This is a genomic window from Aeromonas sp. R2-2 (assembly GCF_040908355.1).
Lineage (GTDB): Bacteria > Pseudomonadota > Gammaproteobacteria > Enterobacterales > Aeromonadaceae > Aeromonas > Aeromonas veronii.
Genome location: NZ_JBFODQ010000092.1, coordinates 57,672 through 112,519, shown reverse-complemented (window position 1 = coordinate 112,519; position 54,848 = coordinate 57,672). Strand labels below are relative to the sequence as shown.

Genomic DNA, 54,848 nt, shown 5'->3' with positions numbered 1-54,848 from the left:
GTCTCCGAGAGGTGTTTTGAAAGGGAACAAATACAAAAGAAGCGGCCCTTGGGCCGCTTCTCTTAGAACAGGAACTTATTCCTGATTAGCGGTGATGTAGTCGATAGCCGCTTGAACAGTGGTGATCTTCTCGGCTTCTTCATCAGGAATTTCGGTATCGAATTCTTCTTCCAGCGCCATTACCAGTTCAACGGTATCCAAAGAGTCAGCGCCCAGGTCGTCGACGAAGGAGGCAGCGTTTTTAACGTCTTCCTCTTTAACACCCAGTTGTTCGATGATGATTTTCTTTACGCGTTCTTCGATGTTGCTCATGACCTGAATTTTCCTTTAAAAATACGCTATTTGCGTCTGGTTGGGGTAGTTTATTCAATTGACGTGAGTTTGCAAGTAGCTTGCCGCTGGTCAAACCACGAAATGTGCCAAACTTCGGCGTACTATCGCAAATTTGAACAGATCTTACGACAAATTGATTACACCATGTACATCCCGCCATTAACATGCAGGGTTTCGCCGGTGATATAGGCTGCTTCATCAGAAGCCAAGAATACCACAGCTGCGGCAATTTCTTTTGGATCACCCAAACGGGCGGCAGGCACCTGACTCATGATGCCGGCACGTTGATCGTCATTCAGGGCACGGGTCATGTCGGTTTCGATGAAACCGGGGGCAACCGCGTTCACTGTGATACCACGGGATGCCACTTCCCGCGCCAACGATTTGGTAAAACCAACCAGACCGGCCTTGGCGGCAGCATAGTTGACCTGACCGGCATTGCCCATGGTTCCCACCACGGAGCCAATGCTGATGATGCGACCGTGACGTTTCTTCATCATGGCACGCAACACCGGTTTGCTCAGACGGTAAAGCGAGGTCAGATTGGTATCGATGATCTCGTTCCACTCGTCATCTTTCATCCGCATCAACAGGTTGTCACGGGTGATCCCCGCGTTGTTGATCAGGATGTCGATGTCGCCAAAGCGCGCCTTGATGGCGGCGAAGACGGCTTCGATGGATTCCTGGCTGGTCACGTTCAGTGCCATGCCGCAACCATTGTCGCCCAGATAGGCGCTGATCGCCTCGGCACCGCTCTCGCTGGTCGCCGTACCGACCACTTTCGCGCCACGGGCCACGAATGTTTCGGCAATCGCACGGCCGATGCCACGACTGGCACCGGTCACCAACACAACCTTATCGGTAAAGCTCATCTCTTGCTCCTGTTTACTTGATCTGGGCCAGCGCCTGCTCGAAAGAGGCTGCATCGTTGGCGTGAATACCTTCCACGCGCTTGTCGATGCGCTTGGCGAGCCCGGTCAACACTTTGCCCGGTCCCATCTCGATCTCGAGGGTAACCCCCTCATTGGCCATCCGCTCGACAGTCTCGGTCCAACGAACCGGGCTGAACAGCTGACGTACCAGCGCTTGCTTGATGGCGGCCGGATCCTGTTCACAGGATACGTCGACATTATTGATGACCGCGATGGTTGGAACCTTGATCTCGATCCCGTCCAGCGCAGCTGCCAGTTTTTCTGCGGCAGGTTTCATCAGCGCGCAGTGAGACGGCACGGAGACAGGCAGCGGCAGCGCACGCTTGGCGCCCGACTCTTTCATCAGCACGTTGGCTCGCTCAACGGCCTCTTTGTGACCGGCGATAACCACCTGACCCGGGGAGTTGAAGTTGACCGGAGAGACCACCTGCCCTTGTGCCGCTTTTTCGCAGTTGGCTGCGATGGATTCGTTATCCAGACCGATGATAGCCGCCATGGCGCCGGTGCCTTCCGGTACCGCTTCCTGCATGGCCAGACCACGCAGCTCGACCAGTTTGACCGCATCGGCAAAATCGAGGGCGCCGCTGCAAACCAGCGCGGAATACTCACCCAGGCTGTGACCCGCCATCATGGCAGGGGTTGCCCCACCCAGCTGTTGCCACAGGCGCCACAGGGCGACAGAGGCAGTCAGCAGTGCAGGCTGGGTGCGCCAGGTTTTGTTCAGATCTTCAACCGGACCATCCATCACCAGGGCAAACAGGTCATAACCCAGCACCTGGCTCGCCTCGGCGAAGGTCTCCTTGATCACGGCATGTTGTTCGGCCAGCTCGGCCAGCATGCCAACGGACTGGGAACCTTGTCCCGGGAAGGCAATGGCAAATTGGGTCATCATTGATTCCTTTTAGATAAGACAAAAATGAAATCGGTGACGGAATGATGGAGACATCATCCCGCCGAAGATCAGAGGCGAACCAGTGCCGAGCCCCAGGCGAAACCGCCACCAAAGGCTTCCAGCAGTACCAGCTGACCCGGTTTGATCCGGCCATCCCGCACCCCTTCGTCGAAAGCGACCGGAACGGAAGCGGCAGAGGTATTGCCGTGCTTGTCGAGGGTCAGCACCACTTTATCCAGGCTCATACCCAACTTCTTGGCGGTGGCGCTGATGATGCGGAAGTTGGCCTGATGCGGCACCAGCCAATCCAGCTCGCTCGGTTCAATACCAGCAGCGGCCAGCGTTTCGGTTACGATCTCGCTCAGACGGGTGACCGCGACCTTGAAGACATCGTTGCCCTTCATATACATGTAGGCTTCGAGCTCGGCACCCGGCATGCCGCGACGAGGGTGCGGCAGCTTGAGCAGCTCGCCATAACGGCCATCGGCATGAAGATGGGTAGAGAGGATACCCGGCGTCTCGCTGGCACCGACAATCACAGCCCCTGCCCCATCACCAAACAGGATGATGGTGCCGCGATCTTGTGGATCGCACATGCGGGAGAGTACATCGGCCCCGACGACCAGCACATGGCGGGCGGCGCCGGATTTGACGAACTGATCGGCAATGGCGAGTGCGTAGGTGAAACCGGCGCAGGCTGCAGCCACGTCAAAGGCAGGAATGCCCGGAACACCGAGCAGCCCCTGCAGCTCGCAGGCGGCAGCCGGGAAGGCATTTTCAGCACTGGTAGTGGCCAGCACTATCATATCGAGATCGGCAGCGGTCAAACCGGCTGCATCCAGGGCGCGCAGAGCGGCCTGGTAAGAGAGGGTGGCAACGGTCTCGTCAGCCCCGGCAATACGGCGCTCACGGATACCGGTGCGTTCTACGATCCACTCATCACTGGTCTCAACCATCTGCTCGAGATCGGCGTTGGTACGCACTGAACTCGGCAGGTAGCTGCCAGTACCCAGAATTTTGCTATGCATAGAGTTCTTATAGATCCCTGTCAGAGAAGACAGCTTCAAGGCGATCTGCTATTTGCAGTGGAAGTTGATGTTTGGCCTCTTGTGCGGCCAGCAGGATCGCATTACACAGAGCGCGCCGTTCGGCCCGCCCATGACTTTTTACCACAATGCCGCGCAATCCTAACAGACTTGCCCCGTTATACTGGTCGGGGTTCAGGTAAGAAAAGCGCCGTTTGAACATAAATCCGGCGATCCGGCCAAGAAAAGTGCGTTTCTTGCGGGGATATCCGGCCAGGTGGGCCATCATCCGCACCACCCCTTCTGCCGTCTTGAGGGCGACATTGCCGACAAAACCGTCGCAGACGATCACGTCGCTGTCGCCGCTGAAGATGCGATCCCCTTCGACGAACCCGACATAATTGAGCGCGTGGCACTGACGCAACAATTCGGCGCTGTGGCGCACCAGATCGTTGCCCTTGATCTCCTCCTCGCCGATGTTGAGCAAGGCAACACGGGGGGATGCAATGCCTTCTACCTTTTCGGCAACGACAGAGCCCATCACCGCAAACTGCAGCAAGGTATCCGCATCGCAACTGACGTTGGCGCCTAGATCCAGCATCACAGTACGTTTGCCGCTCAATGTCGGCAGCGCCTTGATAAGGGCAGGTCTATCTACCCCGGGTAGGGATTTGAGCACGCACTTGGCCATCGCCATCAACGCACCGGTATTGCCGGCACTGACGCAGGCATCGGCCTCACCGGCTTTCACCAGATTGAGTACCACCCGCATGGAGGAGTCTTTCAGAGTACGCAGCGCCACGATCGGTTTATCGCCCATGCCAACCACTTGGGATGCATGTACGAAACGGACTCGGGGATGATTCAGCAAGCCATGTTGCTGCAGCAGAGAGAAGGTCTGATGTTGGTCGCCGACCAGGATCAGTTTTAGCTGGGGTAAAAGAGACAGTGCCTGCACGGCGGCAGGCACTGTTTCCGAGGGGCCAATATCTCCCCCCATGATGTCTAGCGCGACAGTTTGCGTAGACAAAGGCAATCCTTAAGCGATTACCTTTTTACCGCGGTAGAAACCATCGGCAGTCACGTGGTGACGACGATGAATTTCGCCACTGGTCTGATCAACAGTCAGGGCAGCGGTGGTCAGCGCATCGTGGGAACGACGCATGCCACGCTTGGCACGGGTTTTACGGTTCTGTTGTACGGCCATTGTAGGCTAACTCCTAAATTCACTTACGTTTAAGCTCTTCAAGAACTGCAAAGGGATTCGGCCGCTCATCAGCAGGTTCGATTTCACCCCAGGTCATCTCCATGTTTCCTCTCGGGCATGCATCCAGAGAATGCATTGCGACTTGAGGCAACGAGAGGATGAGTTCATCCTCAAGGATTTGATGAAGATCTATCTCGCCGTTTTCGTCCAACTCAATGGGCTCATAAGCTTCCGGCAGTTCTTCCTCGTTTGTTCTTTCGAACAGCGGAGTGTAGATAAATTCAGCTTCACAGAGGTGTTCGAATGTCTCTCCGCAACGTTGGCAAACCAGGTCAACCTTGGCATGGGCAGTGCCTTTCATAACGGTCAACTTCTGGACATCTTTGCCAAAGTGCAGTGATACATCGATATCACTCTGCAAGCCAGCGGTTGATTCCTCCAGCCTGGGCATCTGCGACTTTTCCACTATCCCGATGTAATCGAGCAGTTTCAAGGCACTACGGACTGGATCAACCTTAACGGGCAACTTCACCTTTTGCATAGGGCGCGAATAATATAGGTCCAACAACTGATAGTCAAAGGAAAAAGTCCTTACCGCCGATGATTTTAACATCACAAGTCCCTAGAATGCCGGTACCTGCTTTCATCGGTAACTCGATTATGCCACAGAATCTGATCCTCGCCTCAACTTCTCGCTATCGCAAAGCCCTGCTGGAGAAGCTCGGTCTCCCCTTTGAATGTGCCGCCCCCGATGTGGATGAGCGACCACTGGCTGGCGAATCCGCCGAGGCGCTGGTGGCCAGACTGGCTCGTGCCAAGGCTGATGCCATCGCCGGGCAACGTGATCACGGCTTGATCATCGGATCTGATCAGGTGTGTGTCTGCGATAATCACATCCTCGGCAAACCGGGCACCATCGACAATGCCATCGCCCAACTGATGGCGGCTCAAGGTCGCAGCGTCACCTTCTACACCGGCCTGTGCGTGGTGAATGCCGCGACAGGCAAAGCTCATCAACTGGTGGAGCCTTTTACCGTCCATTTTCGCAACCTTGACGAATCCGCCATTCGCCGCTATGTAGAGGCTGAACTGCCCCTCGATTGTGCGGGCAGTTTCAAATGCGAAGGGATGGGGATCGTGCTGTTCAAGGGGCTGGAAGGGCGCGATCCTAACGCCTTGATCGGTCTGCCATTGATCGGCCTGATCGAACTGCTGGAGCGCCACGGTATTGCCCTGCCCTGATTGCGGACGAATAGATAAGCTAGATCGAGGATATAAAAAGCCCGGTCAATACACCGGGCTTCTGTTATCAATCAGATTGATGTCTGTTAAAAAGAGGCGTCTACAACAGCGCGCGAAGAGCCGTCATGGAGTCCACCACCGCCACAGGTCCGTGACGACTGAGGGCATCCCGACTATCTACACCCCAAGTAACGCCGATGCGCGGCATGGCGATCGCCTCGGCCATCGCCATATCGTGAACAGAGTCGCCGATCATGACGGCCTGACGGGGTGACAGCTCCAACTCGTCCAGGATCTGCTCAAGCATCATCGGATCAGGCTTGGAGCGAGCCTCATCGGCCCCGCGACTGGTTACAAACAACGGGCGCAGTCCGGTCTCATCTAATACCCGATCCAGCCCACGGCGTGATTTGCCGGTCGCGACGGCCAGTTGCAGCCCTCGTGACCGCCAATCATGCAGCAACTCCCCTGCCCCGGCAAACAGCGGGCTGGGGGTCGCATCGTGCAGATAGTGATGACGATAGCGATCGATGAGTGCGGCAATCTGGCGCTCATCTCTGGTAGCGCCACTGTCACTGCATAAGGGGAACAGACGGGACATGGCGACATCAAGGCTCAATCCGATGATCTGCCGGATCTGGGCTGGAGCAGGAACCGCCAGCTCACAATCTCTGGCGGCCCCCTGCACACAGGCCACAATCCGGCCCACCGAATCCATCAGGGTACCGTCCCAATCGAAAATGGCGAGCCGGATATCCTGCATCAGCGTGGCAAGCCGTTGAGGAAGTTGTCGAGTTCAGGTGCCAGCGGCGCTTCTACCTGCATCTCGCGACCATCGGCCGGATGGGTGAAGCTGAGCTTCCAGGCATGCAAAAAGAGCCGTTTTAGCCCTTGGCTGCGCATTTTCTCGTCAAACGCCGCTTCACCGTACTTATCGTCACAGGCGATCGGATGACCTGCATGCAGGGTGTGCACGCGGATCTGGTGGGTACGACCAGTAATGGGGCTGCACTCGACCAGAGTCGCTTCGGCAAATTGACGCACGATGCGGAACCGGGTTTCGGAGGGCTTGCCATCGGCACTGACCCGTACTACCCGTTCACCGGATTGCAGATCGTTTTTGCGCAGCGGAGCATTAACCACCTTGACGTGAGCCTGCCACTTGCCACGCACCAACGCCAGATACTGCTTGCGCATGGTCTTGACGCGCAACTGCTCATGCAGGCTGCGCAGGGCGCTGCGTTTTTTGGCAACCAGCAATACACCAGAGGTGTCGCGATCCAGTCGATGAACCAGTTCGAGGAAGCGGGCTTCCGGACGCAGTGCGCGCAGCCCCTCGATAACGCCAAAGCTCAGGCCGCTGCCACCGTGTACTGCCATGCCGGAGGGCTTGTTCAGCACGATCATGGCATCGTCTTCGAACAGGATCTGGCTCTCCAGACGCTGGATAACCCCGAGGTTAGCTGAAGGCAGCTCATTCTTCTCGGCAACGCGCACGGGGGGCACCCTCACCTCGTCACCTGCGCAGAGTTTGTACTCCGGTTTGATGCGCTTTTTGTTTACTCGCACTTCGCCTTTACGAAGGATGCGATAGATCAGGCTCTTGGGGACGCCCTTTAGCTGAGTCTTGAGAAAATTGTCGATGCGCTGCCCGTCATGCTCAGCTTCGATGGTGAGCAGCTGCACTTGTTGTTGTATCTGTGTCATGGCGCGGATTTTAACACTGCCAGCGCCCCTTGGCTGCATGGTTTGTTGAAAAATGGCGTCTTGCTATAAAAGAGGTTTAAATGGGATAATAAACAAGGTTTTGTCATTGTGTTCAAGCCTTGTACTAAGTGGCCAAAAAGTATGCCACCCAATCCCGAAACACCGTGTATACAAGAACATGACGGTTCCCGGGTGCGAGGTACAACGCATGGAGAACACAAACATCACCGTTTATTTGTCTCCATTTCGGCATCCTTATTCATTCCTTCTCGAGAAGTGATGACCAGAACGCCCTTAGTTTGCGCCTCATGCATACCCCAACCGGGAGGTTGCCCCAGTATGCTGAAGACCCGAGGCCGGCGCTGGCAGGACCCAGATGGAGGAAATCAAAATGACACAATAATGAGAACTCAATGAAAAGAATGCTTATCAACGCAACTCAAGAAGAGGAGTTGCGCGTAGCGCTGGTTGACGGACAACAGCTCTACGATTTGGATATTGAAAGTCCGGGACACGAGCAGAAGAAAGCGAACATTTACAAGGGTAAGATCACCCGCGTAGAACCCAGCCTTGAAGCTGCTTTTGTTGACTACGGCGCCGAGCGCCACGGTTTCCTGCCGTTGAAGGAGATCGCCCGCAATTACTTCCCCTCCGGTTACTCCTATCAGGGTCGTCCCAACATCAAAGAAGTGGTCCGCGAAGGTCAGGAAGTTATTGTCCAGATCGACAAGGAAGAGCGTGGCACCAAGGGTGCAGCCCTCACCACCTTTATCAGCCTGGCAGGTAGCTACCTGGTACTGATGCCCAACAACCCCCGTGCCGGTGGTATCTCCCGCCGCATCGAGGGTGATGAGCGGACTGAACTGAAAGAAGCCCTGAGCGGATTGACCGTGCCGGAAGGCATGGGCCTGATCGTACGTACCGCAGGTGTGGGCAAGTCGCCAGAAGAGCTGGAGTGGGATCTGAACGTTCTGCTCAACCACTGGGACTCCATCCACAAGGCCTCTCAGGAGCGCGCTGCGCCGGTGCTGATCCACCAGGAGAGCAACGTCATCGTGCGTGCCATCCGTGACTATCTGCGTCGCGATGTGGGCGAGATCCTGATCGACAACCCGGTGATTTTCGAACGCGCCAAGGCCCATATCGAGCTGGTACGTCCCGATTTCCTCAACCGTGTGAAGCTGTACAAGGGTGAAGTTGCCCTGTTCAACCACTTCCAGATTGAGAGCCAGATCGAATCAGCCTTCCAACGTGAAGTGCGCCTCCCCTCCGGCGGCAGCATCGTTATCGATCCGACCGAAGCACTGACCTCCATCGATATCAACTCCTCCCGCGCCACCAAGGGCGGCGATATCGAAGAGACTGCGCTGCAAACCAACCTGGAAGCCGCCGACGAAATTGCCCGTCAATTGCGTCTGCGCGACTTGGGTGGCCTGATCGTAATCGACTTCATCGACATGACGCCGGTTCGCCATCAGCGCGAAGTGGAAAACCGTCTGCGTGAAGCAGTTCATCAGGATCGTGCCCGCATCCAGCTGGGTCGGATCTCCCGTTTCGGTCTGCTGGAGATGTCTCGTCAGCGTCTGCGCCCCTCCCTCAACGAGTCCAGCAGCCATATCTGCCCCCGTTGCCAGGGTCAAGGCGTGATCCGTGACAACGAATCCCTCGCCCTGTCCATCCTGCGTCTCATCGAAGAAGAGGCCATGAAGGACAACACCGAGCAGGTTCACGGCCAAGTGCCGGTGGATGTTGCCGCCTATCTGCTTAACGAGAAGCGTGCCGCAATCGCCAGTCTTGAACAGCGCAATGATGTGCGTGTTTACATCATTCCGAACCAGCATCTGGAAACCCCGCACTACGAAGTGACTCGCATTCGTCAGAACGAGATCCCGGAAGCGGCCAGCTACGAGCTGAAAACCGAGATTGCCAAGCCGGTCTACCAACCGAAGCAAGCTCAGGTGATCGAGCGTGAGCAACCGCTACTGCAAGGCTTTGCCCAACCTGCACAACCGGCCCCTGTTGCACCGCAACAAGCGGCGGCACCCGTTGCTGCGGCCCCTGCCGAAGCCGGCTTCTTCAGCAAGCTGATCAAAGGCATTACCGGCCTGTTCAGCAGCGATGCAGCCCCTGCCGACGTGAAAGCGCCCGCCGAGAAACCAGCAGCTCGTGAAGCACGCAAGGAAGAGGGCCAACGTCACCAGCGCGAAGAAGGTCGTGGCCGTGGTCAGCGTCCTCGTCGTGACGACAATCGTGGCAACCGCAACAATGCGGAAGCTGGCGAGAAGCGTGAAGGTGGCAACCGCGAAGCCGGTGAAAACCGCAATCGCCGTCCCCGCAAAGAGCGCGAGCCTCGTCAGGAGCGTGAAGCCCGTGGTGAGGTGCGTAGCGAACAGCGCATGGAACGTGAACCCCGTCAGGAGCGCGAACCTCGCGAGCCGCGCCAGGAACGTGCGCCACGTCCAGCCCGTGAACCTCGTGCTCCCCGTGAGCCGCGCGCCGAAGTCGTTGTTGAAGCGGTAGATGCCGTTGATGCAACTGCCGTCCAGCCACGTCAGGAGAAAGAGCAGAAAGTGGCCGAGCGCCGCGAACGTCGCCAACTGCGCAAGCAGATCCGCGTCGATGTCGCCGCTGCTGACACCCCTGCCCTGCCGGTTGACGAAGTACCAGCGCAAGCTGAAGTGATCGATGCCACCGTGGGTAACGAGCAGGAAGAGCAGAGTGAAGGCCAGCGCCGTTCACGCCGCACTCCGCGCAGCCAGCGTATCGAAGGTCAGCGCCGCAAGCGCATCAACGAAGATGCCCGCAGCCAGCGTGACGAAGAACAGCAAGATACCACAACTCTGACCACCGCAGCCCAGGCAGATATTGCCAAAGCGCAGGTTGAAGAGCCGGTAGTGCCTGTTGTTACCATCCCGAGCGCTGAAGCCGTCGCTGCTGCCCTGCAAGCCTCTGCTGCACTGACCGAGCATGTGGTTGTCGAAGCCGTTGCTGAAGAAGCTGCCGAGCAGGCTGCTGCCCAGGTTGAAGCAACTCAAGCCGATGTGACTGCTAGCCCGGTTGTCGAGGTGCCAGCAGAGCCGGAAGTTGCCGTTGTCGCCGCTCCGGCTGTCGACGTGGCGGCTGCTGAAGTCGTTGAAACTGCTCCGGTGGTTGAAGAAGCCCCTGCTGTCAGCACTCCTGTCGTGGAAGCTGTCCCGGCTGCAGTCGAAATGCCAGTTGCGGTTGTCGAAGCCCCGGCTCCTGTCGCTGCTGTTGCGGTGGAAGAGACTCCGGTCGTGACCAAACAGGTAGCTCACGGTGCTGGCCTGCTGGCTCGTGCCCGCAAAGCATCCGCCCCGATGGCAACCCCTGCCGAAGCCCCTGCCCTGCCTGCTCGTGAGCCGGTTAACTACCCGCCGCTGGTACGCAACGAAGTGAGCACATCAGGTCGTCATGGTGGCAGCACTGCCGCCGTCAACGTGGCCACCTGCCCGGCCGGTCGCCCCTAAGCAACCCGGGTTGACCCCCTAAACAAAAGCCACACCAACCGGTGTGGCTTTTTTATTTCTCTTTTCCCCTGTGCACTCACAGACACATTAATACCCATGTTCTGCAAAGCCACTTTGTCTGTTATCTCTCTATCATTGAACACTGCGCTAACTCGTGTTTACTTTTTGACGTAACAGAGAAAGTCCATTTTCTACTTCTATGTTCAGCATGATGCGAATTGAGTTTGTCTGTGTAAAATCTTGTTTGTTGGCATACAAAAAGTTGTATATATGACGATCTACAATGTTCTGGTGTGGGGTTCAAGATCCATTTGATATGGAACCCTCTGGTTCAATGCATACTTGCCAACCAGGGCATTCGGTTGTACCGAAACCTGAATCCTCCTTTCGCAGAAATGGGGAGGTTCGACATAAAGCAAACCTGCCTCAGGTCTTGTTCAACTGATGATCAACTCAGGTTGCATCTACACCGATGCACATATAGGTAACAGTCGGTTGATATAGATTTGCTTTCCGAGAACTAGCCAGCTCCCCCTATCCTAGCGGCAGCACAATCTATACACGGGATATTGGTTACGGCCCTTCCCCATAGAGTTAAGTATTTGGCCCTGATATGCGAAACCTAAGTAACCGCTGCTCAAGGATTCTGTTTAAAAGGCATATAAAAATGCCGCCCGGCTTTGCAACCGGGCGGCATTGAACATTTTCTGTTATTGAGAACTAACTATCAGGCTGTTGCCAGCTTGGCCTGCTCTTCGCCGCGCTTGAGCATGGCGTAGGAAACACCGGTCAGCAGCGAGCCTGCGGCAATCGCCACGATATACATCATGACGTTGCTGATGGCATGCGGGATGAAGAGCACAAACAGACCGCCGTGGGGCGCCATCAGCTCGCAGCCAAACAGCATGGAGAGTGCACCGGTCAGGGCGCCGCCCACCATACAGGCCGGGATAACGCGCATCGGATCCTTGGCGGCAAACGGAATGGCCCCCTCGGAGATAAAGCACAGACCCAGCACGAAGGAGGCTTTACCCGCTTCCTGCTCCGCCTTGATGAACTTGGTACGGGCCAGGAAGGTGGCAATTCCCATCCCCAGTGCCGGCACCATACCGGCGGCCATCACAGCAGCCATGGGGGCATAGGTTTTGGAGGCCAGCAGGCCGACACCGAAGGCGTAAGCCGCCTTGTTGACCGGGCCGCCCATGTCAAAGCACATCATGGCGCCGATGATGACACCCAGCAGCACGGCGTTGGCAGAGCCCATGTTGTTGAGGAACTCTGTCATGGCATTCATGATGCCAGCCACCGGACCACCCACTACGTAGATCATCACCAGACCGGTAAAGAGGCTGGCCACCAACGGAATGATCAGGATGGGCTTGAGCGCTTCCAGGGTGGTCGGCAAGCGCACCTTGTCGCTCAGGTACTTGGCGCTGTAACCGGCCAGGAAACCGGCCACGATGCCACCGAGGAAACCGGCACCCAGCGAGCTTGCCAGCATACCGCCGATCATGCCGGGAGCGAGACCCGGGCGGTCAGCGATGGAGTAGGCAATGTAACCGGCCAGCACCGGGATCATCAGGGCAAAGGCGGAGCCACCACCGATCTTCATCAGAGCGGCGGCCAGAGTGCCTTCCACCTTGAACGCTTCGATACCGAACACAAACGAGAGCGCGATGATAAGGCCGCCCGCCACCACCATGGGCAGCATGAAGGAGACGCCGGTCAACAGGTGCTTGTAGGGGCCGGCTTTTTCCTCTTTCTTGGGTTGGCTGGCACCGCTGTGGCGATAGGTTTTCGCCTCACTCCAAGCCTTGTCCAGCTCGGCGCGGGTTTTCTTGAGCGCCGCGCCCGTGCTGGTGCGATAGACCGGCTTGCCATCGAAACGGGCCATGTCCACCTCGATATCGGTGGCGAGGAATACCAGATCGGCAGCGGCAATCTCCTCGACGGTCAGGGCATTCTGGGCACCGACCGAGCCTTGGGTCTCGACGCGGATCTGATAACCCAGCTGTTTGGCCATGGTCTCCAGCGCTTCTGCCGACATAAAGGTGTGGGCCACCCCGGTCGGGCAGGCGGTGACTGCGACGATGCGCTTGCCAGCGGCGGCGGGTTTAGCTGCTGCGGGAGCGGCTTGATGACGATAGAGGCTGGCACCGCTGGTTGCGGCCTCCAGCAAGGCAGCCGGATCCTGCAGCGCGAGATCCATGCTGCCCTGATAGACCCGCTTGCCATCATAGGCAGCGAGATCCACCGGAGCGCTGGCGACAACCAGCACCAGGTCGGCGGCGGCAATCTGCTCTTTTGAGGGGTTCTGGCGCGGTTGCACACTGGAGCCGACGTCGAGGGTGAGTTCCCAGCCAGCCAGTTTGGCCTGCTGTTCTATCCGTTTTGCAGCGAGAAAGCTGGTGGCAATGCCCGCCGGGCAAGCCGTAACCAAGATTGCTTTCATTGGGCATCTCCTGAGTTTTCCATTGAAGGGGTATTGCACTGAACCGGTGCCAGCGCATCCAGACGCTCTACGCGCACCTGTTCAAGTAAGGGGTTGAGCACACTGATATCGCTAAAACCGACCGCCACCTGACTGACCGCCAGTGCCGAGACGGCGGTGGCCAGCCGCAGGGTCTGCTCCGGCGCCCAGCCAAGGCTCAGACCATGGGCGAGACCGGCTACCAACGAGTCGCCAGCACCCACAGTGCTGACCACCTGCATCCGCGGCGGAATGGCCTGCCAGACGGCATCCGGGGCAAACCAGATGAGGCCATCGGCGCCGTTGGAGATCACCACGTTGGGGATGCCGCTTGCCTGCAGCGCGCGGGCACACTCGGCCTGCTCGCTCAGGGTCTTGATGGGGCGCCCCGCCCACTGGCTCAGCTCTTCCAGATTGGGTTTGACCAGGGTCGGCGCCGCCTTGATCCCTTCGCTTAACGCCGCGCCGCTGCAATCAAAGATCACCTGCTTGCCCTTGGCCTTGAGCAGACGGATCAGATGGGCGCAGTAATCGGGAGCCACCCCTTTGGGCAGGCTGCCTGCCAGCACGAACCAGTCGGCGTGAGGTGCCAACTCGTCGATGGCCTGCTCCAGCGCGCTCACTTCCCCTTGCTGGATGGTGAGCCCCGGCAGGTTGAGATCGGTGACCCGACCAGACTGCTCGGAGATCTTGACGTTGATGCGGGTGCTGCCCGCGACACGGACAAAGTGATCATCCAGCGCTCGCTCGGCAAACAGGGAGACAAAACTCTGTTCATTGTCAGCGCCCAGCCAACCGGTCACGCCCACGTCGCGGCCCAGATCTTTGAGCACCATGGCGACGTTGATCCCCTTGCCCGCCGCGCGCAGGTTAGCCTCGCTCACCAGATTCACCTCACCCAGGCTCATCGCCTCAAGGCGAGCAGTGAGATCAAGGGCGGGGTTGAGGGTAATGGTGACAATCTTCATCAATGCGCCCCCTCGCCGAGACCAGCGGCGATGGCCTCACCGATCCCCTTGAGGGCGGCTTCGGCATCTGCCCCTTCGGCGCGAAACGACAGACGATGCCCGCACTTGACCCCAAGGCCGATCACCTTCATCAGGCTCTTGGCGGAGACTGCCTCGCCGCTGCCATCCAGATTGGCAACCCGGATGTCTGATTCAAACTCTTTGGCCACCTTGACCAGCATGGCGCCCGGGCGGGCGTGCAGACCGTGGGGGTTGATGATGGTGAAGGTTTCGGAAAGACCGCTCGCGGGGCCCGCTTGCAGCATGGCCAGCCCCTCGCCGCCCGCCAGCGTTGCCAGCTGACCAGCAGCCGCCAGTTTGGCCAGATTCTCCAGTTGCGGCAGATGGCTGCTATCTGCGGCGCACAGCAGCAGCATGGCGCTGACCGGCAGCTCCCCTGCGCGAATTTCGCTGCTGGGCGTTGCCAGCACCCAGCCAGTCTGGGCCGCTTGCGCCCGGGCCAACCAGACGCCCTCGCCCAGATAGGCAGGTTCGCTTGCCAGCAGCGCGCTCACCATGGCGGCATCGCCCCAGCCCGCAGACTTGGCGCGGGCGGCTGCTCCCAGCAGCAGTTGGTCGCGATCATCGGCCGGGAAGTCAGCCAGGCTCAGGTATTGCACCTCTTTGGCGGCAGTGGCGCCAGTCAGGATATTGATGATGGTGTCGGCGTCGGTGGCCTCTTTGAGCTGGGTTGCCGCCTGCTCATCACCCAGCACATGGGTGAGCTGGCGCAAAATGCCCAGATGCTCGTCGGACTTGGCGGCGATACCGATGGCAACATAGGCGATCTGCCCCTCGTCCCACTCGATACCATTGGGGAACTGGGCCACCATGACGCCGGTGCACTTCACCAGATGACGGGTATCGGTGGTGCCGTGGGGAATGGCGATGCCGCTGCCAAGATAGGTGGCATGCTGCGCTTCACGGGCCAGCATCCCATCCACATAGCCCGCTTCCACCAGACCGGCTTCGGTCAGTTTGCCTGCCAGCAGGGCAATGGCGTCCGACTTGGTTGCCACCGACTGTCCCAGCAAGATCTGCTCTCGCGCCAACTTCAACATAGAGACTCTCCATCAGGTTCCGGCCGCGCCGGTACGTCACAATTGAACATTCGGGTAACTCGCCAGCTGACAATAGACCCGATCGCGGTTCACTGTGATCGGGGCCCGATTTTCAGGCCACTGGGTCTCTTGGTTGCTGACAGGCTGAATCGTTTCACTTACACTCAGACTGAATCGTTTCAGCGAATTGATCAAGTACCCACAAAGAGTGCTTTTCAATGATATGATCCCGCGCACACTTTTCGGTGCCCTCACCCGGCAGTGACCGTGGGCCTTGCAACTCAAACAGAGCCAATATGATGAAACTGGATGAAATCGCCGCCCTCGCCGGTGTCTCGCGCACCACGGCAAGCTATGTGATCAATGGCAAGGCCGACCAATACCGCATCAGTCAGGCCACCCGCGACAAGGTGATGGCCGTGGTCACCGCCCATAATTACCAGCCTGACAGCCGCGCAGCCTCCCTGCGCGGCGGCCAGACCAAGACCCTCGGCTTTATCCTGCCCGACCTTGAGAACGCCAGTTACGCCAAGCTGGCCAAGCGGCTGGAACAGGGGGCGCGGGCGCAGGGCTATCAGCTGCTGATCGTCTGCTCTGAAGATGAGCCCGCTACCGAAAAAGAGCTGGCCCAGATGCTGGTGAGCCGTCATGTGGATGCCCTGTTGGTGGCCAGTTGCCTGCCGCCGGACGACCCCTTCTACGGCAAATTGCAGGCGCAAGGCAGCCAGATCCTCGCCATCGACCGGGCGATGGCCGCCGACAAGTTCGTCACCGTCGCCAGTGAAAACGAGAAAGCGAGCTTTGATCTCACCAGTTCCCTGCTCACCCCGACCTTGCGCCATATCGCCTTGATCACCGCGCTGCCAGCACTCACGATCAGTCAGGAGCGAAAAGCGGGTTTCGAGCAGGCGGTCGCCAGTCATCGCGCAGCTCGCCACCTGTGTGAGGGGGATCACTTCTCCCGTCTTGAGGGGTATCGCCTGATCAAAGATCTGCACCAGCAGCTGGGTCAACTGCCCGAAGCGCTGATCACTACCTCCTATATCCTGATGGAGGGGGTACTCGACTACCTGTTGGAGCAAGAGATCGATATGAGCCAGCTCGCCATGGCCACCTTCGGGGACGATCGGCTGCTCGACTTCCTCCCCTTTGGCATCAACTCCCTGCCCCAGCAGCACGACGCGCTGGCCAACCAGGCGCTGGAGCTAGCGCTCAAGGCGGTGAACGGCGACTACCAGAGCGGGCTGCACTATGTGAGCCGCACCCTCAAGCGCCGTCGCTAACCTGACCGTTGCAGACCCGATTTGCTGTCAATGGGTGGGTAAAGCGAACAGATGACAATAAGGCTGCCAGGATTGGCAGCCTTATTGTTTTTCCCCACAACCCTACCCGCCCGCTTTGCTTTCTCTACCGTCTGCCCGACTAAACAACCGGCCTCCACACTCCTTTCACCCCGCAACTAAACGCCAATACCACGACAAGGCACTCCCCCATGCGTGCTGCAACCACTTGGCTGACCTGTATCAATAGCCCCTGCCAGTCATTTTTTCGGTGCCTTTTTCTGCAATTAGCCATCACTGTCATCATTTATTTCCACTTGTTGCCACCAGCCAGCACAAGATCCGCATAAAAGGGGTTGTTTCCGCTATTTTGATCCGCTAACGTGGCAACCATCTTTTACAACTGACAGGTTTTAGGTACAGATGTTCCCGTTCCGATATTGCTAGCCTCCGGCCCTATCACCGGAGGCACCTTCTGATAACGCCAATTGGCCCCCTCTTGTTGACGTCACTGCTGACATCGCCTGTTTGCACTGACACCGCTACGTTCGGATGGATAACATGAATACCAAAACTCTGGGTTGTACCCTGTTGATTGCCGGTACCACCATAGGTGCCGGCATGCTGGCCCTGCCGCTGGCCTCCTCCTCCCTCGGCGGCCCCGCCACCCTGATGTTGATGGTCGGCCTGTGGGCCCTGATGGCCTTCACCGCCATGCTGCAAGTAGAGGCAAGCCTCAACACCGGCAAGTGGTACCTGCACCAGCTGGCGGATCATCTGCTCGGCCCCTGGGGCAAGCGCATCGCCTCCTTCTGTATCCTGATGCTGTTCTACTCGCTGGCCTCCGCCTACATCAGCGGCGGTAGCAGCCTGCTGGCACAGGCGCTGGCCGATGCAGGCATGACCCTCAGCCAAGAGCAGGCCGCTTGGGCCTTTACCCTGCTGTTTGGCGGCATGGTCTGTGTCGGCACCCGCTCGGTGGATTACCTCAACCGGCTGATGTTCACCGTCAAACTGGTGATTATGGTGGTGGTGCTGGCGTTGCTGCTGCCCCGCACCGAAGGTCAGCATCTGCTCTCGATGCCGCTGGGTCAGGGCCTGTTGCTGGCGGGCCTGCCGGTCATCTTCACCTCGTTCGGCTTTCACGGCTCCATTCCGAGCGTGATGCTTTACCTCGGTGACTGCCCCAAGCAGTTGCGTCGGGTCTTTGTCTGGGGCTCAGCCCTGCCGCTGATCCTCTACGTGCTGTGGCAGGTGGCGATCCTCGGTCTGCTCGGCCAGCAAGCCCTGCTGCAAACCGGCGGTGCACTGGACAGCCTGCTGGCCAACGTCGGCAAGCTGGTGAGCTGGCCTGCGTTTAATCAGGCGATGCACCTGTTTGCCGATCTGGCGCTCGCCACCTCCTTCCTCGGGGTAACGCTGGGGCTGTTCGACTTTATGGCCAAGGTAACCCGCCGCAAGGACAACTGGCAGGGCCGCACCCAGACTGGCCTCATCACCTTTGTGCCGCCATTGCTATTTGCACTCTACTTCCCGCAGGGCTTTATCATGGCGCTGGGCTACGCCGCCATTGCGCTGGCGATCCTCGCGGTACTGCTGCCGGTGGCGCTGGTGTGGCAGAGCCGCAAACAGGCGCCAGCCCACCACTACCGCGCCCCGGGTGGCGTAGTGGCGCTGGGAGTGGCCGCCGCCATGGGCGTGCTGATCGTCGGCGTCCAGATCAGCGTCAGCCTTGGAATGCTGCCAGCGCTGTAATCCCCGATACTAAACGCCCCAAATAGCCAAGCCCCGCCAATTAACTTGACGGGGCTTTTTGTTGGAAAAGAAATCAATTGGATACAGGCATCCACCATTAATTAAGAGAGCGCCCCTTACCAAACAAACACCCAAACCTTCAGCTATATACCGACCTTTTTACTACACAACCCTGAATAATCAGTTCAAAAACCGTTCATGCCCCTTCGCTACACTGCCCGCTCGTTTATCGCTATCAGGAGTTTGAAAACAATGATGTTGCACCTCAAGAAGAGCACCCTTGCCCTCGTCCTGCTTGCCGCCAGCGGCGCACTTAGCGCAGCCGAAATCGCCAACAACAATATTACCGAGGCGGAGATCAAGGCCGCGCAGGATGGTTGGGGCGCGGCGCTTATCAAGATCAGCGATGACTATCGCGCCGGTGGGATTGAGCGCGCCAAGGCGACCGCCGAGTCGGTGCTCGACAGGGCTTATGGCTACCAGCAAGGGCCGGTGCTGTTCAAACCCACCCTTGCCGGTGGCGAGCAGACCTTTCGCACCAACCGCGAGGGGGCGCTGGCCTACTTTGTCGGCAACAACAGCGCCTACCCCACCGACAAAGGGTTCGCCCTGAAAAACTGGCAGAGCTATCGCTATGACAATGCCGCCGTCTATATCAACGGCGACATGGCGCTGACCATGGGCAAGGTGCATCTGGTGGATCGCGACAACAAGGAGACCACTGTCGACAAGACTTGGGGTTTCAAGAAGGGGGATGATGGCAAGGTGCGCATCGTGCTGCACCACTCCTCCCTCCCTTATGAGGGGTAATGACGGGGCCCTGCTCTGCCCACCATCAATATGATCAAAAAACAGCCCTGCCACCTCGGCAGGGCTGTTTTTTTGCGCCTGCGCTTGGCAGATGGCAAGTGAATAGATGACGGTCGTGCTAAAGCAGTTTGCTGCTACCCTCAAGGCAAACCATTGAGATGCCGAGCAATATCGCGTCTCTGAACACCAGCCACTCGTTATCATCACACAAGGAGCCAGATACCATGACCATACTGCCTGTTTACGCGGCCCTGCTCGCGCTGCTGTTTGTGTTGCTGAGCATTCGTACCATTCGCACCCGCCATAGTCGCAAGGTGGCACTCGGCCATGGCGATGATCCCGCCATGCTGCGGGCCATGCGGGTACACGCCAACTTTGCCGAATATGTCCCCCTCGCCCTGCTGCTGGTCTATTTCGTTGAAACCGGCAGCCATGCCCCCTGGCTGGTTCATTTGTTGGGGATTGCCTTGCTGCTTGGCCGCCTCTGCCATGCATTTGGCATGAGCCGCACGCCGGAGAACTTCCGTTATCGGGTGGCGGGAATGGGGCTGACCTTCACTGTGATCCTGGTGAGCACCGTCCATATCCTGATCACTGCGCTGCTCCCCTGACCCGGCCGTTACGAATAGCTGGCGAAGCGGTCTGGCAGCCATCCCAATCGGCTATTCTTCACTGCACAGATAGTCGCAACAGTTCTGCTTGAACAAGCCCGATTCAGGAGTGCTATATGAAGTGGATTGGCTGGTTACTGCTTGTCGGGCTGACTCCCGTTGCCCACGCAACCCCGCTAAAGCTGGCGGCAGCGGTCGAACACACTGCGATATTGCGCCCTTTTATTCATGACTGGTTTGGCCGGGCCGGCATCGACTTTCAGTTGATCCCCTGCACCTATGCCCGCTGCGAAAAGTTGATTGAGGCAGAGCATGCCGTCGATGGCGATATGGCCCGGATCAAGGGCTTTGATGAGACCTATCCCCACTTGCTGCAGATCAGTGCCCCCATCTCGGAGGCGGCGATTTATGGTCAGCCAAGGGATAACCCGAGCTGGCCCCCTGCCAAGGGTACCGTGATTGGCTGCCTGCGTGGCATCCAGTGGTGCGAGCGCTTCCTCGGTAACTATCAGGTCATCTGGTTGAACGATGAGAAGCAGGGGCTTGCCCAACTGCATCGAGGCAAAGTGAACTGGCTCATCAAGATGCGCCCCGCCTCTCAACCTGCACTGGCATCCCCCTGGCAGAAGATCACCAAAGAGCAGGTCTTTCTCTACCTCGATAAAAAGCACCGGGCGGAAATTGCGGCCCTGCTCAAGGTACAGCTGGCGTTTATCAATAACGGCCGCTGGCTGGCGATGCAAAAGCAGTACCTCTCCGCCATCTAGCGTTGCTCTCGCTGCACCACACAGTGCCGATTGCATGGCTGAAAAAACAAAAAGCCCTGCCAGATTGGCAGGGCTTTTTCAGTCAACCGCACAGCTGGGGAGTCAAGCTCCCGAGCCGCTTACTGGTTGTGGGTAGAGCGACGTGGACGACGGGCCTGAGCCGGTTTGCCAGCGCCATCAGCCGGACGCTGACCACCTTGCGGCTTGGGCTTGCCACCGTTACCGGTACGTGCACCACCCGCATTGCCATTGGAGGCGGAACGACCGGCCCCCTGACGCTGGCCTTGACCTTGCGGACGCGGCGCACGGCGCTGCTCGCTCGGATCACGAGGCTCTTTGCGCAGCGGCGCGCCGATACCACGGGCGATGTTGTCCAAGGTCTCGCGGGAGGCTTCAAAACCGGCTACCTGCTCGCACGGGATGTTCTGCTTGGTCAGACGCTCGATGGCTTTGATGAGCTTGCCTTCATCGGCCGCGACCAGGGAGATGGCGTGACCGGCAGCACCGGCACGGCCGGTACGACCGATACGGTGCACGTAATCTTCTGCCACGTTCGGCAGCTCGAAGTTGACTACCTGCGGCAACTTGTCGATGTCCAGACCACGGGCGGCGATGTCGGTCGCCACCAGCACCTTGACGCTACCATCCTTGAAACCGGCCAGTGCGCGAGTACGGGCACCCTGGCTCTTGTTGCCGTGGATGGCGGCGGCGCTGACGCCGTTCTTGTCAAGGGTTTCGGCAACACGGTTGGCCATGTGCTTGGTACGGGTGAACACCAGTACCTGCTGCCAGTTGTTGCTGGTGACCAGATGGCTCAGCAGCGCGATCTTGTTGGCCTTGTCGCACGGATGCACCAGCTGCTCGATACGCTCGGCAGTGCTGTTGCGCGGGGCGACTTCGATCACCGCCGGGTTATCCAGCAAACCGGTGGCCAGTTCGCGGATCTCGTCGGCGAAGGTGGCGGAGAAGAGCAGGTTCTGGCGCTTCTTCGGCATCAGGGCCAGGATGCGGCGGATGTCGCGAATAAAGCCCATGTCGAGCATGCGATCCGCTTCGTCCAGTACCAGGATTTCCACCTCGTCGAACTTGACGGCGTTCTGGTTGTAAAGATCCATCAGGCGGCCAGGACAGGCCACCAGCACGTCCAGACCACGGCGAGTAGCCATCATCTGCGGATTGATGCTGACGCCGCCGAAGACAACATGGCTGCGCATCGGCAGGTGTTTGCCGTAGTTACGCACACTCTCGCCCACCTGGGCGGCCAGCTCGCGAGTCGGGGTCAGCACCAGCGCACGAATGCGGTTCGGAGACACCTTGCGCTTGCTCTCCATCAGACGTTGCAGCATCGGCAGGGTAAAGCCTGCGGTCTTGCCGGTCCCTGTTTGGGCCGCCGCCATCAGATCGCGGCCAGCCAGAACGGCGGGGATCGCTTGCTGCTGAATGGGAGACGGGGTGTCGTAGCCTTGTTCGGCAACGGCACGCAACAAGGGTTCGGCCAGACCGAGGGAAGTAAAACTCATAATTACCTGCTAGAGATAGGGGCGCCGGGGATTTGTGGTGGGGCTCCTCTGCTGAGCCGATGCCATCTCACAAGATCTGGGCCTATTGAGAAAACAACGATTTCCCCGGGGAGCAGAGCAAAGGGGAAAGAATAGAGGCGCAGTCTAACGGAGTTGCCCGGGATAAACGAGAAAAATGTGATGCTCCTCCCAGCACGAACAGAAAATCCCCCTCCTGCCCCCCGAATAATCCCGTTGATTGATGTAGCACGCACCACACTATTAACTGGCAACACAATATCAGCCCTCGCAGGCATGGCTCGCAGGGCAAAAGCACGGGATAAAAGAACACAATAACGAGGTTTAGCTATGACCACGCCATATCGTCCCCGCGGCAGCTGGCAGGCAAGGATTGGCCTGCTGCTTCTGCTGCTAAGCCCTGCGCTGCAGGCCAGTCAGACTCTGACCGTGGCCTGGAGCCACTGGCCCCCCTTCAGCCAAATCAACAACCGGGGTGAGCTGGATGGGCTGGATGTCAGCCTGACCCGCCAGATCCTCACCCAGGCGGGCTTTGCCCCCAAGTTTCGCGAGCTTCCCTGGGCGCGGGCACTGCATCTGGTAGAACACGATCAGCTGGATGTGGCGATGGCCGCCCTCTCTCTGCCGGAGCGCCAGAGTTATGCCCGCTTCTCGACCCCCTACCGCCAGAGTGCCTATGTGCTGCTGAGCAATGACCCGATTCCCGGCCATCAGGATCGCTGGGCGCAGCTCGATAATCTGCCCGCGCTGTGCAACGAGAAAGGGCTCAAGATAGGCAAGTTGCGCGGCACCCGCCCCATGCATCAGATGGATAGCTGCCCGGCGCTTAAAATGGCGACCGAATACAACGCCGATGAGCGGATGATCGATCTGCTGCTGGCCCGCCGCCTCGATGGCATCATCATGGAGTGGCAATATGCCCGCTACCGGCTGGCCCAGCTGGGGGCCGAAGAGTTTATCAGCTGCCAACTGTTGCTACACCACCAGCCGGTCAGCCTGATGTTTGCCAAAAACAGCGTGAGCGAAGAACAGATCCTCAAAGTCAACGAGGCCATTCATGCCTTGCCCAAACCCCACAACAAGTTCTCACCCCCCAGGTGTCGCCTCAATGCCGATCCGGGCGCCGCGGATCTGCTGACCCGCACCCTCCGCAAGCAATAACGGGATAAGCCGCCACCTGAAATAGCAAAGGCGACCCGAAGGTCGCCTTTTTGGTATTGTCGAACTTGATCTCCTGACTGATGGTGATCAGTCGATAAGCAGCAACAGCGATCAGCGCAGCTGCGGGGTATGGGTCAACACCCCCTGGTTCTGGGCGCGATGGCGCAGCAGGTGATCCATCAACACCAGTGCCAGCATGGCTTCAGCGATGGGCACGGCGCGGATGCCGACACAAGGATCGTGACGACCCTTGGTGATCATCTCGATGGCCTCGCCTTCGGTATTGATGGTCTTGCCCGGCACAGTGATGCTGGAAGTCGGTTTGAGCGCCATGCTTACAACGATATCCTGACCTGACGAGATCCCACCCAGAATGCCGCCCGCATGGTTGCTGGCAAAGCCTGCCGGGGTCATCTCGTCGCGATGCTCGGAGCCTTTTTGCTCCACTACCGCAAAGCCGTCACCGATCTCCACCCCTTTCACCGCATTGATGCCCATCATGGCATGGGCAATGTCGGCGTCGAGGCGATCAAACACCGGCTCACCGAGACCCACCGGCACATTGCGCGCAATGACCTGCACCTTAGCACCGATACTGTTGCCCTCTTTTTTCAGGTCACGCATGTATTGATCGAGCTCTTCCAGCTTGCCCGCATCGGGGAAGAAGAAGGGATTCTGCTCAATCTGCACCGCGTCAAACGCCTCAGCCTTGATGGGACCGAGCTGGGAGAGAAAACCGGTGATCTCTATGCCATGCACCTGTTTCAGGTACTTCTTGGCAATGGCCCCCGCCGCTACCCGCATCGCGGTCTCGCGTGCCGAGGAGCGACCACCGCCGCGATAGTCCCGCTGACCATACTTCTGGTGATAGGTGTAGTCAGCGTGACCCGGCCGGAACAGATCCTTGATGTCGGAGTAATCCTTGGAGCGCTGATCGGTATTCTCGATGAGCAGCCCGATGGAGGTGCCGGTGGTCTTGCCCTCGAACACCCCGGAGAGGATCTTCACCTCATCCGGCTCACGGCGCGGCGTGGTGTAGCGGGAAGTGCCCGGCTTTCGCCGATCCAGATCCCCCTGCAGATCCGCCTCGCTGATCTCCAGCCCCGGCGGGCAGCCATCAACCACGGCGCCCAGCGCCAGGCCGTGGCTCTCGCCAAAGGTAGTGACCCGAAAGAGTTGACCAAAACTGTTCCCTGCCATGCGCGCTCCTGCTTAGTTCTTGTAGATGGCGAAATGATCCTGATACTGCACCAGCTCGTCACGGCTCATCACAAAGACGCCGTGGCCGCCGTTTTCGAATTCAACCCAGGTAAAGGGGATCTCGGGGAACTGGGCTTCCAGATGGATCATGCTGTTGCCCACTTCGACCACCAGCACGCCGTTATCCTTGAGGAAATCTGCCGCATGGGCCAGCAGACGCTTGGTCAGCTTGAGACCATCGGAGCCGGACGCCAGCGCCAGCTCGGGCTCGTGACGGAACTCGTCCGGCAGATCCGACATATCTTCGGAGTCCACATAGGGCGGGTTGGAGACGATGAGATCGTACTTGTCGCCCGCCGGCAGATCGCGGAACAGATCGGAGCGGATCGGAATGACCTGCTGCTCCAGCCCGTGATCGTTGATGTTGCGCTCGGCCACGTTCAGCGCATCAATGCTGATGTCGATGGCATCGACTTCCGCTTCCGGGAACTCGTGGGCCATGATGATGGCGATGCAACCGGAGCCAGTGCACAAGTCCATGATCCGGGTCGGTTCATGTTTGAGGAAGGGCGCGAAGCGGTTGGCCACCATCTCCGCAATGGGAGAACGGGGAATGAGCACCCGCTCGTCCACGTAGAACTCCCAACCGGCATACCAGGCCTTGTTGGTCAGGTAGGCAGCCGGTACCCGCTCCTGTACGCGGCGGATAATCAGCTCGGCGATACGGTGACGCTCGCTGCTGGTGAGACGGGAGTGGCGCATGGCCGGGTCTACATCCGGTGGCAGATGTAACGCGGGCAGTACCAGCTGCACAGCTTCATCCCAGGCGTTGTCGGTTCCATGACCGTAAAAAATCCCGGCGTCGTTGAAACGACTCATGGCCCAACGCAACATGTCCTGGATGGTGTGCATCTCGGCAACCACCTCATCGATAAATATCTTGTCCAAATCCACCTCCAAGTCGAGTAATATCCGGCCCGAGCCCCGTTTACGTTGCGGGCAAGACGCATACCTAATACATGAGCATCTGATGAAAAAAACGCCCTCACCGACAGACGAGGAAACCCTGCTGTTCCGCGATGCGATAAAAGGTACCCGGAAAATCAAGCAAGATACCATAAGGGCCGAGTTACGCCCGGTCAAGCAGAAACGCGAATTGCGCGAAACCCGCGAAAAGCTTGGGGTTGACCACTATTTCAGCGATGAGTATCAGCCCCATCTCGACGATGATGGGCCGACCCGTTACGTGCGGGAAGATGTGTCAAAATTCGAGCTGAAAAAGCTCAAGCGAGGCATTTATCCGCCGGAGATCTATCTCGATCTGCACGGCATGAATCAGCAGCAGGCAAAACAGGAGCTGGCCGCCCTGCTCACCCTCTGCCAGAAAGAGAACATTCACGTCGCCTCGGTGATGCACGGCATCGGCAAACATATTCTCAAGGAGCGCATTCCCAGCTGGCTGGCCCAGCACCCCAATGTTCGCGCCTTCCATCAGGCCCCCCGCGAATGGGGCGGCGACAGCGCCATTCTGGTGTTGCTGGATATCGAAGAGTAGTTAGCCAAACGACCACACTATACTGAATATCAATATGTTATTCGCCGTGGAGGTCGCATGTTTACACAGGGTTCCCATGCCGACATAAAGTCATCTCTCGACGCCATCGGCGCTGCCGTAGCGGTGTTCAGCCTCGACAAGGATGATCACTTTGTGCTGGTCTCTGCCAACGATACCTTTGCCAAGGCGTTCGAGCTGGATGTCCTTGGCAGCATTGGCAAACAGCTGAGCGAGATGTTTCCCCGCTACATCACCAATACCATCGAGCCGCCAATGCACGAATGTGTGCGCATGCAGACCGGGCTCGAGAGCGAGCTGCCCATCGACAGCCTCTCGCGCACCAGTTGGTGGCGCTTTATTCTCTCCCCGATCATCCCCGAGCAGACACGGATCAACCGGATCATCGTCACCGCCATCGACATCACCGCCAGGATGCAGCTGGAAGAGGCGCTCACCACCAGTCGCCGTCGCTTCGAGGCAGTGGTCAACTCCGCCTATGACGGCATCATCAGTGTCAGCAGCGAGTCACGCATCGAGCTTATCAACACAGCCGCCTGCGAGATGTTCGGCATCGACGAAAGCTATCTCGGCAAGCGGCTGGAAACCCTGCTTCCCCAGCGTTTTCGCGCCAATCACGAGACCTATTTCAAAGCCTTCAGCAGCTCCCCCATCAATTCGCGCCCGATGCATGCCCGCGCCTCGGTGATGGGGCTGCGCCGCGATGGCAGCGAATTTCCGCTGGAGGTGACCATCGCCAAGATCAATCTGGGCCCGACCACCGAGATGACCGCCATCTTGCGGGATATCTCGGAGCGAGCCCGACTGGTGGAGGAGTTGAAGGTTGCCGCTACCACGGATCCCCTCACCGGCATTGCCAACCGGCGCCGCTTCAACGAGCTGGTCAACGCCGAGATGCAGCGCTGCCAGCGTTTCGGCCATACCATGAGCCTGCTGCTGATCGATATCGACCACTTCAAGGAAGTCAACGACACCTTTGGCCATCAGCAGGGGGATTTGGCGATCCTGAGTCTGGTGAAACGGATCAGCAAACAGCTGCGGGAGGTGGACATGCTGGGTCGCTGGGGTGGCGAAGAGTTTATCGTGCTGCTGCCGGAAACCTCCCTCGAGCTCGCCTGGGCCAGCGCCGAGCGGATCAGGCTCGCCATCGAATCCCAGCACCATGCACTGGACGGGGCTCTTGAGATCTCCCTCACCATCAGTATCGGGATCAGCGCCAGCAAGGGCAGCCATGACACTGTAGAGAAGATGGTTAGACGAGCCGACACCGCCCTCTATCTGGCCAAAAAGCAGGGGCGCAACTGCTGCCGCAAAGAGGAGCAGGAGCCGACTTAAGGACGCACGCCCCTGCCCTCTGGTGACACTGCTAACCTGTGCCTGCAGAGATAGCCAACCGCAGCGAACACAATAAAGCAGCGCGACTCTCTTCAGTAGCGCTGCTTTATTCGTTCTGCCTTTGGTGCACTCTTCAATCACCACCATCAAGAGGACGGCTAAAGCGCAGTGGACCACCATCAGCCAGAGAGAGCCTCACCGACAGCATGCCGCCGTTGGGCAATTGCCACTCGAAGAAGTCATCAAATCCGGCAATCGTTACGGCGCGGATCACCTTGGCGACGACACCATGCGCCACCAGTAGTATCCGCTCCCCTTGCATGGTCGAAGCAAGTTCCGTGAGTCCCTGCGAGACTCGGGCAATCACCTCATCAATGGTTTCACCACCGGGAGGAGCTTCAGCCCAGCGCCGGGTGATATTGCGCGCCCACAGTTCGGGATAGCGTGTTCTTGCCTCTACCTGCGTCAGCCCTTCAAACTGACCGACATCCCGCTCACGAAAGGCTGGCACAAGCTCCACAGGCAATCCCAACTGGCGAGACAAGATGGCAGCGCTCTCCCTTGTTCGAAGCAGAGGAGATGCCAGCAACCGATCAAACGGCTGCTGTGCCACAGCCACCTTCTCAGCCAGACTAGAGATCTGGTGCACGCCATCGTCATTGAGCCCGATATCCAACGCGCCCTGATAACGCCCTTCCGCATTGGCCTGCGTCTCGCCATGGCGGATAACTACCAGCTCCATGTCAACCTCCCTTGTTGGGGCTACCTTGGTTTTACTTCCCTTTGCGATAACGGGGATGCTCGTCCTGGATCGACAACCAAGGCAGCTGGCTGTCGGTATGGATGTGATAGGTTGGCGCAACAGCCTCTGGATTATCGAGAGAGGCGATAGCCAACGTGAGATAGTCAGGGTACTGGGTGCTGCGATACGTGAGGGTGGAGCCACACTCGGCGCAAAATCCCCGTCGGATAAAATCTGAAGACGCATACTCGGTCGGTTTGCCGCATAACCACTGCACCTGTTCGGCGTGAAAGTCCATCCAGGCCCCGACCGGTGCCCCCGTGGTGCGCTGGCAATCCCGACAGTGACAAAAATCGGCCGCAAAAGGTGCAGTCAGCATCTCATAACGGATCGCCCCGCAATGACAACCCCCCTTCATCTCGCCCCCTCGTTGCAATGTTGCACAAGCCAAAGAGATTACCAATATAAACCGGCCGTTTACATCTATTTTCTCAAGGGAATAAGCGACAATGTACCGAGATAAAGCTGAGTGATATAGCAAGACCTCACCATTTCAGGTGATAAATGACAGTTTACCAATAGAGAAGATACTCCTCATATTCGCTATGAGATGTTTCATTTTATGGTGGAAAATGAATTCGCAAGTAGCGCACTACACTCATCATAAGACGCTAGTTTATGGGGGCTAACGAACCTGAATATAAATTTTATTCTTAACTTTGATTCAACACTATTTCATTTCAGTTTTCAGATAGAAACTCACCTTATCAGTTAGAACATAAGAACCATTGAAAATACAAGATAATATTCAGTAATGCACTGTTGATAATTAACGAGGAGAAGGAGTTATCCGCCCTCTCCTCTTTGGGAGTTAAATTACGCCATCTTATTTGGCAGGAACTACAACCCAGGGGCCGCCTTTGGCGGGATCATCCCCCTGTGTCCACCATTTGGCCTGATAGACGGCACCCTTGTAACTCACCTTGCTGCCCGCGGTGTAGACCTTGGTCGCTTCCCAAGCCGGGTTGCCACCGATGGGGGGGTCACTCGGATCGACCGGCGGCGGGGTCAGTTTGTCTACGACCCGCACTTTCGGCCAGTTGGCGTGGGAGCCGTAGAAGTTGGTCACGCATTTCTGGTAATCGCCTGGCACCAGCGCCGAGTAGGCGGTCTGGAAGCCCACCAGCTCGCACTCGAAGGAGTAGCCGCCTGGGCGATCCGGATAGTATTTCCAGTTGCCATCCCAGTTGGTGTAGAGCACGTCGGTAGCGCCGTTAAGATTGAGGCTGCCATAGGGAGTCTGCTGCCAGCAGGTGTTCTTCTCATCCGCCTTGATCGGGATCTGGTAGTGGTTGGCCAGCCCTTCCCAGTAGCGGATGCGATTGACCGGCTGCCCCTTGTCCTTGTTCTGCTCGCCACACTCGATGCCGCCGTTGATGACGTTGATGGTGGTACCGAAGCCATAGCCGATACCGGCGTCAGCTTCCCGTTTGGAGGGTACCCAGGTACGATCAATCACGTGCAGCATGGCCGGTTTCGGGGCCTGCGGGGTGAGGAAAAACCAGATGGCAGAAGCGAGGTTAAGCCAGGAGTCCGCCACCAGCCCCGGGTTGTTGAGCAGCACGGAGGCATCGCCATCAAACATCGCCTCGGAGAAGGCGCCGTAGTTGAAGTGGTAAGAAAGCTGCTTGGCGCCGCGGCCGAAATACCCCTGACCCGTGCTGCAGGGCCACTTCTTGTTCTGCCAGTCGTTCTGGCCGCAGCCTGTGGTGTAGCCGGTCTGTCCCTCTGACCAGCCCATCTCCCGCACATGCACCAGCGCCTGTTGCCACTCCTCCAGCCCCAGCGGGTTATCGGAGACGTTCTCCTTGGCAATATGGCCACCGGTCTCCTGAGAGAAGTGGGCAAAGGCGGTCACGATGGATTTTTTACAGATCGCATCAGAATCACGCCCGTCAGTATATTCGCCACAGAACGCAGGGAATTTACCGATGGCTCGCAAGAAGCGGACATAAGTATATTCCGGCGCTGCCATCTGGGTTAAATATTCCCATTCAGATTGGGGAAATACCCGTTCAACACGTTTTACGTTGTCAGGATTGCTTGCCAGACCCGGTTCAATGGCATCAACGATTTTATTTGACCGGGTCGCCAATGCCTTGGCCCATATTGCATACATGGGATTAGCCGTCTTGGCTTTTTCCATGGCTGCCAGATCCGGGGCCGCAATCACATATCCTCCCGCATTTTGCGGATCGGGTTGAATATTCATGGCTGCACTCATTGCGGCATAGCTTGGCAATGCGCAGGCGGCAGCGATTAGCCAGGCACAACGCTTGGGTTTGAGCATGTTTATCGTCCTTGTTTGAATTAATGCGTTCCAAGAGTAGGTGTTTCAACAACTAAATTCACGATGAGAATTAAGAAATAAGCAGAATTTGTGAGCCATTTCACCTTGTGATATTCAGTGCAGCTGAAACAAAGAAAAAGAACCCAAACGAAGACGCCGTAGCGTGATCTTTCGCCCATTTTTAGAACAGTCGAGACGGCAAGGTGGCCTGCCATACGGTCATTGTTCGTGATGAAAAAAAATGGCTGACAAGCTCAAGCTGTCAGCCATCATCAATGTTCAAGAAAAATGCTCAAAATAGCCGGATGTCAGACACGCACGGCACGGATCAGGATATTGCGCGGGGTCATGGGTTTGGCACAGAACTCCCCCACTTCGACCCGATAGCCCTGCTCTTGCAAAAAGAGCGCGCGATCCAGCGCCAGCCAGATCTCGAGGGGACGGCGAAACAAATGACGCACCAGCTCCATGCGGGCGACATCACCAAAGCGGCGCTCCCCGTGCTCCAACCAGGCGGGGTAGTCCAGCCCGGCGGGCAACACAATCCCTTTGCGCTCGGAAGCCCAAACGCAGAATGCCTCGAAGGTGCCGGTCAGCAGGCTCTTTTGCATATTGGGCACCGGCAGATACTCATCCACCCCGCGCACCTGACGCTGCAGGCAGTCAAACCCGAGCCGCCACACCACTTCCTGCTCGCGCAGGCGGGCGATCCGCGCACCGCCAGTCACCGTCTCCTGTAGCGGCAACTTGAGATCCGCCTTGCTCAACACCAGCTCGCTGGCGCTGGCCGCGGCTGACAGCGGGCGATAGTGGCTGGTACGGATCAGGTGGTAACAACAGGGAGAGATGGTCACGCCGCGGGCACAGCGCTCGGCCACCCGCTCCAGCAGATGGGTGTGCAGCTCGCCGCAGGCATGGAGTGCCATAGCGTGATGTTCGGGGGCGATCAGCGCCGCCGACTCGGGGGCAAAGGCATCGGCGCAGGTAAAGGTCATATTGGCGCCATCCCGCTCGGCCAGCAGCCGACCTTCGTCACAAAGCTGATCTTGCAACTCCAGACTGAGGATCGGAGCCTGTCGATGAAGTGACACCAGCCGCCCAAGGTGGCCCTTGCCAGCACACCACTCCAGATAGGGGCCCTGATGGGCAGGCAGACAGGCGGTGAACGACTCGATCTGGGCCTGCTTGCGCCCCGGCATATGCAGCGCCATTTCCTTGCTGCAAGTGATGGGCTCCGAGGTAAATGGGGCAAGCTGACTGAGTTGCTGCAGCTCGGCGCCCTCGGCAATCCAGGGGGCAAGAAGACTGCTGAGGGCATCCATATCCGCATCGAGCTCTGCCAACTGGCCGAGCGTCAGCCCATTGAGCAACGCCGCCAGTTCGGGCGCCTCATCGGCAAAGGCCATGGTCAGATGATGATATGGCTGATACTGCCACCAGCGTTTGTAGCGGGTGAGCAGTCGATCCAGTTGTTGAAAACGTTGAGCCAGCACGAATGCCCCTACCTTGCAGTCAAAAAGGAGGCTCATTCTAGCGATCCCGCTTCAAATTGCACTCTCAATACCTGACGATCTGTGCCGCACAACAGCACCGCCAACCCTGTGACCCAGGGCAGACCTGACAAAGTGCGGGGTTTTATGCTATATTCCGCCCCCTCTTTCACGCGCCCCGCCCAACGCGGGTCGCTTTACACTAGCTATGGGACCAACAACATGACCATCAACGCCATTCTGCAAGCGCGCGCGGGCGCCAAGTGTGAACTGTGCAGCGCCGAGCAGGCGCTGACCGCCTTCGTGGTGCCTCACTCCCCCGCCAGCGACGATGATCACAGCGTTGCTATCTGTGACACCTGCCGTGGTCAGCTGGAACAACCGGATACCCTGGTGGTCAACCACTGGCGTTGCCTGAGTGACAGCATGTGGAGCCAGGTGCCTGCGGTGCAGGTGATGGCATGGCGCCAGCTGAAAGCACTCTCCGGCAAGGGTGAAGTGTGGGCTCAGGATCTGCTGGACATGATGTACATGGAAGACGAAGCCAAGGCCTGGGCTGAAGCTGGTATTGCTGACGAAGATGATGACAGCGTACCGACTGTTGACTCCAACGGCGCCGTGCTGCAAGAGGGCGACTCCGTCACCCTGATCAAGGATCTGGACGTGAAAGGCGCCGGTTTCACCGCCAAGCGCGGCACCCTGGTCAAGGGCATCCGTCTGACCAACAACCCTCTTCATATCGAAGGCAAGGTCAACGGCGTGCAGATCGTACTGGTTGCTGCCTACCTGAAAAAGGCCTAAGCCAGGGGCGATTGCTCGGCTGTCTACTGCCAGAGCACAAGCACGACGAAAAAGGATGGTGTCACGCCATCCTTTTTTATGCCTGCTTGCCACAAACGACAAACCTGAGCCCATAAGGCCAGCCAAAGCAAAAAGGCGCATCCGGATGGACGCGCCTTCTTTACAGGGCCGATACCGTTAACCGGCAGCGAAAACGGTCACTCAGGAGGAGAGCTTGCCATCCAGCTCGGCAATCTTGGCCGACCAGTAGGCCGGGCCGGTTTCGTGGATATTGTTGCCTTCGGAGTCGACCGCAACAGTCACCGGCATATCTTCCACTTCAAACTCGTAGATCGCTTCCATGCCGAGATCGGCAAAGGCCACCACGCGCGCCTTCTTGATAGCCTTGGCCACCAGATAGGCGGCGCCGCCCACCGCCATCAGATAGACGGCCTTGTGCTGCTTGATGCTCTCGACGGTTTTCGGGCCACGCTCGGATTTGCCGATCATGCCGATCAGGCCGGTTTCACCCAGCATCATGTCGGTGAACTTGTCCATCCGGGTGGAGGTGGTGGGGCCAGCCGGGCCAACTACTTCGTCGCGCACCGCATCGACCGGGCCAACGTAATAGATAAAGCGGTTGGTGAAATCGACCCCTTCCGGCAGCCCTTCGCCACGGGCCAGCATGTCGGCGATACGCTTGTGGGCAGCGTCGCGGCCGGTAAGGATCTTGCCTGACAGCAGTACGGTATCACCGCTCTTCCAGCTGGCCAGCTCGGCCTTGGTGATGCCATCGACGTTGACGCGGCGCACGTTGCCACCCGCTTCACGGGTGATCTCCGGCCAGTCGCTCAGTTTCGGCGGAGTCAGTTCGGCGGGGCCTGAACCATCCAGCTCGAAATGAACGTGACGGGTCGCGGCGCAGTTGGGGATCATCACCACCGGCTTGGAGGCGGCGTGAGTCGGCGCAGATTTCACCTTCACATCCAGCACGGTAGTGAGGCCGCCCAGCCCCTGGGCACCGATCCCCAGCTTGTTGACCTTGTCGTAGAGCTCGACCCGCAGCTTCTCTTCGGTGGTTTGCGGGCCACGGGCGATCAGCTCCTGAATGTCGATGTGCTCCATCAGGGCCTCTTTGGCCAGCACCGCCGCTTTCTCGGCAGTACCACCGATGCCGATGCCCAGCATGCCGGGGGGGCACCAGCCTGCGCCCATGGTCGGCACGGTTTTCAGCACCCACTCGACGATATCGTCAGAGGGATTGAGCATCACCATCTTGGATTTGTTCTCGGAGCCGCCGCCTTTGGCCGCGATGCTCACTTCCACCTTGTTGCCGGGGATCATGTCGATATGCACCACGGCAGGGGCGTTGTCTTTGGTGTTTTTGCGACTGCCGGCCGGATCGGCCAGCACGGAGGCGCGCAGCGGGTTGTCAGGATTGGTGTAGGCACTACGGGTCCCTTCGTCCACCATCTCCTGCACCGTCATGTCACTGTCCCACTGGACTTGCATGCCAATCTTGACGAAACAGGTCACGATACCGGTGTCCTGGCAGAGCGGGCGATGACCTTCGGCGGACATGCGGGAGTTGATCAGGATCTGGGCCAGCGCATCTTTGGCGGCCGGGTTGGCCTCGCGGTCATACGCCGCTTTGGCAGCCTGAACAAAATCCAACGGGTGGTAATAGGAGATGTACTGGAGGGCATCTGCGATAGAATCGATGAAATCCTGTTTTTTTATAATGCTCATATCATCCTCACTGGTCCTTGTCTCTGCCACAGAGCAGGGCAAGGGCTTCCATATGATGGGCCGTGCTGACGTGCTGGCTAAAAACTATCAACCAACAAAAAACGAACGACACGGCAGTTTTTTCTTAAGTCACCGACACCTATGATACGCTTGCCCACCAGCACCGACTAGGGTTCGGGAACCAAACTGTTGCCTGTGTAACATAAAATGACGCCAACACTTCATATCCATCATCTAGACCATAGTGCTGAACTCCATCAGCTTTTTGCCCGCCTGCAACATCAGCCGTGGGCCATGTTGCTGGAATCGGCGGGACCACTCGGTGCCGATAACGGCTTTGATATCATCACTGCCGATCCGCTGGCGACCCTCGAAACCCGTGGCGAGGTGACCACTCTGCGTGTCGGGGCGAATATCAGCAAACACCACGAAGATCCCCTCGCCCTGCTGGCCCATACCCAGCAACAGTTGCTGGGGGAGCTGGAACTGTGCGCCACTCACCTGCCCTTTATTGGCGGCGCCCTCGGCCTGTTTGGCTATGATCTGGGCCGCCGCTTCGAGCGACTGCCGGTGCAGGCCGCCGCCGATATCGCGGTGCCGGACATGGCGGTGGGCATCTACGACTGGGCACTGCTGCGCAATGTGGCGACCGGCGACTGGCAGCTGGTGCACTGGGGGGATGAAGCTGGCCTTGCCAACCGGCTGGCCTGGCTTGCACAGCAACAGGCCAAACCGGCCCCTGCCTTTGCCTTGCAGGGGTCGTGGCAGAGCAATATGAGCCGCGCCGAGTATGGCGAGAAGTTTGCCCACATTCAGGAATACCTTGCCGCGGGGGATTGCTACCAGATCAACCTGACCCAGCGTTTCAGCGCCCCCTATCAGGGGGATGAGTGGCAGGCCTATTGCCTACTGGCAACCGCCAACAAGGCCCCCTTCTCAGCCTTTATCCGCCTGCCGGACAGTGCACTGCTGAGCCTCTCCCCCGAGCGGTTCCTGCTGCTTGATGGCCGCCATATCGAAACCAAACCTATCAAAGGCACTCGCCCTCGCCACCCCGATCCGGCCACCGATCGGCAAGTCGCGCGGGAGCTGGCACAGGCGGACAAGGACAGATCAGAGAATCTGATGATCGTTGATCTGCTGCGCAACGACATCGGTCGGGTCAGCCGGCCTGGCTCGGTCAGCGTGCCTCATCTCTTTGCGGTGGAGTCGTTTCCGGCGGTACATCATCTGGTCTCCACCATCCATGGTGAGCTGGATGCACGCTGGCAAGGGGTCGATCTGCTGCGGGCCTGTTTCCCGGGTGGCTCCATCACCGGCGCCCCCAAGATCCGCGCCATGGAGATCATCGAAGAGCTGGAGCCCCAGCGCCGCAATGCCTATTGCGGCAGCATCGGCTATCTCAGCCAGCATGGCCGGATGGATACCAGCATCTGCATTCGCACTTTGATCGCCGAAGCGGGTCGTCTACACTGCTGGGCCGGTGGCGGCATCATCGCCGACTCCGACGCCGACAGCGAATATCAGGAGACCTATGACAAGGTCGCCCGCATCCTGCCGCCGCTGTCGGCGCTGTAACCCTCCCCACTGTCTGGCCAACGCACAGGAGAGCTCCCCGCCATGGATCGCCACGAACTGCTGACCCGCTTCCAGTTGCAGCGACCCGCCCCGGCCCATCGCCTCGCCATCGGCGGGCTCAGTCCGGCTGCAGTGTTGATCCCGGTGGTGATGCGCGATGAGGGGCTCAGCGTGTTATTGACCCGGCGCAGCCCACGGCTGCGTCATCATGGGGGGCAGATCAGCTTCCCCGGCGGGCGACAGGATCCCGGCGACGAAAACCTGATTGCCACGGCGCTGCGGGAGACCGAAGAGGAGCTCGGCATTCCGGCCCGACTGATTGAAGTGATCGGCACCCTCAACCCCCTCAATACAGTGTCACGATTCGAGGTGCTGCCGGTGCTGGGGCTGCTCGATGGCAACTATCCCCTCATCCTGAGTCCGGATGAGGTGGATCACGCCTTTGAAGTGCCGCTGACCCATCTACTGGATCGGCGCAACCATATCCCCCTGACCCTTTCCAGAGGGGGGAAAGCGCACACCATCTACTGGATCCCTTGGCAACAGCACTTTATCTGGGGGGCTACCGCCAGCATGATCAACCAGCTAGCCCAGCATCTTGCAAAATAACAATTTACCTACATTTGGCTGAGCGAGATTTAATCATTAACACTAAAATAACGTGTCAATTGATAAACAATAATTGAATTTTTCTTGTTTTGATCACATTTCCATAAGAAAGTGCGGTTTTTCGTGCCGTAAAGATGAATTTGATCAACATTTTTGATTAGAAAAACCGTATCCTTGCGCCGACTTAATAAGAACCACACATTCGGGGTGAGATAGATGTCAAACACAGTCACTGGCACGCAGGGAGTTGCGGCGTCAACAGAGCAAGGGATCCGCTCTACTCAAACCACTCGTTGGGAAAAACGCGACTCTACCTGGGTCATCAGTCTGTTCGGGACCGCGGTTGGCGCGGGGATTCTGTTCCTGCCGATCAACGCGGGTATGGGCGGTTTCTGGCCGCTGGTCGTCATGGCGCTGCTGGTAGGTCCCATGACCTATCTGGCCCACCGTGGTCTGGCCCGCTTCGTGCTCTCCTCCAAAAAGCCAAATGCAGACATCACCGAAGTGGTGGAAGAGCACTTTGGCGTGGGTGCCGGTAAATTAATCACCCTGCTCTACTTCTTCGCCATCTACCCCATCGTGCTGATCTATGGCGTGGGTATCACCAACACCGTGGAAAGCTTTATGGTCAATCAGCTGCAGATGAGTGCCCCACCGCGCTGGATCCTCTCCATTGTGCTGATCATGGGCATGATGTCGGTAATGCTGGCCGGTGAAAAGCTGATGCTGAAAGTGACCGAGCTGCTGGTTTATCCGTTGATCGCCATTCTGGCCGGTATCTCTTTGTACCTGATCCCTGACTGGACCGGTGCTGCGCTGGAGCAAGTGCCCTCTGCCAAGGATTTCGCCACTACCCTGTGGCTGACCATCCCGGTACTGGTTTTCTCCTTCAACCACAGCCCGGCCATCTCCAGCTTCTCCCTGGCCCAGCGCCGCGACCACGGCGATCAGGCTGTCGAGAAAGCCGATGCCATCCTCAAGCGTACCGCCATGGTGCTGCTGGGCTTCGTGATGTTCTTCGTCTTCTCCTGCGTCATGAGCCTGACACCGGCCCAGCTGGCAGAAGCCAAGGCCCAGAACATCGCCGTGCTCTCCTATCTGGCGAACCAGCATGCCAGCCCCATCATCTCCTACTTCGGTCCGTTGGTTGCGTTCGTAGCCATCGTATCCTCCTTCTTCGGCCACTATCTGGGTGCCCGTGAAGGTCTGAAAGGGATGATAGTGCAGAACATGCGCAAGTCCGGCAAAGAGCCGAACGCCAAGAAAGTCGAGATGTTCATTATCGCCTTCTTCATCCTGACCCTGTGGGGCACTGCCATTGCCAACCCTTCCATCCTGGGCATGATTGAATCCTTGGGCGGCCCGATCATCGCTACCATCCTGTTCATCATGCCGATGTACGCCATCAAGCGCGTACCGGCTATGGCGAAATATCAGGGCCATATCAGCAACGTCTTCGTTGCAACCATGGGCATGATCGCCATCTCCGCCATCCTCTATCAGCTGGTCGGTTAATCCCCTACCTGCCGCTGATAGCAAAAAGCCAGCCGAACACTCGGCTGGCTTTTTTTATTGCGTTGTCCCGTCCTGAATAGTCTTGCCACTCATCACGCAGTTATTGCAGCCACAGCACCTGAACTCACACAACAACCAAGGAAACAACCCTTATCCGGCAACCACATCATGATGTTTCAGGGCTTCGCACCGAACCTCGACCAACAAAAATGCCAGTCGGGTAAGCGACTGGCGTCTCTTGATAAACACGCACTATCTCTGGCTGATTAGAGTGGTTGCGCTTCCAACAGGAACGGCGTGATACCGGTGATTTCCGGAATACCGAGCACCAGGGTGTCTTTCTGACCATTGCTACCCGGTTTCATGGTCAGATATGCAGTGACACTGGCGTTGCGATCGGCAAATTCGCGCATCCTTTTTTCCCAGAGCCCCTCATAAATTTTTCCCTCTTTGATATCAGCAGGCCCTGTCAAGGTATTGAAACTGCATGACCGATTGTTCCAACCAGTCAACGTCAGCTTGTTCAAACCTTGAGTGTTGGCCTCTGTCTCACCGCTTACAGAACACCCTTCTTTAAACAGGATGGTCAGCTTGATCCCCAAACCATTGTTGCTGCGCTCGGTTTTGAAATCTTGAAACAGTGCACTCTCCCCAAGGTTGTACCAGGAGTCCGCGTTGATAGGCGCAGTGACCATCGGCTGCAATGCCACTTGGCCGCCCCAATTCTGAATAGTGAGTGCAGAATCGATTTTGGCTTTGACGGGTCGATAATCGAGTACCCAGAGTGACTGGCTGCTTCCCGCCGTATCTGGCACAGACGCCACCTTGACCAACCCATCGACATTGGTATTGGACTTTTGCTCAGCCGAGTCGAAGGTACTGGGTTGGCTTTTGTTCACCAGCAACGACAACGTCAGTGGGTAACCCTCACCTTTATTCAGAGAAGAGAAGCCTTGAGGGAAGGTATAAGTGCTGACTGTGACACTTCTTTTCTCAGCAATGTTCATCGCCCAACCCGTGCCCTCTGTGGACGCCGGATAGACAAGACCGACCGCACGATAACTGTCGTTGACCGGACGGTTGATTAACTGCCCCTGAGCGTCCATCAGGACGGGGAGATAGACGCCAGCCACCGGCAGCGCCCTCGGTTGCGGCTCCGGTGGCGTGGTACCACCACCACCACTATCTCCGCCACCACCACCGCAACCAACCAAACCTAATGCACCAATAATTGCCCACGAAAGCGTAGTTTTTTTCATTATTTAATCTCGTTTTTTAGCCTGAACCTTATTATTCCGCAGCTATTTTAACGGGGCAGCACCCGCACTGTCTGTCGGCTATTTGTAACCAAACATTTCATCAAAATGAATGTTTTCTTGCGCACTCCTCTCCTCAACACATTTAGGCCCGCTGATATAAAAAGCCCCTCACAGAGAGGGGCTGAATCGAAAAATCGAGCTACCGGCTCACGCCTCGCTGCTGGGCAGCGCGGAAGGTTCCAGCAGGGTTTCATCTTCGGCCATGCAAGCAGCGGCGGTGAACAGCACGTCGGTGGAGCTGTTCAGCGCCGTCTCGGCAGAATCCTGCAGCACGCCGATGATAAAGCCGACTGCTACCACCTGCATGGCGATGTCATTGCTGATGCCAAACAGGCTACAGGCCAGCGGGATCAGCAGCAAGGAACCACCGGCGACACCGGATGCGCCACAGGCACTGATGGTGGCGACCACGGAGAGCAGAATGGCCGTTGCCATGTCCACTTCCATCCCCAGGGTATGTACCGCCGCCATGGCGAGCACAGTGATGGTGATAGCGGCACCCGCCATATTGATGGTGGCACCCAGCGGGATGGAGACCGCGTAGGTATCTTTGGGCAGGCGCAGTTTTTCACACAGCGCCATGTTGACCGGAATGTTGGCGGCAGAGCTGCGGGTAAAGAAGGCGGTCACGCCGCTCTCTTTGAGGCAGGTCAGCACCAGCGGATAGGGGTTGCGCTTGATCTTCCAGAAGACGATCAATGGGTTGACCACAAAGGCGATAAACAGCATGCAGCCGATCAGCACCACCAGCAGTTGAGCATAGCCAAACAGGGCATCGAAGCCGGTCTCTGCCAGAGTGGAGGCAACCAGACCCAGGATCCCGAGCGGAGCACAGCGGATCACCGCTTTCACGATGGCGGATACACCGTGAGACAGGTCAGTGATGAGCGCCTTGGTGCTCTCGTTGGCATGGCGCATGGCGATACCCAGACCGATGGCCCACGCAAGGATCCCGATATAGTTGGCATCCATCAACGCCTTGACCGGGTTGGTCACCACGTTGAACAGCAGGGTCTGCAGTACCTCGGTGATCCCGCCGGGCGGGGTGATCTCGGCAGTATTGGCCACCAGATGGAGGTTGGAGGGGAACAGGAAGCTGGCAATCACCGCGACCACGGCCGCAGAGAAGGTACCAAACAGGTAGAGCGCCAGCAGCGGGCGAATATTGGTCTTCTGACCCTGCTTGTGACCAATGATGGCCGCCATCACCAGTACGAATACCAGCAGCGGAGCTACCGCTTTCAGTGCACCAACGAACAGACTGCCAAGCAGACCTGCCGTTTTCGCCCACTCGGGCGCAAACAGTGCCAGCAAGATACCGAATACCAGACCAACCAGGATCTGGCTGACCAGGCTGGTGCTATTGACCAGCCGAAGGAGGGGGTGTTGTTGTGTCATCAAAAAAGTCCCTAAGCACCGTAGTGCATGAATCATGAGTCCTGTCTGCAACCACTCATCGGGAGACCCCTGTCGCCCGAATGTGGTGTCTGTGGCCAGCCTTCTGTCGGGCCGATCCGCCAGTCACCGGATTGCATGACGGAATATCCCATTCGCCATCTTTTTTTTCCAGAGACTCACCAAAAAATATCCCGTTTCCATCACAAAAAACTGCAACAAAACCTTAACCACAGCGCAACCACCCATTTTTGTACGTTTTATCGACACTCTCCGCCCTCACCCTCACGACCATTCCTGTGCCACCCGTGACCGGTGTCGCTGTGCTATCATCCCCCATTTGCCGCGGAGCCTTGCCATGATCACATCCCTGCTCAACCAATATTTTGGTTTCTCCGCACTCAGGCTAGGTCAGGAGGCGGTGATCAGCCGGGTGCTGGCAGGTCAGAGTGCCGCCGCCATCTTTCCCACCGGCTCCGGCAAGTCGCTCTGTTATCAACTGCCTGCCCTCGCCCTGCCTCACCTGACCCTGGTTATATCGCCGCTGCTGGCGCTGATGCACGATCAACTCGCCTTCCTTAAAAGCAAGGGAATAAGCGCCGCTACCCTCGACTCGAGCCAGAGCCCGGAGGAGAGCCGACGAGTGATGCAGCAGGCGCTGGATGGCCAGCTCAAGATCCTGATGATCTCGGTGGAGCGACTCAAAAACGAGCGCTTTCGCCGCTTTATCCAGCAAGTGCCGCTCTCGCTGCTGGTCGTCGATGAGGCGCACTGTATCTCGGAGTGGGGCCACAACTTTCGCCCCGACTACCTCAAGCTGCCGAGCTATCGCCATGACCTGAAGATCCCGCAGGTGTTGCTGCTGACGGCCACCGCCACACCGGCGGTTATTCAGGATATGCAGACCAAATTCGGCATCGCGCCGGAGGGGGTCGTGGTCACCGGTTTCTATCGCCCCAATCTTGATCTGGCAGTCATTCCCCGGTCGCCCGATGCGCGGGATAGCTGGCTCGCGCAGGAGTTGGCCAACGATCCAAGGGCCCCCACCATCGTCTACGTCACCTTGCAACACACCGCCGAAGCCTGCGCCGAGCAACTCATTAGAGAAGGGATCAACGCCCGCGCCTATCATGCCGGACTCGACTCGGCGCTGCGCAGTCAGATCCAGCACGACTTCATGGCGGGCAAGGTGGATTGCATCGTCGCCACCATCGCCTTTGGCATGGGGATCGACAAAGCAGATATCCGGCGGGTCATTCACTACGATCTGCCCAAATCCATCGAGAACTACAGCCAGGAAATTGGCCGCGCCGGACGGGATGGCCAGCCATCGCGCTGTATTGTGCTGGCCAACCAGAGCCAGCTGCCGGTGCTGGAGAACTTCGTCTACGGCGATACGCCGGATTTGAGTGCCATCCTCCAGCTCCTTGCCATCATCAAGCAGAGCGGGAGCGAGTGGGAATTCACCCTGCTGCGTCTCTCCAACGACACCAATATCCGCCAGTTGCCCCTTAAAACCTTGCTGGTCTATCTGGAGATGGCAGGCATCATCACCCCGGCCTACAGCTACTACGCCGACTATCGCTTCAAGTTTGTGCTGGATAAAGACGAGATTGTGAGTCGCTTCAATCCGGATCGTCGCCAGTTTCTGGAGCAACTGTTCGCCTGCGCCCCGCAAGCGCGCAGCTGGTGCACCATGGACTTTGACGCCCTCTGGCAGGGCTATCAAGGAGAGCGACAGCGGGCGGTTGCGGCGCTCGACTACCTGCAGCAGCAAGGCTGGATCGAGCTTGAAAGCAAACAGATGACCGAGGTCTACCGGATCACCCGTCAGGGGTGGGACAACGAGCAGGAAGCAAAAGCCCTGCACGCCCTGTTCCTGCAAAAAGAGCAGAGCGAGCTGGCAAGACTGCAAGCCATGCTCGACTTTTTCACCTCAAGTGAGTGCCTGAGCCACCGCCTCGCCCGCTATTTTGCCGATGAGGTGGCGCCGGTTCATTGTGGCCACTGTTCGGTTTGTCGCGGCGAGGTGGCGCATCTCCCGCCCCTGCCCTCACTGACCATGCCAAACGAGGCGGGGATCCGCGCCTGGTGCGATCCGCTGATTGCCAAGACCGGTTCCGTGGATGCGCGTGTTTTGGCCCGTTTCCTGTGCGGTATCGCCACACCGCTGACCAGCCGGGTCAAGGCCAAATCGCTGGCGGGCGCAGGCCAGTTGGCCGCCCACCCGTTTGCCCGCGTCCTGGCGGCAGTGCAACAAGCCTACCCTTGATAGATGAGTGCTGGTGACTTCAATAGCCACCAGCAGAAACAAGCGTTTACAGACACAGAAAAAGAAGACCCTCGCGGTTGCGAGGGTCAAGCCAACGGAAACGTGCTTAAACAGAGCTTGGTGAGTCAACAGTCAACTCTCTTGCTAAAGCATCTTGCTGCTCACACCTCGCCAATCTAGGGCACTCAAAATGTAGCGTCAATGTAAAAATTAGAGCCGAAACTCCAAACAAAGTGATTTACGTTGACGTTCACGTAATAACATTCTCATCCATAACCCCGCCAACCCGCAGCCCCATTGCCTTTCGTCAAACCCCTTAATCTTTTCGCAATAAGTTCCCTGTTTCCCATAAACATTTATTTTTTATGTCTTTGACATTTACCTCACTATCGTGGCAAAAATAATTTAACAGTCAGTAACATAGCGGTGTTGTTGACTGACCCTCCCCGCACAAGGATCGGGCAGGTTTCTTCAGAATTTAACCTATCAACCGTGATGGATTACTGGAGTCTGTTGACTAGGCTTTAAAAGCGCACAACACAAAAGCAGTCATCCACTTTTTTCAGGGTAAGCGACTATAACGAGGGCAAAGTTATGGGCATATTCGAGCATTACCAACAGCGATATGAAAAAGCGAGAGAAGAGGAATATACCATCCAGGAGTTCCTGGATATGTGTAAGCAGGATAAAGCCTGCTACGCCTCCGCAGCCGAACGTCTGCTGACCGCCATCGGTGAGCCGGAGATGGTAGACACCTCAGCCAACCCCAGACTGAGCCGACTCTTCTCCAACCGCGTCGTGGCACGCTATCCCGCCTTCAAGGATTTCTACGGGATGGAAGAGGCCATCGAACAGATCGTCTCCTACCTCAAACACTCCGCCCAGGGGCTGGAGGAGAAGAAACAGATCCTCTATCTGCTGGGCCCCGTTGGCGGCGGTAAATCCTCGCTGGCAGAGAAACTCAAATCCCTGATGCAGAAGGTGCCCATCTATCGCATCAAGGGCTCACCGGTCAACGATCACCCCTTCTGCCTGTTCGACATCGAAGAGGATGGGGAGATCCTGGAGAAAGAGTACGGCATCCCGCGCCGTTACCTGCGTCCCATCATGTCCCCCTGGGTGGCCAAACGCCTGCACGAGTTTGGCGGCGACATCACCAAGTTCAAGGTGGAGAAGGTCAACCCCTCCATCCTCGATCAGATTGCCATTGCCAAGACTGAACCCGGTGATGACAACAACCAGGACATCTCCTCACTGGTCGGCAAGGTCGACATCCGCATGCTGGAGCACTTCGCCCAGGATGACGCCGATGCCTACTCCTACTCAGGTGCGCTCTGTAAAGCGAACCAAGGGGTGATGGAGTTTGTGGAGATGTTCAAGGCCCCCATCAAGGTGCTGCACCCGCTGCTGACAGCGACCCAGGAGGGTAACTACAACGGTACCGAAGGGCTCTCCGCCCTCCCCTTTGACGGCATCTTGCTCGCTCACTCCAACGAATCAGAGTGGCAGCAGTTCCGCAACAACAAGAACAACGAAGCCTTCCTCGACCGGGTCTACATCGTCAAGGTACCTTACTGCCTGCGCGTCTCGGAAGAGGTGAAGATCTACGAAAAACTGTTGGTCAACAGCGAACTGACCGAGGCCAAGTGCGCCCCGGGTACCCTCGAACTGCTGGGCCAATTCTCGGTGTTGTCACGGCTGAAAGAGCCAGAAAACTCCAGCATCTACTCCAAGATGCGGGTCTATGATGGCGAAAGCCTGAAAGACACCGATCCCAAGGCGAAGAGCTATCAGGAGTATCGCGACTACGCCGGTGTGGACGAGGGGATGAATGGTCTCTCTACTCGCTTTGCGTTCAAGATCCTCTCCCGCGTCTTCAACTTCGACCACGCGGAAGTGGCCGCCAACCCGGTGCATCTCTTCTATGTGCTGGAGCAGCAGATCGAGCGCGAGCAGTTCCCGCAAGAGCTGCACGATCGCTACCTTGAATTCATCAAGGGTTATCTGACTCCGCGTTATGTGGAGTTCATCGGCAAGGAGATCCAGACCGCCTATCTCGAGTCCTACTCCGAGTACGGTCAGAACATCTTCGATCGCTACGTCACCTACGCCGACTTCTGGATCCAGGATCAGGAGTACCGTGACCCCGAAACCGGCCAGCTGTTTGACAGAGCGTCTCTCAACAGCGAGCTGGAGAAAATTGAAAAACCCGCCGGGATCAGCAACCCGAAGGATTTCCGTAACGAAATCGTCAACTTCGTACTGCGTGCCCGGGCCAACAATGCAGGCCGTAACCCCAACTGGACCAGTTACGAGAAGCTGCGCACCGTGATCGAGAAGAAGATGTTCTCCAACACGGAAGAGCTGCTGCCGGTTATCTCCTTCAACAGCAAAACCTCGGCCGAGGAGCAGAAGAAGCACGATAACTTTGTCGAACGGATGATGGAGAAAGGCTACACCCGTAAACAGGTGCGACTGCTCTCCGAATGGTATCTCAGGGTACGCAAGTCATCCTGACCCTGACTGTTCAAGGGGGAGTTATGGCGCATTTTATCGACCGCAGGCTCAACGGCAAAAACAAAAGCGCTGTCAATCGGCAGCGCTTCATCCGCCGCTACAAGAAGCAGATAAAACAAGCGGTCTCGGATGCTGTCTCCAAGCGCAGCATTCAGGACGTAGACAAGGGCGAGAGCATCAGCATCCCGACCAAGGATATCGGCGAGCCCCATTTTCATCAGGGGCACGGTGGTAAACGGGAGATGGTGCATCCCGGCAATGACCAGTTCGTCTCCGGCGACAAGATTGACCGTCCCAAAGGAGGGGGCGGCGGACAGGGTTCCGGCGAGGGACAAGCATCCAATCAGGGTGAAGGGGCCGATGATTTCGTGTTCCAGATCTCCAAGGATGAGTATCTCGATCTGCTGTTTGAAGATCTGGAGCTGCCCAGGCTACAGAAAACCCAGCTCAATCAGCTGATGGAGGTGAAAACCTATCGGGCGGGCTACACCTCAAACGGGGTGCCCGCCAACATCAACGTGGTGCGTTCCCTGCAAAATTCGCTGGCACGTCGCATGGCGCTGCAAGCAGGCAAGAAACGCCAATTGCATGAACTGGAAGATCGGCTGGCCCTGCTGGCCACCGATCCCAACGAGCACTTTGCCGAAATAGCCCTGCTCGAGAAGGAGATCAGGGAGCTGAAACGACGGATCGATGCGGTGCCGTTTATTGACACCTTCGATCTCAAATTCAACAACTTCGTCAAACGGCCCGTCCCTTCCAGTCAGGCGGTGATGTTCTGTCTGATGGACGTCTCGGGCTCCATGGATCAGGCCACCAAGGAGATGGCCAAGCGTTTCTATATCCTGCTCTATCTGTTCCTGAGCCGGACCTACAAGAACGTCGAGGTGGTCTATATCCGCCACCACACCCAGGCCAAGGAGGTGGACGAGCACGAGTTCTTCTACTCCCAGGAGACCGGCGGCACTATTGTCTCCAGCGCCCTCAAGATGATGAATGACATCATCAACGAGCGTTACCCCGCCAACCAGTGGAACATCTATGCGGCGCAGGCGTCGGATGGAGACAACTGGGCTGATGACTCACCGCAGTGCAGGGAGATCCTGGCGCGGGACATCATGCCAAGGGTGAGGTACTACTCCTACATCGAGATCACCACCCGTGCCCACCAGACTCTGTGGCACGAATATGAGTCGGTAGCCAGCCAGTTCCCCCACTTTGCGATGGAGCATATTCGTAAAGTCGAGGATATCTATCCGGTGTTCCGCGAGCTGTTCAAGAAACAAGCGGCGTGAGGAGGTCACATGATCGAAACTGAAAAACGTGTAGCGCCACTGGATGACGGACCAGACTGGAACTTCGATCTGCTGGAGACCTATCACCAGGAGATCGCCCGGGTCGCCCGTTTCTACAAGCTGGACACCTACCCCAACCAGATCGAGGTGATCACCGCCGAACAGATGATGGATGCCTACTCCAGCGTCGGCATGCCCATCGGCTATCAACACTGGTCGTTCGGCAAGCGCTTTATCCATACCGAGCGCAACTACAAGCGCGGCCAGATGGGGCTGGCCTACGAGATCGTCATCAACTCCGATCCCTGCATCGCCTACCTGATGGAGGAGAACACCATGCCGATGCAGGCGCTGGTGATGGCACACGCCTGCTACGGTCACAACTCCTTCTTCAAGAATAACTACCTGTTCAAGGCCTGGACCGATGCCTCCTCTATCATTGACTACCTGCTGTTCGCCAAGAACTACATCACCCAGTGTGAAGAGAAGCATGGCATCGAGGCGGTGGAACAGCTGCTCGACTCCTGCCATGCCCTGATGAACTTCGGGGTGGATCGCTACAAACGTCCCCAGAAGATCTCCATGGCCGAGGAAAAGCGGCGTCAGAAGGCACGGGAAGATTATCTGCAGACTCAGGTCAACGAGCTGTGGCGTACCCTGCCCAAGCAGCATAAAGCCGCGGGGGTGGAGGACAGGCGCTACCCCGCCGAGCCCCAGGAAAACATTCTCTACTTCATCGAGAAGAATGCCCCCTTGCTGGAACCCTGGCAGCGGGAAGTGGTACGCATCGTGCGCAAGATCAGCCAGTATTTCTATCCGCAAAAGCAGACCCAGGTGATGAACGAGGGGTGGGCCACGTTCTGGCACTACACCATCCTCAATCACCTCTATGACGAGGGCAAGCTGAGCGATCGCTTCATGATGGAAGTGCTGCACAGCCACACCAACGTGGTCTATCAACCGGCCTACAACAGTCGCTACTACTCGGGGATCAACCCCTATGCGCTGGGGTTTGCCATGTTTACCGACCTGCGCCGCATCTGTGAGAACCCGACCGAGGAGGACAGACAGTGGTTCCCCGATTACGCTGGCAGCAACTGGGTGGAAACGTTGCATTTTGCCATGCAGAACTTCAAGGATGAGAGCTTTATCAGCCAGTTCTTAAGCCCGAAGGTGATGCGGGATATGAAGCTGTTCGCCATCGATGACGACGATCTGAAGAACTACCTGAAGGTCTCCGCCATCCACAATGACGAGGGGTACCGTCAGGTGCGCAATACCCTGTCGGCCCAGTACAACCTCAGCAATCTGGAGCCCAATATTCAGGTCTACAACGTTGCCGTGAAGGGGGATCGCTCCCTCACCCTGCGCTATGTGCCCCACAACCGCATACCCCTTGGCGACTCTCGCCATGAGGTGCTCAAGCACCTCCATCAACTGTGGGGATTCGACGTGGTGCTGGAACAGGATAACGGCGAGTTGCCACCCGATATCATCGGCCGCTGCCCGGAGCGCAAACCGGGGATCTGACCCGTGACGTGATATCTCGACGGCCCACTTCGGTGGGCCGTTTTTTATCAGCTTCCGCCTCTGCCTGCATCATCGCAGCACAACCTGAACAAATCACAACATAGAAAGAGGCCCGCATGTGTTGCGGGCCTCTTTGCCTTACGGTCACTCGGCGCAGTTATCAGTAGAAGGTCTGCTGCTCTGCGGCCATCGCCTTGAGGCGGGCACAGGGAGCAAACCGGTCACCGTAGCGCTTCTGGTAATATTCCAGACGGCCAACAAGATGATCGATCCCGAGCGTGTCCATATAACGGAACGGGCCGCCAAGGAATGGCGGGAAGCCGATGCCGAAGATGGCCCCGATATCGCCATCACGGGCCGACACCACCACACCGCTATCCAGCGCCATGGCCGCTTCGTTGAGCATCAGCAACACGCAGCGCTCGGCGATCTCTTGACGGGCCAGCTTGGCAGAAGGCTTGATGCCGAGCACGCCATAGACGCTCTCGTCCACCGTCTTCTTGCCCTCTTTGCCGGTCAGCTTGTTGCGCGGTGCCGCCTTGCCATAGAGGTAGAAGCCCTTGCCGTTCTTGCGTCCCTTGCGATCATTTTGCAGCAGCTTGTCGAACGCCTTGGGCGCCTGGAACTGCTCGCCGCCCAGCTCTTTCTCGAGAATGGGGGAGATCTTGGCGCCCACGTCGATACCGACCTCATCGAGCAAGGTGATGGGGCCAACCGGGAAACCAAAGTCCAGCAGTGCGCTATCCAGCACCTCCACCGGCTCCCCTTCCAGCACCAGTCGCGCAGCTTCGTTCATGTAGGGCGCCAGGATGCGGTTGACATAGAAACCGGCTTCGTCCTTCACCACGATAGGCGTTTTACCCTGAGCACGGGCAAAGGCCAGGGTGGTGGCGACCGTCTCGGCACTGGTGCCAGCGTGGGGGATGATCTCCGCCAGCGGCATCTTGTCCACTGGGCTGAAGTAGTGCAGCCCCACGACTCGCTCTGGGTGCGCCGCCTCTGCCGCAATCTGGTTAATGGGCAGGGAGGAGGTGTTGGAGGCAAACACTGTGTGCTCACCGCACTCACGCTCCACGTCCTTCACCATCTGGTGTTTGAGGTTGAGATCTTCAAACACCGCCTCCACCACCATGTCCACCCGATGGAAACCTGAGTAGTCGAGGGTGCCGGTCAGCAGGCTCATCTGCTTTTCCAATTCGCTGCGCAAGATGTGACGACGTTTGAGCTTCTTGGCCAGAATGTCATAGCTGTAGCGCATGGCATTGCCGATCCCGGCGCTTGCCACATCCTTGATCCGCACCGGCACGCCCGCCTTGGTAGCGGTGACGAACGCAATGCCGCCCCCCATCAGACCACCGCCCAGCACGGCCGCGTGGCCCACCTTGCGCGGCTCGGCCCCCTGATAGGTGACCTCTTTCTTCATCTCGGTGGTGGCAAAGAAGATGGAACGCAGAGCGGCAGACTCAGCCGTCATCACCAGCTCGCCAAAGTGGCGGGATTCGGCGGCCAGACCGGCCTTCATCCCCTCCTCCACGCCTATGCGCACCACCTCGAGGATCCGCTCCGGCGCCGGGTAGTTGCCACGGGTCTTGGCTTTCACCCCCTTGCTGGCTTGATCGAACAGCACCTTGCGACCCAGCTTGTTGGTCTCCAGCACCTTGCCCTGCAGATCCCGTTTCAACTGATGGCGCGGTTTGCCCTTCTTGGCCAGCTTGATGGCGGCCTCCAGCAGGATGGAGGGCGGCACCACATCGTCCACCAGCCCCAGTTTCTTGGCCTGTTTGGCCCTCACCTGCTTGCCGGTCAGCATCAGATCAAGCGCCTTGGCCACTCCGATAAGGCGCGGCAGGCGCTGGGTACCACCGGAGCCTGGCAGCAGACCGAGCTGCACTTCCGGCAATCCCAGCACAGATTTGCCGTGTTCGGTCACAACCCGGCCATGACAGGCCAGCGCCAGCTCCAACCCGCCACCGAGGCAGGGGCCATGAATGGCGGCGATCACCGGAATGGTCAGCCCCTCGATCTCGGCGAAAATCTCCTGCCCTTCTCGCGACAGGGTCTCGGCATCCTTGGCACTGGTACAGGCGGCCAGCATGGTGATGTCAGCGCCGGCGATGAAGGAATCCTTCTTGCCGGAGGTGATCACCAGCCCGATCAAATCCTTGTTGCGTTTCACCTCGGCCAACACGCTGCGGATCTCCTCCACAAAGGCGGCTTTCAGGGTATTCATGCTCTCGCCCGGCACATCCATGGTGAGAATACCAATGCCATCATGGCGAACATCCAGGGAAAAAGTCTTAGCGCTCATTATTCAACCTCCAACACCATAGCCACGCCCAATCCACCCGCCGCACAGGCGGTGTTGAGCCCCAATCCCCCACCACGACGACGCAGCTCGTGCAGGGTCTGGGTGATCATCCGCGCACCGGTCGCGGCAAAGGGGTGGCCATAGGCCAGCGAACCGCCGAGGACGTTGAACTTCTCCATGTCTACCTCGCCGATGGCCTGATCGCGGCCCAGCTTGTCACGGGCAAACTCGTGGCTGGCAAACATCTTGAGGTTGGCCAGCGTCTGGGCGGCAAAGGCTTCGTGCATGTCGATCAGGGTCAGATCGCTGAGCGTGATGCCGGCTCTGTCCAGCGCCAGCGGCGTGGCGTAGGAGGGCCCCATCAGCATGTCTTGCCACACATCGATGGCCGAGAAGGCGAAGCTGCGGATATAACCAAGCGGCTCGAGGCCCAGCTCTTTCGCCCGACCTTCCCGCATCAGCAACACGGCTGCAGCGCCGTCAGTGAGCGGGGTTGCGTTGGCAGCAGTGACTGTGCCATGAAACCTGTCAAACACCGGCTTGAGCTTGGCGTAGCTCGCGAGATCCGAGCTTTCACGGATATTGTTGTCCCGCTCCAGCGGTGACTTGTAGGGCGGCACATGGGCGGTAAACACCTCGCCGCTGAGCTTGCCATCGGCCCAGGCCTGCGCGGCCAGAGTGTGGGAGCGGTGAGCCAGCGCATCTTGCGCCTCGCGGCTGATCTGGTGGCTCTTGGCCATCTGCTCGGCGGTCTGCCCCATGGAGAGGCCAGTAGAGTATTCCGCCACAGCGGGCGGTACCGGCAGCAGATCCTTGACCCGCAACTGACGAAGAATATTGAAGCGCTGCTGCAGATTGCGCGCCTTGTTGAGATCCACCAGGGCGCGGGCCAGCTTCTTGCTCACTCCGATAGGGAGCACGGAGGAGGAGTCCGCACCACCGGCGATGGCGATGTCTACCGTACCGGCCATGATGGATTCGGTGACGTTGGCCACCGCCTGAAAACTGGTGGCGCAGGCGCGGGAAACACTATATGCATCGGTATTGACGCTCATGCCGGTACCGAGCACGATCTCGCGGGCAATGTTGGGGGCTTCCGGCATCTGAACCACCTGACCAAACACCAGCTGGTCGATAAGCTTGGGATCGAGATCGGTACGGGCAAGCATCTCGCTCACCACCAGTTTGCCGAGATCGACTGCAGGCACGCCATGAAAGGCGGTGGCCTGCTTGGCAAAGGGGGTACGCAGCCCCGCCACGACGGCAATCCGTTCGCCCTGGCGAGTCGTCAGTTTCAATGGCTGTTTCATCCTGGCTCCTTGGTTTAAAAGGCAGAGGTCTGACCTCATTGCGCCACATCTTAACAATCCAATCACAAGTTTCATACAGCTGATTGAAACTAAATTAAGCACGGCAAGGCCCCTTTGCTCGCCCTTGGGGAGCAACTGGAGTATAAAAAGATCAACTTCCATAAAAACAACGGGTTTATCGCATGGCAGCGGCCGAGTTCAGAGCACTTAGGGACTATCTTGGCAGTCAGATCCTGGGGCAGGAGGAGCTAATAGAAGGGCTCCTGATTGCCCTGTTATGTGAAGGACATGTATTAATCGAAGGGGCCCCCGGGCTGGCCAAAACCCGCGCCGTCAAGGCGCTCGCTGGCGCCGTCGAGGGACGCTTTGCCCGTATCCAGTTCACCCCCGATCTGCTTCCCGCCGATCTCACCGGCAGCGAGGTGTTTCACCCGCAGGATGCCAGTTTTGTATTCCAACCAGGCCCCCTGTTCAATCATCTGGTGCTGGCGGACGAGATCAACCGGGCACCGGCCAAGGTGCAATCAGCGCTGCTGGAGGCCATGGCCGAACACCAGATCACCGTAGGCAAAAAGAGCTGGCGACTGCCGCCTCTCTTTATGGTCGCCGCCACCCAGAACCCCATCGAGCAGGAGGGTACCTATCCCCTGCCGGAAGCCCAGCTAGACCGCTTTCTGCTCAAGTTAATGGTGGATTACCCGAGCCCCACCATGGAGCTCGCCATCTTGCAGCTCAACGCCAGCGGCGAACAGCTTGGCGCGGCACCAGTGACTCTGAGCCAGACCACCTTGCAACGTGCTCGCAGCGAAGTGCTGGCGGTCACCATGCAAAGCAGACTGGAGCACTATCTGGTGGAGCTGGTCTGCGCCACTCGCCCGGGCAGTGGTCTTTGCCCTGCCCTTGAGCCATTGATTGCCGTGGGGGCCAGCCCTCGGGCTACGCAGGGGCTGGCTCGCTCCGCCCGCGCCCGAGCCTGGCTTGCTGGACGAGATTATGTGCTGCCGGAAGATATCCAGCTGCAAGCCTATCCGGTGTTGCGCCACCGCCTTATTCCCAGCTATCAGGCACTGGCCGACAATCTGGATAACGATATCCTGATCGCCCAACTGCTGGATCAGGTGCCATGTCCCTAACTCCGGATCTCCATCCCGATATCGCCCTGTCGCTGCCACGGTTGCTCAATATCCGGCTCTGGGCCAAGGCCAAGAAGCCACCTCACGCAGGCAGAAGCAGCAGCGAATGCGGCAAACCTGGCCGCGCTCCCGGACTCACGTTTCGGGAGCTGCGCGTCTATCAGGCTGGTGACGAGGTACGCCATATCGACTGGCGAGTGACCGCACGCCTCGGTCGTCCCTATACCCGCCTCTATAGCGAGGAGCTCGATCAGGCGCACTGGCTGCTGCTCGATCTCTCTCCCGCCATGTATTTCGGCTCCACACTACAGCTCAAGGCACGTCTGGGATGCGAGCTGGCAGCAGCCCTGATCTGGCAAGGGGAGAAGCAGCACAACACCCTGATCTGCCACGGGCTTATCCCCCATCACCAGAGCCAGCGCGGCAGCGTGCTGCCCCTGCTCGAATCCCTCTGCCATCACTACCAGCAAGGGCTGGCACGTCGGCCCCTTTCTCACTCGCTAGCCGACACCTTGTCCGGCGTGAAGTTGCCTCACGGAGCCAAGCTGACGATCATCACCGACCACAGACCCTGCGAGTCGACGCTCTGTCAGCAGTTGCAGCTGCTCTCACGGCGCCACGATATTCACTATTGGCAGATCCGCGATCCCCTCGAGGCAGCCCTTTCCCCTGAGGGCCAGCTGCCAGTGGCCATTGATCGGCCAGGGCAACACTATCAGGGCTGGCTGGATGGGGGCCATGCCGGTTTCTCCCAGCGCTACCGGCGTGCCGCCGAGCAGCAGCTGGCCCACGGCAAGCAGTTGCTGTTGCCATTGGTGCAGCGCCTCTATCTGCTCGATAACAGCCAGACACTGCAACAGCAGTGGCAGGAGGGGTTATGTCATCAGGGATGAGCTCGCCCACCGAACTCGACAGCGCCAGTCCCGCCTCCGAGGCCATCACTCCGCCGCTGGCCGCCCTGATGCGAGACATCCACCCGGGGCCGGATCTGATTGAACAGAGTCTTGACCCCAGAGTGCAGGCGCTATTGTGGCTATTGATCACAGGTCTATTGCTGCTGCTGATCGTCCTGATTGCCCGCAGGGTGATACGTTACCGCCGCTGGTGTCGTCAGCTGGAGGGAGATCCGGTGCTGCTGGTGGCACGCATACAGGAGGCCCTGCGTCATGAAGCACTGCAGCGCTGGCCCGAGGCGCGCCAGTTGCAGGGAGAGGCGTGGCTCGCCTTCGTCGATCGTCACGGCGGCAGCGATTTCAGCCAGTTCTCGTCTCACTGGAGCAGTTGGCTCTATGGCAGCCAGAACCCGACTCGCGAGCAGAGCGAACAGCTTCGGCAACATTATCGCCGCTGGGGTCAGACCCTCTTCTTGCAACGCTCTCCACGCTCGAAGCGTAAAGCCGCGCGGAGGCATCCATGATCCTGGCCTGGCCCTGGTTTGCGCTGGCGCTGGTGCTGCCCTTGCTGGTGCGCTTCGGCTTGCCGCCCCTGCGCCACGGTTATCTGGCTCACCCCGGGTTTGCGCTGCTGCGTCCTCAGGCCGGATTGCCGCTCTGGCGGGCCAT

The 54,848-nt window shown here is 58.2% G+C and carries 46 protein-coding genes (1 of these 46 only partly in view); 22 read left to right on the top strand and 24 right to left on the bottom strand.

Annotation, left to right across the window (positions count from 1 at the left end; genetic code table 11):
• Positions 1-75 precede the first annotated feature (75 nt).
• The 7 genes from acpP to yceD form a co-directional block, all read right to left on the bottom strand.
• The gene (gene acpP, locus AB5Z09_RS20550; RefSeq protein ID WP_005300909.1) at positions 76-312 is read right to left on the bottom strand and encodes an acyl carrier protein; all 237 of its coding nucleotides are present in this window, start codon (positions 310-312) and stop codon (positions 76-78) included.
• Positions 313-470: 158 nt separating this feature from the next.
• Positions 471-1,205 carry a 3-oxoacyl-ACP reductase FabG gene (fabG, locus tag AB5Z09_RS20545; protein ID WP_005351850.1) on the bottom strand — a complete coding sequence of 245 codons (735 nt, stop codon included), beginning with the start codon at positions 1,203-1,205 and terminating at the stop codon, positions 471-473.
• Between the two features lie 13 nt (positions 1,206-1,218).
• Entirely contained in the window at positions 1,219-2,154 is a 936-nt protein-coding gene (gene fabD, locus AB5Z09_RS20540; RefSeq protein WP_103252011.1) for an ACP S-malonyltransferase, read from the bottom strand.
• A 71-nt stretch (positions 2,155-2,225) separates the two neighbouring features.
• Positions 2,226-3,185, bottom strand: a complete 960-nt coding sequence (locus AB5Z09_RS20535; RefSeq protein WP_368196104.1) for a beta-ketoacyl-ACP synthase III — start codon at positions 3,183-3,185, stop codon at positions 2,226-2,228.
• A gap of 7 nt (positions 3,186-3,192) precedes the next feature.
• Positions 3,193-4,212 (bottom strand): phosphate acyltransferase PlsX, encoded by a 1,020-nt coding sequence (gene plsX / locus AB5Z09_RS20530; protein WP_368196103.1) that lies wholly within the window; start codon positions 4,210-4,212, stop codon positions 3,193-3,195.
• Between the two features lie 9 nt (positions 4,213-4,221).
• Positions 4,222-4,389, bottom strand: coding sequence for a 50S ribosomal protein L32 (gene rpmF, locus AB5Z09_RS20525; RefSeq protein ID WP_005300935.1), 168 nt, complete (start codon positions 4,387-4,389; stop codon positions 4,222-4,224).
• Between the two features lie 19 nt (positions 4,390-4,408).
• A complete protein-coding gene (yceD, locus tag AB5Z09_RS20520) occupies positions 4,409-4,930 on the bottom strand; it encodes a 23S rRNA accumulation protein YceD (protein ID WP_013723766.1) in 522 nt (173 codons plus the stop codon).
• A gap of 119 nt (positions 4,931-5,049) precedes the next feature.
• On the opposite strand from yceD, the gene AB5Z09_RS20515 reads away from it, so the two are divergent.
• Entirely contained in the window at positions 5,050-5,631 is a 582-nt protein-coding gene (locus AB5Z09_RS20515; RefSeq protein ID WP_368196102.1) for a nucleoside triphosphate pyrophosphatase, read from the top strand.
• 100 nt (positions 5,632-5,731) lie between these two features.
• On the opposite strand, the gene AB5Z09_RS20510 is transcribed toward AB5Z09_RS20515, so the two are convergent.
• A complete protein-coding gene (locus tag AB5Z09_RS20510) occupies positions 5,732-6,394 on the bottom strand; it encodes an HAD family hydrolase (protein WP_368196101.1) in 663 nt (220 codons plus the stop codon).
• A complete protein-coding gene (rluC, locus tag AB5Z09_RS20505) occupies positions 6,394-7,338 on the bottom strand; it encodes a 23S rRNA pseudouridine(955/2504/2580) synthase RluC (RefSeq protein ID WP_005351815.1) in 945 nt (314 codons plus the stop codon). The genes AB5Z09_RS20510 and rluC overlap by 1 nt, the downstream gene beginning before the upstream one ends.
• A gap of 413 nt (positions 7,339-7,751) precedes the next feature.
• Between rluC and rne the strand changes: the two genes are divergently transcribed.
• Entirely contained in the window at positions 7,752-10,826 is a 3,075-nt protein-coding gene (gene rne, locus AB5Z09_RS20500; RefSeq protein ID WP_368196100.1) for a ribonuclease E, read from the top strand.
• A gap of 727 nt (positions 10,827-11,553) precedes the next feature.
• On the opposite strand, the gene fruA is transcribed toward rne, so the two are convergent.
• From fruA to fruB, 3 genes are read right to left on the bottom strand one after another with little or no spacing between them, the layout of a single operon-like run.
• On the bottom strand, positions 11,554-13,278 hold the full coding sequence (gene fruA / locus AB5Z09_RS20495; protein WP_368196099.1) for a PTS fructose transporter subunit IIBC: 1,725 nt from the start codon (positions 13,276-13,278) through the stop codon (positions 11,554-11,556).
• Positions 13,275-14,264 carry a 1-phosphofructokinase gene (gene pfkB, locus AB5Z09_RS20490; RefSeq protein WP_368196098.1) on the bottom strand — a complete coding sequence of 330 codons (990 nt, stop codon included), beginning with the start codon at positions 14,262-14,264 and terminating at the stop codon, positions 13,275-13,277. The genes fruA and pfkB overlap by 4 nt, the downstream gene beginning before the upstream one ends.
• Positions 14,264-15,364 (bottom strand): fused PTS fructose transporter subunit IIA/HPr protein, encoded by a 1,101-nt coding sequence (fruB, locus tag AB5Z09_RS20485; protein WP_368196097.1) that lies wholly within the window; start codon positions 15,362-15,364, stop codon positions 14,264-14,266. Before fruB ends, pfkB begins: the two co-directional genes overlap by 1 nt.
• Before the next feature lie 296 nt (positions 15,365-15,660).
• On the opposite strand from fruB, the gene cra reads away from it, so the two are divergent.
• The 5 genes from cra (at position 15,661) to AB5Z09_RS20460 (ending at position 20,587) form a co-directional block, all read left to right on the top strand.
• Positions 15,661-16,647 carry a catabolite repressor/activator gene (gene cra / locus AB5Z09_RS20480; protein ID WP_368196096.1) on the top strand — a complete coding sequence of 329 codons (987 nt, stop codon included), beginning with the start codon at positions 15,661-15,663 and terminating at the stop codon, positions 16,645-16,647.
• A gap of 558 nt (positions 16,648-17,205) precedes the next feature.
• Complete coding sequence (locus AB5Z09_RS20475) at positions 17,206-18,399, top strand: aromatic amino acid transport family protein (RefSeq protein WP_047435317.1); 1,194 nt, start codon at positions 17,206-17,208, stop codon at positions 18,397-18,399.
• 252 nt (positions 18,400-18,651) lie between these two features.
• Positions 18,652-19,209 (top strand): hypothetical protein, encoded by a 558-nt coding sequence (locus tag AB5Z09_RS20470; protein WP_335831162.1) that lies wholly within the window; start codon positions 18,652-18,654, stop codon positions 19,207-19,209.
• Between the two features lie 224 nt (positions 19,210-19,433).
• A complete protein-coding gene (locus AB5Z09_RS20465; RefSeq protein ID WP_005360405.1) occupies positions 19,434-19,820 on the top strand; it encodes an MAPEG family protein in 387 nt (128 codons plus the stop codon).
• Positions 19,821-19,936: 116 nt separating this feature from the next.
• On the top strand, positions 19,937-20,587 hold the full coding sequence (locus AB5Z09_RS20460) for a hypothetical protein (RefSeq protein WP_368196095.1): 651 nt from the start codon (positions 19,937-19,939) through the stop codon (positions 20,585-20,587).
• Between the two features lie 119 nt (positions 20,588-20,706).
• Here AB5Z09_RS20460 and AB5Z09_RS20455 read toward each other — a convergent pair whose 3' ends face one another.
• Positions 20,707-22,107, bottom strand: coding sequence for a DEAD/DEAH box helicase (locus tag AB5Z09_RS20455; protein WP_005333194.1), 1,401 nt, complete (start codon positions 22,105-22,107; stop codon positions 20,707-20,709).
• A 348-nt stretch (positions 22,108-22,455) separates the two neighbouring features.
• Between AB5Z09_RS20455 and AB5Z09_RS20450 the strand changes: the two genes are divergently transcribed.
• A complete protein-coding gene (locus tag AB5Z09_RS20450) occupies positions 22,456-23,286 on the top strand; it encodes a substrate-binding periplasmic protein (RefSeq protein ID WP_368196094.1) in 831 nt (276 codons plus the stop codon).
• A gap of 111 nt (positions 23,287-23,397) precedes the next feature.
• On the opposite strand, the gene aroC is transcribed toward AB5Z09_RS20450, so the two are convergent.
• Complete coding sequence (gene aroC / locus AB5Z09_RS20445) at positions 23,398-24,486, bottom strand: chorismate synthase (RefSeq protein WP_005333196.1); 1,089 nt, start codon at positions 24,484-24,486, stop codon at positions 23,398-23,400.
• A 12-nt stretch (positions 24,487-24,498) separates the two neighbouring features.
• Positions 24,499-25,434, bottom strand: a complete 936-nt coding sequence (gene prmB, locus AB5Z09_RS20440) for a 50S ribosomal protein L3 N(5)-glutamine methyltransferase (protein ID WP_236267394.1) — start codon at positions 25,432-25,434, stop codon at positions 24,499-24,501.
• Positions 25,435-25,516: 82 nt separating this feature from the next.
• Here prmB and smrB point away from each other — a divergent pair, with 82 nt between their 5' ends.
• Together smrB and AB5Z09_RS20430 are read left to right on the top strand one after the other, a co-directional pair.
• Positions 25,517-26,041 (top strand): endonuclease SmrB, encoded by a 525-nt coding sequence (smrB, locus tag AB5Z09_RS20435; RefSeq protein ID WP_368196093.1) that lies wholly within the window; start codon positions 25,517-25,519, stop codon positions 26,039-26,041.
• A 57-nt stretch (positions 26,042-26,098) separates the two neighbouring features.
• A complete protein-coding gene (locus tag AB5Z09_RS20430; protein ID WP_123173034.1) occupies positions 26,099-27,394 on the top strand; it encodes a diguanylate cyclase in 1,296 nt (431 codons plus the stop codon).
• Between the two features lie 133 nt (positions 27,395-27,527).
• On the opposite strand, the gene AB5Z09_RS20425 is transcribed toward AB5Z09_RS20430, so the two are convergent.
• The 4 genes from AB5Z09_RS20425 to AB5Z09_RS20410 form a co-directional block, all read right to left on the bottom strand.
• Positions 27,528-28,136 (bottom strand): histidine phosphatase family protein, encoded by a 609-nt coding sequence (locus AB5Z09_RS20425; protein WP_123173033.1) that lies wholly within the window; start codon positions 28,134-28,136, stop codon positions 27,528-27,530.
• A gap of 31 nt (positions 28,137-28,167) precedes the next feature.
• Positions 28,168-28,554 carry a GFA family protein gene (locus AB5Z09_RS20420; protein ID WP_019445125.1) on the bottom strand — a complete coding sequence of 129 codons (387 nt, stop codon included), beginning with the start codon at positions 28,552-28,554 and terminating at the stop codon, positions 28,168-28,170.
• 468 nt (positions 28,555-29,022) lie between these two features.
• Positions 29,023-30,486, bottom strand: coding sequence for a chitinase (locus AB5Z09_RS20415; protein ID WP_368196092.1), 1,464 nt, complete (start codon positions 30,484-30,486; stop codon positions 29,023-29,025).
• A gap of 308 nt (positions 30,487-30,794) precedes the next feature.
• Entirely contained in the window at positions 30,795-32,015 is a 1,221-nt protein-coding gene (locus AB5Z09_RS20410; RefSeq protein ID WP_368196091.1) for a methyltransferase, read from the bottom strand.
• 183 nt (positions 32,016-32,198) lie between these two features.
• Between AB5Z09_RS20410 and AB5Z09_RS20405 the strand changes: the two genes are divergently transcribed.
• The gene (locus AB5Z09_RS20405; protein WP_005333203.1) at positions 32,199-32,777 is read left to right on the top strand and encodes an alkylphosphonate utilization protein; all 579 of its coding nucleotides are present in this window, start codon (positions 32,199-32,201) and stop codon (positions 32,775-32,777) included.
• Positions 32,778-32,978: 201 nt separating this feature from the next.
• Here the strand turns inward: AB5Z09_RS20405 and AB5Z09_RS20400 are convergent, their stop codons facing one another.
• Complete coding sequence (locus AB5Z09_RS20400; RefSeq protein ID WP_368196090.1) at positions 32,979-34,505, bottom strand: fumarate hydratase; 1,527 nt, start codon at positions 34,503-34,505, stop codon at positions 32,979-32,981.
• A 294-nt stretch (positions 34,506-34,799) separates the two neighbouring features.
• Here AB5Z09_RS20400 and pabB point away from each other — a divergent pair, with 294 nt between their 5' ends.
• The 3 genes from pabB (at position 34,800) to AB5Z09_RS20385 (ending at position 38,207) form a co-directional block, all read left to right on the top strand.
• Complete coding sequence (gene pabB / locus AB5Z09_RS20395) at positions 34,800-36,083, top strand: aminodeoxychorismate synthase component I (protein WP_368196117.1); 1,284 nt, start codon at positions 34,800-34,802, stop codon at positions 36,081-36,083.
• 42 nt (positions 36,084-36,125) lie between these two features.
• The gene (locus tag AB5Z09_RS20390) at positions 36,126-36,692 is read left to right on the top strand and encodes a CoA pyrophosphatase (RefSeq protein ID WP_005351753.1); all 567 of its coding nucleotides are present in this window, start codon (positions 36,126-36,128) and stop codon (positions 36,690-36,692) included.
• Positions 36,693-36,908: 216 nt separating this feature from the next.
• A complete protein-coding gene (locus AB5Z09_RS20385; RefSeq protein ID WP_106843342.1) occupies positions 36,909-38,207 on the top strand; it encodes a serine/threonine transporter in 1,299 nt (432 codons plus the stop codon).
• Between the two features lie 266 nt (positions 38,208-38,473).
• Here AB5Z09_RS20385 and AB5Z09_RS20380 read toward each other — a convergent pair whose 3' ends face one another.
• Positions 38,474-39,466, bottom strand: a complete 993-nt coding sequence (locus tag AB5Z09_RS20380) for a hypothetical protein (protein WP_368196089.1) — start codon at positions 39,464-39,466, stop codon at positions 38,474-38,476.
• A gap of 207 nt (positions 39,467-39,673) precedes the next feature.
• The gene (gene sstT, locus AB5Z09_RS20375; protein ID WP_005351744.1) at positions 39,674-40,924 is read right to left on the bottom strand and encodes a serine/threonine transporter SstT; all 1,251 of its coding nucleotides are present in this window, start codon (positions 40,922-40,924) and stop codon (positions 39,674-39,676) included.
• Positions 40,925-41,279: 355 nt separating this feature from the next.
• On the opposite strand from sstT, the gene AB5Z09_RS20370 reads away from it, so the two are divergent.
• The 4 genes from AB5Z09_RS20370 to AB5Z09_RS20355 all read left to right on the top strand — a co-directional run bounded on the left by AB5Z09_RS20370 (position 41,280) and on the right by AB5Z09_RS20355 (position 48,535).
• Positions 41,280-43,193, top strand: coding sequence for an ATP-dependent DNA helicase RecQ (locus tag AB5Z09_RS20370; RefSeq protein WP_368196088.1), 1,914 nt, complete (start codon positions 41,280-41,282; stop codon positions 43,191-43,193).
• Positions 43,194-43,787: 594 nt separating this feature from the next.
• Positions 43,788-45,710 carry a PrkA family serine protein kinase gene (locus tag AB5Z09_RS20365; protein WP_033113275.1) on the top strand — a complete coding sequence of 641 codons (1,923 nt, stop codon included), beginning with the start codon at positions 43,788-43,790 and terminating at the stop codon, positions 45,708-45,710.
• Between the two features lie 23 nt (positions 45,711-45,733).
• Complete coding sequence (locus AB5Z09_RS20360; RefSeq protein ID WP_005360363.1) at positions 45,734-47,005, top strand: YeaH/YhbH family protein; 1,272 nt, start codon at positions 45,734-45,736, stop codon at positions 47,003-47,005.
• 9 nt (positions 47,006-47,014) lie between these two features.
• Positions 47,015-48,535, top strand: a complete 1,521-nt coding sequence (locus tag AB5Z09_RS20355) for a SpoVR family protein (RefSeq protein ID WP_368196087.1) — start codon at positions 47,015-47,017, stop codon at positions 48,533-48,535.
• Between the two features lie 160 nt (positions 48,536-48,695).
• Here AB5Z09_RS20355 and fadJ read toward each other — a convergent pair whose 3' ends face one another.
• On the bottom strand, positions 48,696-50,843 hold the full coding sequence (gene fadJ / locus AB5Z09_RS20350; protein WP_368196086.1) for a fatty acid oxidation complex subunit alpha FadJ: 2,148 nt from the start codon (positions 50,841-50,843) through the stop codon (positions 48,696-48,698).
• Positions 50,843-52,153, bottom strand: coding sequence for an acetyl-CoA C-acyltransferase FadI (fadI, locus tag AB5Z09_RS20345; protein WP_368196085.1), 1,311 nt, complete (start codon positions 52,151-52,153; stop codon positions 50,843-50,845). The genes fadJ and fadI overlap by 1 nt, the downstream gene beginning before the upstream one ends.
• A 182-nt stretch (positions 52,154-52,335) precedes the next feature.
• On the opposite strand from fadI, the gene AB5Z09_RS20340 reads away from it, so the two are divergent.
• The 4 genes in view from AB5Z09_RS20340 to AB5Z09_RS20325 are tightly spaced (each overlapping or abutting the next) and all read left to right on the top strand, a layout consistent with a single transcriptional unit that may run on beyond the window.
• Positions 52,336-53,286, top strand: coding sequence for an AAA family ATPase (locus AB5Z09_RS20340; protein WP_368196084.1), 951 nt, complete (start codon positions 52,336-52,338; stop codon positions 53,284-53,286).
• Positions 53,277-54,179, top strand: a complete 903-nt coding sequence (locus tag AB5Z09_RS20335) for a DUF58 domain-containing protein (RefSeq protein WP_368196083.1) — start codon at positions 53,277-53,279, stop codon at positions 54,177-54,179. Before AB5Z09_RS20340 ends, AB5Z09_RS20335 begins: the two co-directional genes overlap by 10 nt.
• Positions 54,164-54,703: a DUF4381 domain-containing protein gene (locus AB5Z09_RS20330; RefSeq protein WP_368196082.1), complete on the top strand. Its 540-nt coding sequence runs from the start codon at positions 54,164-54,166 to the stop codon at positions 54,701-54,703. Before AB5Z09_RS20335 ends, AB5Z09_RS20330 begins: the two co-directional genes overlap by 16 nt.
• Positions 54,700-54,848, top strand: partial view of a VWA domain-containing protein gene (locus AB5Z09_RS20325; RefSeq protein ID WP_368196081.1) — the 5' end (the start) only. The gene runs 844 nt beyond the window's last position; the window shows 149 of its 993 coding nt (coding positions 1-149); it begins with the start codon at positions 54,700-54,702; the stop codon falls past the right edge of the window. Before AB5Z09_RS20330 ends, AB5Z09_RS20325 begins: the two co-directional genes overlap by 4 nt.

Bases quoted from the DNA above. Each gene is read 5' to 3' on its own strand.
- AB5Z09_RS20405 (WP_005333203.1), top strand. From the start codon at position 32,199: ATGACCATCAACGCCATTCTGCAAGCGCGCGCGGGCGCCAAGTGTGAA.
- rne (WP_368196100.1), top strand. From the start codon at position 7,752: ATGAAAAGAATGCTTATCAACGCAACTCAAGAAGAGGAGTTGCGCGTA.
- AB5Z09_RS20535 (WP_368196104.1), bottom strand. From the start codon at position 3,185: ATGCATAGCAAAATTCTGGGTACTGGCAGCTACCTGCCGAGTTCAGTG.
- AB5Z09_RS20430 (WP_123173034.1), top strand. From the start codon at position 26,099: ATGTTTACACAGGGTTCCCATGCCGACATAAAGTCATCTCTCGACGCC.
- cra (WP_368196096.1), top strand. From the start codon at position 15,661: ATGATGAAACTGGATGAAATCGCCGCCCTCGCCGGTGTCTCGCGCACC.
- yceD (WP_013723766.1), bottom strand. From the start codon at position 4,930: ATGCAAAAGGTGAAGTTGCCCGTTAAGGTTGATCCAGTCCGTAGTGCC.
- AB5Z09_RS20425 (WP_123173033.1), bottom strand. From the start codon at position 28,136: ATGGAGCTGGTAGTTATCCGCCATGGCGAGACGCAGGCCAATGCGGAA.
- fadI (WP_368196085.1), bottom strand. From the start codon at position 52,153: ATGAAACAGCCATTGAAACTGACGACTCGCCAGGGCGAACGGATTGCC.
- AB5Z09_RS20335 (WP_368196083.1), top strand. From the start codon at position 53,277: ATGTCCCTAACTCCGGATCTCCATCCCGATATCGCCCTGTCGCTGCCA.
- rpmF (WP_005300935.1), bottom strand. From the start codon at position 4,389: ATGGCCGTACAACAGAACCGTAAAACCCGTGCCAAGCGTGGCATGCGT.
- AB5Z09_RS20470 (WP_335831162.1), top strand. From the start codon at position 18,652: ATGATGTTGCACCTCAAGAAGAGCACCCTTGCCCTCGTCCTGCTTGCC.
- fadJ (WP_368196086.1), bottom strand. From the start codon at position 50,843: ATGAGCGCTAAGACTTTTTCCCTGGATGTTCGCCATGATGGCATTGGT.
- AB5Z09_RS20385 (WP_106843342.1), top strand. From the start codon at position 36,909: ATGTCAAACACAGTCACTGGCACGCAGGGAGTTGCGGCGTCAACAGAG.
- AB5Z09_RS20510 (WP_368196101.1), bottom strand. From the start codon at position 6,394: ATGCAGGATATCCGGCTCGCCATTTTCGATTGGGACGGTACCCTGATG.
- AB5Z09_RS20475 (WP_047435317.1), top strand. From the start codon at position 17,206: ATGAATACCAAAACTCTGGGTTGTACCCTGTTGATTGCCGGTACCACC.
- AB5Z09_RS20330 (WP_368196082.1), top strand. From the start codon at position 54,164: ATGTCATCAGGGATGAGCTCGCCCACCGAACTCGACAGCGCCAGTCCC.
- fabG (WP_005351850.1), bottom strand. From the start codon at position 1,205: ATGAGCTTTACCGATAAGGTTGTGTTGGTGACCGGTGCCAGTCGTGGC.
- pabB (WP_368196117.1), top strand. From the start codon at position 34,800: ATGTTGCTGGAATCGGCGGGACCACTCGGTGCCGATAACGGCTTTGAT.
- AB5Z09_RS20390 (WP_005351753.1), top strand. From the start codon at position 36,126: ATGGATCGCCACGAACTGCTGACCCGCTTCCAGTTGCAGCGACCCGCC.
- smrB (WP_368196093.1), top strand. From the start codon at position 25,517: ATGAAAAAAACGCCCTCACCGACAGACGAGGAAACCCTGCTGTTCCGC.
- AB5Z09_RS20420 (WP_019445125.1), bottom strand. From the start codon at position 28,554: ATGAAGGGGGGTTGTCATTGCGGGGCGATCCGTTATGAGATGCTGACT.
- AB5Z09_RS20515 (WP_368196102.1), top strand. From the start codon at position 5,050: ATGCCACAGAATCTGATCCTCGCCTCAACTTCTCGCTATCGCAAAGCC.
- AB5Z09_RS20410 (WP_368196091.1), bottom strand. From the start codon at position 32,015: ATGAGCCTCCTTTTTGACTGCAAGGTAGGGGCATTCGTGCTGGCTCAA.
- aroC (WP_005333196.1), bottom strand. From the start codon at position 24,486: ATGGCAGGGAACAGTTTTGGTCAACTCTTTCGGGTCACTACCTTTGGC.
- sstT (WP_005351744.1), bottom strand. From the start codon at position 40,924: ATGACACAACAACACCCCCTCCTTCGGCTGGTCAATAGCACCAGCCTG.
- AB5Z09_RS20455 (WP_005333194.1), bottom strand. From the start codon at position 22,107: ATGAGTTTTACTTCCCTCGGTCTGGCCGAACCCTTGTTGCGTGCCGTT.
- AB5Z09_RS20380 (WP_368196089.1), bottom strand. From the start codon at position 39,466: ATGAAAAAAACTACGCTTTCGTGGGCAATTATTGGTGCATTAGGTTTG.
- AB5Z09_RS20360 (WP_005360363.1), top strand. From the start codon at position 45,734: ATGGCGCATTTTATCGACCGCAGGCTCAACGGCAAAAACAAAAGCGCT.
- fruB (WP_368196097.1), bottom strand. From the start codon at position 15,364: ATGTTGAAGTTGGCGCGAGAGCAGATCTTGCTGGGACAGTCGGTGGCA.
- acpP (WP_005300909.1), bottom strand. From the start codon at position 312: ATGAGCAACATCGAAGAACGCGTAAAGAAAATCATCATCGAACAACTG.
- AB5Z09_RS20460 (WP_368196095.1), top strand. From the start codon at position 19,937: ATGAAGTGGATTGGCTGGTTACTGCTTGTCGGGCTGACTCCCGTTGCC.
- fabD (WP_103252011.1), bottom strand. From the start codon at position 2,154: ATGACCCAATTTGCCATTGCCTTCCCGGGACAAGGTTCCCAGTCCGTT.
- AB5Z09_RS20450 (WP_368196094.1), top strand. From the start codon at position 22,456: ATGACCACGCCATATCGTCCCCGCGGCAGCTGGCAGGCAAGGATTGGC.
- AB5Z09_RS20415 (WP_368196092.1), bottom strand. From the start codon at position 30,486: ATGCTCAAACCCAAGCGTTGTGCCTGGCTAATCGCTGCCGCCTGCGCA.
- AB5Z09_RS20370 (WP_368196088.1), top strand. From the start codon at position 41,280: ATGATCACATCCCTGCTCAACCAATATTTTGGTTTCTCCGCACTCAGG.
- rluC (WP_005351815.1), bottom strand. From the start codon at position 7,338: ATGACACAGATACAACAACAAGTGCAGCTGCTCACCATCGAAGCTGAG.
- AB5Z09_RS20400 (WP_368196090.1), bottom strand. From the start codon at position 34,505: ATGAGCATTATAAAAAAACAGGATTTCATCGATTCTATCGCAGATGCC.
- AB5Z09_RS20365 (WP_033113275.1), top strand. From the start codon at position 43,788: ATGGGCATATTCGAGCATTACCAACAGCGATATGAAAAAGCGAGAGAA.
- AB5Z09_RS20340 (WP_368196084.1), top strand. From the start codon at position 52,336: ATGGCAGCGGCCGAGTTCAGAGCACTTAGGGACTATCTTGGCAGTCAG.
- AB5Z09_RS20355 (WP_368196087.1), top strand. From the start codon at position 47,015: ATGATCGAAACTGAAAAACGTGTAGCGCCACTGGATGACGGACCAGAC.
- pfkB (WP_368196098.1), bottom strand. From the start codon at position 14,264: ATGAAGATTGTCACCATTACCCTCAACCCCGCCCTTGATCTCACTGCT.
- AB5Z09_RS20465 (WP_005360405.1), top strand. From the start codon at position 19,434: ATGACCATACTGCCTGTTTACGCGGCCCTGCTCGCGCTGCTGTTTGTG.
- fruA (WP_368196099.1), bottom strand. From the start codon at position 13,278: ATGAAAGCAATCTTGGTTACGGCTTGCCCGGCGGGCATTGCCACCAGC.